Consider the following 57,671-nt stretch of genomic DNA (forward strand, 5'->3'; position numbering starts at 1 on the left):
CTGCAGACCATGGGCCGTGGATTTAACCGCAACCGCATCGGATTCTGAGGTGTGAAATTACGGGCAAACCGCATGCGTTTGAAAAAACCACCGATTGGGTTGCTCTCTTAGCGAATAGCAGATGGAGAAACAAACACCCATGACACGGATGGATGGGAAAATGGAGCGGAGAGGGATGCTTTTGCGATCAGCGAAGGTTATTTGCGTTGTGGCTGCTTTGACATCTGGTCCTGGGGCAAAGGCGTTCGCGCAAACCGTTTACGGGTGTCCAACCTGCCAGGCCAATGTCCAATTCTTTGGCCACTATCCCACGCGGTGGCGGCCCTGGCCAGGGGAAACTCGGCCGGACATTCATTTTCCGCAATCGATCGGTGCGGAGCCGATCAAGCGGCCTGCCGGGGAAACTCCGCCCGTTCTACCCCACGAGAAGTTGGAACCCATTATTCCCAAGCCCGGGCAGGCGTTTCCCGAACCAGCTCCTCTGGAGCCGGCAGTTCCTCCTCCTGATCTTCCCGGCAGAGTTGGGCCGGGCGAAATGCAAAACCAACATATTCCACCGGGAGGGACGGGGGTGCCCGCGCCCATGAATGAGGCCAATCTTCCTCCCGGTTCCCCGTTCCAAACGGAACCTCCTCCGACTCCACCGCCGCCGCAGTCGCAAGGATTGCCCAGCTCGGGAGCGCAGCCACCGGTTCCCGTCCCGCAGGGAGCGCCCCCTTCCCCTGCCCCGGCCCCGGCAGTGCCGCCGACGCCGAGCGGTTCTTCGGACGGTAATTCATCAGTCATGCTTCCCGACGGACCGGCCCTCTCCGCGCGAATTCCGGCCAGTGGCGAAACAGCGCTCCTGCCACCAGCCACTACACAGATCCTGCTTCCATCGCAAAGGACTTCAACTCCTCTTGCGAATGTCACGCCGGGTGCGCCTCTTGTGGTCAAAAACCCAACAGTTACCACAGCGCTTACGCCGAACCCAAGCCCAAGGATTGATCCCACTCCGGATAAGCTGGCCGTGAGTCGCGTGCCGGCTCTTCCCGGGCGAATATTAGGGCCTTCCACCACCCCTCTTCCGCAGAGTCAGTTTTTGCCCGAACCCCAGCCTTCTCCGCCTGGCTTTCCGGTAGCGGCATCCGTGAACTCCCCGCCGGCTGTGTCCGACACAGTATGGGCCGAGGATTCCTCGCCAACGCAGTCGATCTCACCGGCCGGTTATGTCACGGCGAGTGGAAGTCCTTCGCCAGGCGTGGCTCCAGCCCGCCCGACCGCTTCTGCCCCGGAAAGCCCACTCCATTCTACAACGCCCGCTCTGGGCGGCTATTGTCCGGTCGAGTTGGTGGAAAACGAAACCTGGATGAAAGGTGAAGAACGGTTCGCAGTGGAACATCGCGGGCAGGTCTACTACTGTGCCGGTGCTGCTCAAAAGCGCAAGTTTCAAACGAATCCGGAACGGTATGCTCCCGTTCTGGACGGTAAAGACCCCGTGGTGTTTTTCGACCAGGGCGTTCGGGTGGATGGCAAGATCGAGCACTGCGTGGTGTATGATGGGCGTCTTTATATGTTTTCCGGCATTCAGTCGCTGGCTCGGTTTCGACAGAATCCCCAGCGGTATGCCCAGCTCGCGCTGAGGGCCAGTCAGTGAGCGTTTCCTGTTACCAGACGGTCCAAAAGCGCTGCCGTTTGCTCTACCATTCGCGATGCGGTGAAATGCTCACGGGCGTAGGCTCCAGCGAGTTCGCCCCAGCGATGACGAAGGCGAGGCTCCAATCGGAGCAATTGGGCTAGCGCTTCCCGTAAAGCGGGAACATCGCCCGGCTGTACCAGGCGGACGACGGAAGAAATATCTTCCAGCCCCTCGAATAACTCGGGGATTCCACCTGCTGTGGAGGCGATGACGGGCAGTCCCAGAAAGAGGGCTTCCATCACTGCGCCGCCCAGACCTTCCTGACGGGATGGAAACACGAAGAGATCAGCCCCCGCCATAAGCTCGAGGGCGTCCTCGCGAAAACCTGCCAGCACTGCTCGACTGTCCAAACCCAGCGAATGGATGCGAGCTTCCAGAACTGGACGTTGTTCGCCTTCGCCGACCAACACGAGAAAGCTTTGTGGGAACTCAGCCGCCAAATCCGCGAAGGCTTCCAGAAGATCTTCCTGCCCTTTGGCGGGTGTGAGCTTTCCTACGTGGACGACGAAAACCGCGGAATCAACTGCCGGTGACAGGTTGAGCAGATTCCGGAGCTTCTCCCGTCCGCGCTGTTTGTTGGCGGTTGCCAGGCGTTTAGGATCTACTCCGTCATGGATCACGGCGATCCGCGACTGGGGGATTCCTGCTGCCTGACATGCCGCCGCCGAAGCCCGCGAGGGGCACACCACGCAATGGAGACCCCATCGATAAAGCCGTCCGGAGCGAAGGGGGAAAATCGTCCGCCGGGCGCCCACGCGGATCAACCGCAGTCCAATGGCGGCCACAAGCCCGTGGAGAATGGCGTGGGGATCATTCATCCACAGGACGTGGGGGCGAAAATCTCGCAGGGTTCGTCGAATCTGCCACCAATTCCGAGGGCCTCGTCCGCGGCCGCGGAGCATTTGCACAGTTTGGGCCGCTTCCTCAAGGTATTGGGCCAAGCGGCTCTGGGCAGGTGCCACGGTAAGCACCCTCCAGTCTGAAGCCACCAAGCCTTCGGCGAGCAGGCGAAGCTGCTCCTCGCCGCCTCCCCATGTGATTTGCGTCGAGAAAAGCAAAATCCGCCGGGAACCTTGTGTTGGCGCGGGAACGCCTTTCAGGTGGGATTGCACCATCTGGGCAATTTCGGTCGTGTGGTACCGGGCTGCCAAAGGAACGGGTTATCCTCGATGACCAATACCTTTAGAAACTCACCGCATGAGCCGAAGCACCACGTTGAGCACGATGGTGAGCACGATGCTCAAGAGAATGCAGGTTGTGATGGGAAAATAAAACGACCATCGTTCGCCCCGGATGTGGATATCGCCTGGCAATCGTCCCACCTGCAAAGGTACAAAATGAAGCAGCCAGAGAATCCCACCAAGGACCATCACCACCAGGCCCAGCAGAATTAGCATCTTTCCCACTGATGAGAGGTCCATCGGCTGATCTCCTCATAAAGCCTTTATGGAACGGTAGAGCTGAGTGACAGGAAGATGACCACGGCACGTCAAACGCTGTTGTTCTCCTGTACCCGCCGGGCCGCTCTTCGGCTCATCCTTCTTTGAGTTTATGCCCGGCGCTCTCCGGGAGGAATCGGCACGTGAAGATTCATGGGCTGGAAGCCGCTGGCCACGGCGGCCGCCTGCTGAAGGGCCTGCGTGACGTAACTTTTCGCCACGTCGATCGCTTCCACCAGTTCTTTCCCCTGAGCGAGCAGTGCTGTGATGGCTGCTGAAAACACGCAGCCGGAACCGTGTGTTTGTGCCTGGGGAACAAGTTCACGATGGAACCACACGAAGCGGCCGTCGGAAAAGAGCACGTCCACGGCTTCGCCATCGACGCCGGGTCCTTTGACCAAGACGTGCCGGGAGCCCCATTGGGCGATGATAGCTGCGGCCTTCTCCAGGGTCCGCAAATCGGAGATGCTTGTTCCGGTGAGCAATTCCGCTTCCCGCAGGTTCGGCGTGAGCAATGTCGCGAGAGGAAAGAGAAGGTCCCGCATCGCGCGCACACCGTCCTCATCGAGGAGCGGACTGCCGCTCTTACTGAGAATGACGGGATCGACAACCAACGGACAGGAGAGTGCCTGAAGGCGGTCGGCCACCGCGTGGATGATCTCCGGCGTGCCCAACGCGCCCGTCTTGACCGCCTGCGGGAGAAGTTCTTCTGTGACAGCATCCCACTGAGCAAGGACAAACTGCGGTTCGACTGTTTGGACAGCCCATACCCCACGGCTATTCTGCGCCGTCAGGAGCGTCACCACGCTCGCACCATAAACGCCAAAATGATGGAACGTCTTCAAATCCGCCTGGAGGCCGGCCCCTCCCGAGGAATCCGACCCGGCCACCGTCACGGCCACTGGAATATTTGGGAAACTTGTCGTCACCTTGTGCTCCTGTTTCTCAAGTTATGTTCCGAAATACCGCGTACTTTATAAAGAGAGTCCAGCGACAGGGCCGAGTCAAGGGTTCCCCCGCGCAGAGTTGATCCACTTTGGTTCCCGAAACGAGAAGTACCGCCACCGCCAGGCCACCGGTATGGGGCGCTACAACTGATCGATCACCCCTGCACACCAGGAGTCGCAAGATCGGAAGAATTCAGAATCCGAGACGTTCGTCCTAGACGTATTCCCAGTCCTTGAGCCAGCGGTAATGATACGGCAGCTCTGCCCAGACGCGGTCCATTTCGCGTTCCAAAAGGGCTTTTTCATGCTGATCGAGTTCGCGACGCTCTTTGACGGCCAGCGCCACGTTATCAACCTGTTCGGGAGTGATCATCCCCGGAATGGGAGCCGTGATCGCAGGGTTGAAAAGGATGTAGCGGATGGTCAATCGGGCGATGCGATCATCCTCCTCACGATACGGGCTGTCTGGTGAGCTGTTGCCTTTGAACAGGGAACCGCTCGCGAACGGCTTGATGCCGAACCAACCCACGTCCATCTTTTGGATCGTTGCCCACAAACCGGTTTCGTCGGTGACCACCTTCGTCTTGGCGGTGTAAGGTGTGCAGATCACTTCTAATTGCTGGGGATATTTTTCGAGCAGCATTTTGATATGGGGACGATCGTGGGACGAGATGCCCGTGAATCGGGCCCGACCCGTCTTTTTGGCCCATTCCAAGGCGGCAATCACGGCCTCGATTTCGGCCTCCGTGTGACGGCTACTCTGCTCGTGACAGGTGATCCGCCAGATGTCGACGTAGTCCAGGCCGGCCTCTTTCAGACCCATGTCAAGACTCTGCTTGAGTTTCTCGAGGGTTCGCCACTCGGCAAAGCGAACTTCCCGCTGATACCAGGAATAGCCGAGGTACATCTTGTCGCGGCGGCCTTTCAGTGCCCGGGCATACGCCAAGACTTCCTGGCCGGTGCACGCATCAATGTAATTAATGCCGCGTTCGATGCAGCGGGTGACCACATCGTAGCGATTTTTCTGGAAGTCTGGATCGTCCAGTGCTGCGCCCAGCCAGTTTCCTCCCTGAAAGGAACTCGGGACAACCTGGTTGAGACGTTTCCAGTGTCCCCCGAGACACACAGCGGAGATCATCAGATTCGTCTTTCCGCAGCGGCGGTACTCCATATCGGGGTTGTAATTGAGGATTTTGCTGGTATCCACATTCTCGGGATTGCCGGCCCTCACCGTGAATGTCCCCTGCAACCCCAGAGCGGTGCTGGCGGCCGCTGCGACGGTCCCCTGGACAAATTCGCGCCGATTGAGTTCGAGTGCCATCGTCCAGTCCCTCCCCAATGAGTGGTCACTTCCCACGCACCTTTGCGCTTCAAAGTGAGAATCCGATGTCACACGGTATCACTTTGTCCCAGACGCCTGGTATAGTAATACACGCGTTGGCCAAATGTCAATCGAGCACTCGGCGGTGCAAGAGCCTCGGTTTCGCCATCGACAGAAGTGACTTGGACCTCTCCAGCCAAGGAGCGCAGCAGTGACCAGGTGCATGCGAATTGGGTTGATCGCGTTTTTTGTGTTGGGAGTCATTCTCGGCAATCGCATTCTTTGGGCAGAGGCGAAAAAACATCCCAACGTCATCGTCATTCTGGTGGATGATTTGGGCTGGGGTGACCTAGGGTGCTTTGGGGCTGCGGACCTGGAAACGCCTCACGTGGACCGCCTCGCCCGGGAAGGTATGCGGATGGTCAATTTTTACGCCAACTGCCCTGTGTGTTCGCCCACCCGGGCCTCGCTTCTGACAGGCTGCTATCCGGATGCGGTGGGCGTGCCGGGTGTCATCCGCACACACAGTAACAATTCCTGGGGTTATCTCAATCCGCAGGTGGAACTGCTTCCCGCAATTTTGGCGCGCGGCGGATATCATACCGCACTGGTGGGAAAGTGGCATTTGGGCCTCGATCGTCCCAACATCCCCACCGCCCGGGGATTCGCGTTTTTTCACGGTTTTTTGGGCGACATGATGGACGACTATTTCAACCATCGCCGGCACGGCATCAATTACATGCGGGAAAACGAGGTCGAGATTGATCCCGTCGGCCATGCCACGGAGCTTTTTACCCGCTGGGCCTGTGAATATATCGAGTCCCGCGCGGATTCAGCCCGGCAGGGCCAACCGTTTTTCCTCTACCTTGCGTATAACGCACCGCATGTTCCCATCCAGCCACCGGAGGAATGGCTGGACCGATACCGCCAGCGCCATCCCGACGCGCCGGAGCGCCGGGCCAAACTAGCGGCATTCATCGAACATTTGGACTGGGGTGTTGGTGAGGTCCTGAATACTTTGGATAAAACTGGCCTGGCCGAAGAAACACTCGTCATTTTCACCAGTGACAATGGTGGCCAGCTTGATGTGGGGGCTCGTAATGGCCCGTATCGTGCCGGCAAAGGGACAATGTATGAAGGCGGTATTCGGGTGCCGATGGTGGTTCGCTGGCCGGGGCAGATTTCCCCGGGCACGCAGAGTGACGCGGTGGCCCTGACCATGGACCTGTTCGCCAGTATCCTCGATGCAGCAGGTGTGGCCACGCCGGAGGGCCGCTCCGGTGTGACGCTGCTTCCAATCTGGAAAGGAGAAAAGAATCGCCTTCCAGCGCGAGACCTGTTCTGGGTTCGGTTGGAAGGGGGTGTGTTCAGCTATGCCGCGCGGCGCGGAGATTATAAGCTCATTCGGCCAGCACCGCAAAAGGGAAAGCAGCCACCGGATGAGCTGTACGACCTGGCCACCGATCCTTACGAGAAGAACGATTTGCGAACGAGCCGCCCGGAACTGTTTCGGGAGATGGTGCAGCTCCTGGAGGAGCATATCCAGTCAGTCAAAGATGTTCCGTGGCGGGACGAACGCGGCTTAGGCCCTGGGGAAATACCCCCATCGACGACAGCCAGTCCACGGTAGGGGAAAGATTGTCCCAACGTCGTTTGCCGTTCTTTTTGTTTTTTTAGTCTTTCAACTCCAGCACGCCGAGGTCATGCTGTCCCGATTGCGGGATCGTGCATTCGAGTGGTGTCGTGTTAGGGTTAGAGTATTTAGCCGGTATTGCCGCGGCAGCGGGCTTCACAATGGCTTGCTCTTTTGTGATGTCTGGCATTTCAGCGGCGTCGGCGGCGGCCTCCACGGCGGCGGTCTTGGTGATCACGATTTTATATTTGCCCGGCATCGCACCATCGCCCGCAGTGAGGGTGGTCAGCACAAACCTCCCTTGACTGTCCGTTTTTCCCACCGCCGCCCGCTGCCCTTCCTGCGGCACGAGCATGACGGAAGCCTCGGACACCGGTTGGCCCTTATACATGACCTGTCCACTCGTTTTCACCGTTGGGAGAGGAGATTTCTTCCCGCACCCCGATACGACAAGAGTTACCATCATCAGAGCGGAGACAACCGTCGCACCTGAGAACGCAGAACGCCGACAAGACATTTCTCCAGCTCCCCAACTTTTCCAGATACCGCGAACCGGGTAGCGCTTAATCGCAGCCCAGCGCCAAAAAGATGTGACACGCTCGAATATCTTTCGAATATCTTTGTGTCTTGGCAAAGATATCTGCCGTGTCATTGACCGAGTTGCCTATGCGCGGCCTCATTTGCATGAGGCGTTATTAATATCACACCTTTTGACCGCAAGGTTTTTCGGGCCGCTGCGTGCACAAGCCGCGGCAATTAACCAGGGGGCTACGCCGGTGCGGAAGTTGCTTAGAAGCTGGGAATGGTTTCCCCCGACGCCATCGACCCAAGCGCCCCCCAAACGCCATACGGGCTTCTCATTTGCACAAATCCGCTGATGCCGTCGGGCTCCGGTGCAGACAGATTCCCAGTGTCAATGGTTTCGCTGACGAATCTAACCGAAGCATCGCACATCAGCACGTTGACGCCGCCAGGATGATTGCTGTTGGGTGGATAGACGCCCCAATAGCAATACTGAGCTTCGCCACAAGCGCAGGAGGGTGCATTCGGAGGCAAAACTGTCGTGATGCCTTGGACGTGGGCATGTCCCTCGGCCCAGTAGCGTCCACGTGTCGCCCAGACGGTCCCTGTGAGCAGGTTGCGGTCGTTGGGATCCACCCGGGTGTAGCAGGTGATGGGACTCTGGCTCAGTCCGCTTTGCATGGCGGCGACACCACCTTTAACAAAGCGGGAGCGATTGGCGACCGCCCCAACAAGCGCTTCGGAAGCGGCAATCGTGTTTGACGAACCATCTGTGATATCCTGGAATCCCCGCCACGTGAGGCGCCCAAAGGGGGACCGAGGATTGGTGGCTAAATAGTTGTTGTAAATCTTATCACCGAAACTCAAGTGGTAGTTGGTGAAACCCTGGCGGGTCGGAGCGGGCAATTGATGCGCTGGTCCGTCCGACGGACAAAGCAAAAGCGATACCTGGCCCTGAATCGGTGGCCAACCTCTTCCAGAGTCTTCGTAGGCATACGGACCAAACGCAGGATAATACTGGCCGCCCACCGTCATGGGTGACGACACTTGTTGCCATCGGGCAGTCTCCTCGTAGTACGGCAAGAGCGATACCCACCCCGACATGTAACCGTAGTTGCACTCGTAATGATTAGGCCACACGCACCCTGTCGTCCCGGCGTTGAATGCACAGAAGACTTTGTGAGCGTCGTGATAATTGTGCAGGGCCAAGCCAAGCTGCTTAAGATGATTCGAGCAGTCACTTCGTCGCGCTGCCTCCCGCGCAGCCTGCACCGCTGGAAGAAGAAGCGCAATCAAAATCCCGATGATGGCAATCACCACGAGCAATTCGACGAGAGTAAAACCCTTGCGATACATAGCGCACCTCCTCGACTCAGAAGACGAGCGACTAAGAACTCTCACTGCGAAACTAGGCCCCCCTTTTTTCCGTTTCGCACGGCTGGGGCCATTCTACAAGCGGACAAAAACACTGTCAAGATTTTGGCAGACTTATCTTGTGCAACTCGTTATTCTGCATGCTCAGCTCATTTTTTTAATTATGAGTCGCGATGGATGTGTCAGCATGAAGCATTTCGTGTGCCAACGGCTTTCGAGATTTGATGTTCTCCCTAACGTATTGTCCGAAGATAACTTGCAACACCTTGGCGTTTTCAGGAGTAGACATCGCGGTTTTTTGCTCAGAAATTGAGCATGTTTCCATGAGAAGTTGGGCAAATACCCATTTGGGCTATTCAATGGCTGGACGTCGAGCAACCCGTCGCTCTTCACCTTGGAGTTCTCTCTGGCGGGCTGTATCTCGCACAGTAGGATAGGATGTGAGGATGGTCACACCAAAAAAGGTGCACGCGTTGCGGTTGGTTGACAAAAGTTGAAGGTTCTCCGGCAGGGGGCCTTGCTCCGCCTGTGTCGCGAGCCCTCGGAATGCCATGTCACTTCTGAACATCCTTTTTCCGCCACTGTGTGCGGCGTGCGGTGAGCCCGTGTTCTGGGACGCGGAGCCTCCCGGGTGGGATTGGGTCTTTGAAGGGCACGTGCGGGCCTATCCAGATCGCTTCTACGAAGCCCTTTGGGAGTGGGGAGCGCCACCGCGACGGGGTGCGAGCAATTTGCTTTGTCCGGCGTGTCTTGCCCAGTTGTCGTTTCCGGCCTGGAAGGCGTGTCCGCGATGTGGAGGAAGGGCCGACGCGGCCAATCTGCTGCCTCACGGTTGCTCGTGGTGTCATCGGCAAAAGTTTGCCTTTACGAGAACAGTCTCATTGGGGCCGTATTGGGGGCCTCTTCGCGCGGTGATCACTGCGATGAAACAGCCCCATGGGAAACGGCTTGCCCAGGCCATGGCCCGCGTGTTCTGGTGCCAGAGAGGGACGCAACTTCGCGAATTGGCACCGGATTGCGTGGTTCCGATCCCCATGCACAGGCGGCGCAAACGTCAGCGACAGATGAATAGCCCGGAGATCCTCGCTGACGTCCTGGCAGATTTTCTGGGGATTCCCACAGGAAAACATGTCCTCTACCGCATGCGGCCAACTCTGCCGCAGTCCTCGCTTAAGCCAGCCCAGCGATGGAAAAACGTCCGCGGGGCATTTTCCGTGGTATTCACGCCTTGGGACCGGATCATCATGGTTTGGACGCGTAAGCGGGTTCCCGGTGCGGGCGATCTCCGTCAAAAAGAGAAGCTTCACCGAGCGGACGACACCGACAAGCAGAGGAGAGAACAACCACGGCGTTCGCCGAGTGTTCATCCCCGGCTGGCCGGCCGTCGGGTGTTGCTAGTGGATGACGTGCTCACGACCGGCGCGACCTGTCACGAAGCGGCCAAGGTTCTTCTCGAGGCTGGTGCCCAGGAAGTCTTCGTGGCCGTCCTGGGTCGAGGGCAAACACCAGCGACAGCCGATTTTGAGCCTGAGCACACCCGGTAGTTAGAAAAACACGTGGTAGAGAGACTAAGCCCGCCGCCTCGGACGGGGGGCCTAATGCAGCAGCTCCAGAAGGTTGGGCGAAGACTCACGCGCCGTGGGTGATTCCGCGGAACATGAAAAATGCCGCCACCACCAGGCAAACCCCGGCGATCGCGTAGTTCCAGTTGACGGGTTGCCGCATGTAGAAAGTCGAAAAAGCCGCGAAAACGGCCATCGTGATCACCTCCTGCATCACCTTTAGTTCCGGCAGCGAGTAATACCGGCTGCCGATACGATTCGCAGGTACTTGCAGGCAGTACTCGAAGAATGCCACCGCCCAACTCGCCACAATGGCCAGGAAAATGGGGGCATTCTTGAGATCTTTGAGATGTCCGTACCAGGCGTACGTCATGAAGATGTTGGAACCGATCAACAGAAAGATGGGCAGCAGCTTCTCCATAAATGTCGTTTTCGCCTCACCAGAAACCAGCTATCCGAATGCGCAGAAAATCACCAACATTGAAGACCTGTGTTAAGGATCATCAGGGCAGACTCGCCCTTCTCGGCAGGGTTGTTGAAGAGGCACCTGCGGGAAGGATGATCAGCACAATCCTACCACTCGAATCGAACGGAATCAAGGGCGAAACAGATATGTCGTATCTTCCAAAAATTTCAAGAGTTACGGCGCAGCGGCGTCATTGGCGGATCCAGTCCACGAAAGCGCCATAGTTTGCGGTTTTATCTGTCGGCGGGGATGATGCCGTGCCTTCTCAGATAATCTAGGACGATGTCAGCCAGTTCTTCCGGAGAATGGCGCGCGGCATCGAGGTGGATCTCGGGATTGAGTGGCGGTTCGTAGGGATCGTCAATCCCCGTGAAGCCCTTGATCTCCCCAGCTCTGGCCTTTTTGTAGAGCCCCTTGGGGTCCCGCGCTTCGCAGACCTCAAGGGGAGCATCCACAAAGATCTCGATGAAATCCCCCGGGTTCATGGTAGCCCGCACCCGATCACGGTCAATTCGGTAGGGACTGATAAAGGCAGTGATGGCGATGATGCCCGCCTCGCAGAAGAGCTTGGCGACCGCTCCGATTCGACGGATGTTCTCTTCCCGATCCTGGGGTGAAAATCCCAGGCCGAATCGCTTGGCAAATTCTTCGCCGTGCCGTTCCCGGAGCATGGCGGGGCTGGCGTTCAGACCGTGGCGGATGTTGTCGCCGTCGAGGACGAAGCTATGGTAGCCGAGTGAATAGAGCCGATGGTCCACGAGGTTGGCGAGGGTGCTTTTCCCAGAGCCGCTTAAGCCCGTAAACCAAAGCACACAGCCCTTGTGGCCGTTCAATCTTTCCCGCTCTTCCCGCGTGACCGCATGTTCGTGCCAGAAGACCTTGGCCTCACCTGTGCTCATAGGTTTCCTCTTGTTGTTCCGCGTAAGTTCTGGTTTGAACCTTCGTTCACTGAGTGCTTCACGCCCGATTCTGGCCCAGCCTCCAACCCAAAATCGGGCCACTGTCCGTTTCTTGTTTTTCGATTTTTCCTGTTTTACCCAACCTACTAAGAACCCTAAGGACGGGCAACTAAAAACACTTATTATGAGGGAATCGATCAATTTAGGAAAGATGCCAAATAGCCGAACGGAAAGCTTTTTTCGATCCCCGGGTCGGGCGGAAGGATTTGGAACGCGAATTCCACCCTTGATGGGCTTAAGTGTTGACTTTCCCGGCGCTGCGGCCGAGTTGATCTTGCCGGCCGAGCGGGTTTTGAGATAGCATATCAATCACTCAACGGTGCGGGGAACGAGCCCCGGCAGACAACGATTCGACCCGAGAGCAACGGAAAGGACGCCGTATGCCGACCACCCTGGGTGAACTCAGCGCCCTCGTTGGAGGGGACCTCATCGGCCCGGCAGATATGATTATTGAGGGTGCTGCCCCACTCGGGCAGGCGGGGCCCCGTCAGATCACGCTTATCGACCGTCCGGAACGGTTGTCTAAAATTCTCCCAAATGAAATTGCCGCAGCCGTGGTTCCCCGCAAGGTGGAAGCCGCTCCTTTTCCCATTATTCGGGTAGAAGACGTCCACCGGGCATTCAGTCTCATCGTGCGGTTCTTTCGACCCCCTCGGGAGAACGAGCGGAAAGGCGTTCATCCGCAAGCCATTATCAGCCCAACCGCGCGGCTCGGTCCTGACGTAGAAATTCACCCGCTCGCGGTGATCGGCGATGATGTGGAAATCGGGGAAGGGTCCACGATTCACTCCGGTGTGCGAATTCTGGCCGGCTGCAAGATCGGACGTCAGGTCACGATTTTTCCCAATGCGGTCCTTTACGAGAATACCGTGGTGGGAGACCGCTGCATCATCCATGCGGGGGCTGTGCTGGGGGCTTACGGGTTTGGATATTGCTGCGAAGATGGCAGGCATGTCCTTTCGAGCCAGTTTGGGAATGTCGTGCTGGGCGACGATGTAGAGATCGGAGCCAACACCACGATCGATCGGGGCACCTACGGTTCCACCACAATCGGCGAGGGTACGAAGATCGACAATCTCGTAATGATCGGGCATAACTGCCGTATCGGCCGGCATAATCTGATCTGCGCGCAGGTGGGAATCGCCGGCAGTACAACGACCGGTGACTACGTGGTCATGGCTGGACAGGTGGGTGTCCGGGACCATGTTCATATCGGGGACGGGGCGGTGCTGGGGGCCATGGCGGGGGTCATCAATGATGTACCTCCCAATGCGCGATTCGTGGGAATCCCTGCCACTCCGGAACGGGAACAGATGCTCAAGCAGGCGGCATTCGCCAAACTGCCGGAGATGCGGCGGCAGCTTAAAGAAATTCAGGAGACCCTTCGTCGGCTGGTGGCCCGGCTTGATCAGTCTGATCAGTCCAAGGAAGCCGCGTGAAGGAGAACTCACCTATGGGAGGCGGACGCGCCACCATCCGCCCTATCAGCTCCAGGGACGCTGTCACGGTCCAATCCCGGCCCCGGCCCACACGGATTGGACTCATAGCCGGCTGGGGACGGTATCCTCTCCTCCTCGCTCAGCATCTCCAGGCACGCGGGTACGAGGTCTGCTGCCTGGCGGTCAGGGACCATGCCGATCCGGTCCTGGCTCAATGGTGTACAAAGTTTGCCTGGATTGGGCTCGGTCAAGTCGGGCGGTCTTTGCATCTGCTCCGCACCTGGGGCGTACGAGAAGCCACGCTGGCCGGGAAAATTCACAAAGTGACACTCTTTCGACCGTGGATGTGGCTGCACCATTTTCCGGATTGGGGCGGTGTGCGGGCGTTTGGGCCGCATTTCTTGTTTCGTTCTCGGGACAATCGGGACGATACGCTTCTGACCACCGTGTGCCGTGAAATCGAGCGTGCCGGGATCACCGTCCGACCCGCCACAGCCTATTTGCCCGATGTCCTCGTTGGCCCGGGGCCACTCACACCGGGGCATTTGACGCGGGCCCAGTGGAAAGACATCGCATTTGGCTGGCAAGTTGCCAAAGAAATGGGGCGTCTCGACATCGGCCAGACGGTGGTCGTCAAAAACCAGGCCGTTCTGGCGGTTGAGGCCATCGAGGGAACAGACGCCTGCATACGCCGGGCCGGGGAACTGTGTGCCTCGGGCGGATTCACCGTGGTCAAAGTCGCTAAGCCCCAGCAGGACATGCGCTTCGACGTCCCCACGGTGGGGACAAACACGCTCGAGGTCCTCGCCGCGGCAAAAGGGGCTATTCTGGCCGTCGAGGCGGAAAAGACGATTCTTCTCGATCCCGATCGCGTGCTGGAGCTAGCGCTCCGCGACCGGATTCACGTGGTGGCTGTGACGGAACGCGACATCGCAGCGGTCGGTTAGCAGGCGGCCAACGGCCGGCAGGTGCGAACACTTCTCGTGCCCCCGGCCTTTCCCGGGTGCGTCGTCGGGCCTGGGACCCTCGCAATTGCCCTCCCACATGTCCGAGATAGCCGATTGCTTTCCTGCGGAGGATCACGCGTGTGGTGATCAATGAATCGGCGTCAATGAGCCGCCATCCCAATGCGAACCTGACAAGCCGGTCCCGCCGGAAGGGCTGTGAGAATCCCGCGAGTCTTCCTCTGCGAGCTTCATCGACTCTCGGTGACCCGTTTGAGGTGTCCATACTGCGGCGGCCATATCCAGGTTTCCTTTTTCCGTCAGGGCAAAGTGATCGGGAGATAGCGGCTGGAGCGCTGGAGGACATTTGCTCCAAGTTCCTTGGGACATTCCGCCGAGATCGCAGGAGAGGGTGGTGTGTGGGCGATTTCTGGCCGTCCGGGGAAGGCCCCGAAAGGACGTGACGGCCTATCCATAACGGTGGCCAGTCGCGCAGGGAGGTAGCGGCTCGCTCGCCACATTCCGGGCGAGAAGCATGCGATGCGTCCGAAAGAAACTTCTGCCGTCCCCACTTTTGCTGTTTTGTTGACAATTCTTTCGCTGGCTGCGTTGGCGGCGAGCCATCCCGATGGCAAGCCCTGCGCCTGGGCTTCTGACAACGGGCCCGTCCTCTTTGCCCCTAGCGAAGCTGATCTGGGAGCTGGCCCGGCCACTGCCGATTCCCGCGACGATTTACCCAGGGCGTACCAATCCGCAGAGATTCAGCGCAAAGTCGGGGACAACCGCAGCGGTTCAGTGTCGTCGAGCGCCGAGTCCGACGGATGGTTTGCCAAGGGTCAGGCCGCAGGCCGGGCACCATTCGCAGCCGCAGCGGACCATTCACGGCCCAGCGACACAGGTTCCGCGCGCAAGGTGGAAGTACCACCGGCTGTGATAACAGCTCCGCGGAATGCTGTGCCCCTTTCTTCCGGCATTTCCACACCGACAATTGTGCCGCCGGGGACAGTGTATTCCCCCTCGGTTGTTCCCTATCCCTACGGAACACCGGCCCCGGTGCCTCCTCTTCAGGAGCAGCCGCGTCCGTTCCTAGGCATTTCGCTGCCTCGTCTCTTCAACCGCAATCGAAGTGCCGAGCCTTCACCGTTTGCTCGATGGTGGAATTCGCTTTGGGGAAAACCTCCGGCGAACGCTCTCCAAGGCCCACCCAGTTCCAGCGCGCCGTCCGGGACCGTGATCGCCGGGCCGGGTGCCCCGGCAACGTCTCCAAGTTGGGGTGGCGGTAGCGGATCAGCCACAGTGATTTCCTCTCCGGGTTCGCCTAGACCTTCCACGACCTCCGGTGGGAACCCTCTGGCCGCGCAGGGATGGTCGGCGTATGCTGTACCCTATGCACTTCCGCCATCTGGAAGTTCACCCACACTCGTGCCGCCCCCACTCACCGCGACACCCGCTGTCCAAACACCAGCGGTTCCAGCCTCAAAAAGTGCTGGGACAGGTGTGCCGGGCCTTCCCTTTGGAGCGAGCGGCACTTCCGATTCCCCCTTCCCAAACACCTTCTCCGGAGGCTGGGGCGCTTCCGCGACAAATCTCTCGGCCACCGCTTCCGGAACGGTGGCTACCGGCCCATCGGCTCACGTCTCTCCACCCGCCTGGCCTTCCTCACCGGGGTCACAATTGCAGTTGCCACCTTATCCTGGAACTGTCGGAGCGAGCTCTGCCAGCCCAGGGGCCAGGCCTTCTGTGTGGGACCGGGTCAAGAAGTGGTGGTCAGACGTGACGGCCCCCAAGGGGGTGCAAGGCCGCGCGGCCCTTTTGCCGCCTGGAGGGCAGCCTCGCCCAGGCGTTTTCCGTGCTTCCCCACCTCCCGCTTCTGATCCTTTTACGTCGCGCACCAGCTCCGTTCCGTCGTGGGCCACCCCTCAGGCGACCGTTTTGCCGAGCGGCTCCCCAGCGGTTCTGCCACCTCCTGCACCGCAACTACCTTTGCGGCAGGCGTGGTGAATGGGCTTTTCGGAGGTGTTCGCTTACCTCGATCCAGGAACTGACGGCGGCGCTAGGCGCCGTCGTTGGGGTGCTTTTTTTGTCAAGCCAAGACGGCTTAGAATGGAACATGCTGGAGTGCGGTGGCTTTGGGACGGCTGGCGTATCTGTTCTTGCCGTCGTCGGGCGGCAGGTGACCGCAAATCGCAAAACTTAAGCACGGTTTGGTGGTCGGTAAGGGACCACCTTTATCTCCAAAAAGGTAACGACCATGGCCTTGGTGACACTTCGTATCGTGGACGGAGTGGATCGCGGCCGGGTGTATGAAGATCTGCCAACCCCCATCACCGTGGGGCGGGAAGAAGGGAATGTGGTGCGGCTCAGCGACGAGCGGGTGAGCCGGTTTCATCTGAAGATTCAGGAAGACCGCAATCGGATTGTCCTCACCGATCTGGCCAGTACAAACGGCACGCGGGTCAATGGAGAGCCTGTCCAGGTGGCGGAGATTCGGCCCGGCGATCTCATCACGCTCGGCAAGACGGTGATTCTGGTGGGATCCCGGCAGCAAATTGCCCAGCGGCTTGCCGAACTTCGCAAAAGGTTGGAAGAGGAGCGTCAGAAGAAAGGCCGGGCGGCGCCGGAGGAAGCGGTTCCCAGTTCTGAATGGAGCTCGTCCTGGTATTCGCCGTCGCTCGATTCGGAGCTTCACTGGGAAGAAGAAGCGGAGAGTCTGCGGCCCATCGCCGAACTCATTCCTCCTGAACTCCCCGCCGATCTGTCTCCCGCTCAGATGGCCCAATTAGCGGAACTTTTACAGTTTTTCCACCTCCGGTTGCGGCGGGTCATTCGCACGGGGACGGTCCATCAGGCCTCCGACGACGAGCATGTGACGCTCGACCAGCGGCAGTGGCAGAGCCTGCTGGACCTGTATGCCCGACTTGCGGAGTACCTCCGTGCGATTGGCGAGCCGCCCCTCTGAGGCCGCTTCAGTATGGAGCGTAGGTCAGCTTTCGTTGCAGGGCGATCCGGAAACAGCCGGTGAATTGTGTAAAACGACGGGCATTCACTCCCAGCGGAGCACGGCGCCCTGGTCCGCACTGGTGGCCATCCGGGCGTATTTCGCCAGATAGCCTTTGACGAATCGTGGCGGCGGTGGTGACCAGCGCTTTCGTCGTTCGGCGAGGACTTCTTCACTGACCAGGACGTTGAGCTTGCGAGCGGGGATATCAATTTCGATGAGGTCCCCGGGTTCCAGGAGAGCGATGGGCCCCCCTGCGGCGGCCTCCGGACTGACGTGTCCAATGCAGGCCCCGGCTGTTCCTCCGCTGAACCGACCGTCCGTGATAAGGGCCACCTTGTCGTCGAGCTTGACACCCTTAATGGCGGTGGTGGGGGCCAGCATCTCCTGCATTCCCGGGCCGCCTCTCGGTCCTTCATAGCGGATGACCACCACGTCGCCGGCCTTCACCTTTCCGTTGATGATTCCCTGATAGGCCTCGGTTTCAGATTCGAAGATGACCGCCGGGCCAGTGAAGCGGAGCATATGGGGGAGAACGCCTGCCGTCTTGACCACTGCTCCCCGGGGCGCCAGGTTGCCGTAGAGGATGGCTAAGCCGCCCTCGTGACTGTAGGCATTTTCCACCTCACGGATGCAGTCATAGGGATCGAAGCCGAGTTGTTCTGGGGTGAGTTCCCGAATTGACCGGGCCTTGCGCGGCACACTCAAGCCCGGCACGTTTCGCTGGCCCCCGGCGGTGACCGCTGCAAGTTCCAGTGCCTCTTCGCTGGCCGTCTGCGCACGGATGTCGTACTCGGCGATATTTTCGCCCAGCGTCTTTCCCGTCACCGTCATGCAATCCAGATGCAAAAGACCGGGACGGCCCCGGGCAATGGCACCCAGGATGGTGTGAACACCCCCGGCATTGTGTACGTCTTCCACGTGGTAGTGGCTGCTGGGCGCGACGCGACAAATATTGGGGGTTTTCCGACTCAGTTCATCGATGCGCCGAAGGTCGTAATCGATCTCTGCTTCTTTGGCCACCGCCATGATGTGGAGCACGGTGTTGGTGCTTCCGCCCATCGCCATGTCGAGAACCATGGCGTTATCAATCGACTCCGCGGTGATGATTTCCCGCGGTAGCAGACCATGGCCCGGGCCCAATCTTTCGAACTGCCACACCATTTCCACAATCCGTTGGGCCGCGCGTCGGTAGAGACGCTTCCGCTCGGCACTGGTGGCCAAGAGCGTGCCGTTGGTGGGAAGTGCGATGCCCAGGGCCTCACACAGGCAGTTCATGCTGTTGGCGGTGAACATGCCGGAGCACGAGCCGCAGGTGGGACACCCGAGGCGTTCCAGTTCTGCCAGTTCTTCCTCAGTCAGTTTGCCATCTTGACGTGCTGCCGCCGCGATAAACACGTCGATGAGGTCCACCTTTCGCCCATCAGGAGCTCGCCCGGCCTCCATCGGACCGCCGCTCACAAAGATCGTGGGGATGTTGCACCGCACCGCCGCCATGAGCATCCCGGGCACAATTTTGTCACAATTCGGGATGCAGATCATCCCGTCGAAACAGTGTGCTTGGAGCATCGTCTCCACAGAATCGGCGATGAGTTCCCGGCTAGGCAGCGAGTACTTCATTCCGGTATGGCCCATTGCGATGCCATCATCGACGCCGATCGTATTGAAAACGAAGGGCACCCCACCGGCCTCGCGGACGCACTCTTTGATAAACTCACCCACCGCGTTAAGATGCACATGACCGGGGATGATATCGGTGTAGCTGTTGCAGATAGCGATAAAAGGCTTGCGGAAATCGTCATCTTGGACCCCAGTCGCGCGGAGCAAACTGCGATGGGGTGCCCGAGCAGCGCCGAGTTTGATTTGATCCGAGCGCATGGTTGACCTCGTTGGTGACTCAATAAGTGCCAGACAACTTGCGTGAAACCAGCGTCCTGTTGGACGCTCGAGTGAATCACAGCCTCGTCTGCGGAACAAAGCACGTCATTTTATGCGACGATCACGGAGGAAGCCAGCCCCGCCCGGATTGAGCTCTTAGCCACGAATAGCAATCTCCCCTGCTAGGGATTCATGGAACTTTTAAATCGGGCGGCGGAGCGGAAGATGAGCGAGGCAATTTCCCGTGAGGAGGCTTCCATCAAGAACGACCACCGGCCTTGTCGCGGGACGACAAGGCCGGAAGGTCCGTAGGATCGGGAGGTGTCGGCATGTCGAACCGGGTAAGGGCTGGTGTAAACGCACTACCCTGACTATTGGTGTTGTTGGTTCTGATATGTCGGGACGTCAATTGTGACAGGGCAACGTGATCACGGGCTGGAGGGCCCTTCTTCATGCTCGGCCACAGCGACAGGCACGGCGATCGCTGTGGCGATAGCGCCACCAACGATCCAGGGGTTTCGCATCCACTGACCGATTCGGGACAGGGCCTGACCGCGACTAATGTCCTGACCAGCCACGATCAGGGTAGCCTGCTGGGCGCCCGGCGGAGCGGTGCGGGGGCTCCACAGCCGGTAGGTGCCTGTCCCATTAGCCGCTGACAAACGATAAACACCCCCGGAAAGGCCCTTGATGGCGAAACGGCCGTTATCATCCGTTTTCACCACTCCCAGAAGCTGCTGCTGTCCGTTTTCCACAGCCACGGTGGTTTGGGGGATGGGACGACCCTCCGGCGTGACGACCTGTCCAAGCAGCACTCCCCCATCATGAAGCGCCACGTCAATGACGCGGGGTGCGGGTGCTGAGGCCGTCTCCCCTGCCCAAAGATAACCTCCCACAAGTACCGCGATTATGCATCCCAAAAACACGCACCAGTGTCTCATTGCTCACACTCCGTATGCGTTACAGATCCGTGCTTTCCTTGCCCGGCGTTGCGGCCCGGTTGTGCGGTGCAAAAGCGAAATGAACCGGACAGCCGACAAAATTGGTTTCATCCACATAGAGCGTATCGGAACCGCTCCGTCCGGCTCTTCAGTCTTTTTCTTGCGCTGGACAATGAGACTAGAAAAAAGTGCCCCAGCACCACATCATAAATACACTTTGTGCTTTTGATGAGCACGATCTTAGCATCTTAAAGTGCTTGCAGCATCGGCAGTTTCCTCTATCAGGATTGAAATTTGGGCAGAATCGCCATATGCTTGTGGGGGAAGGAAGAAGGTCTCGGGAAAAGGAAAAGGAAGTGGCGCGTGGCGAAGCGCGGGAATCACTACGAAGCGGCATTTGAGGCTTTCCTCCGGGATTCCGCTATTCCCTACGTGGCGGTGGACGAGGCCCGCCGGGCCGTTCTGACCGACGGCCGTTCTCTGAAAAGCCTCGATTTCCTGGTGGCCCCTCGCGGTGCCACAACCTGGCTTGTCGACGTCAAAGGCAGGCGGTTTCCCTCCGGTGAAGAGCACCTCCAGTACTGGAAAAACTGGTCCACCCGGGACGATCTGGAAAGCCTGGCTGAGTGGGAATCCCTTTTTGGGGAGGGATTTCGCGGTCTATTTGTGTTTGCCTTTCACATTGTGGCGAAAAGGTTGCCAGTTGAGGAGTCGCTGGTCGTGTCGTTTCGCGGGGAGCGCTACGCGTTCCTAGGGGTGGAATTACCAGAATATCGGCGGTTGTGCCGGGTGATCTCACCCCAATGGCAGACGCTGGCGGTCTCGGCCCGCGATTTTCGGGCGGTCGCTCGACCGGTCCAGGAGTTATTCGGACTCCTCGAAAATAACCACTCCTGTTGCCACCAGGCGTTGCTCGCTCCGGTGTCCTAAGAACCGCTCCAAAATTCCGGCCCAGACCCTGTCACCGTGGATGCCCGGGGGATCGATCAGCGGGCCAGGATTTCGTTGATCGCCTCCGCGAGGGCTGTCAGTTGGAGAGGGACCTCTTTCTGCGTGCCCGCCCGCAGGTCTTTGACCTGGCAGACCTTTTTTTCAAATTCGGTCTCGCCAATCACCAGGGCAACGCGATGCCCGCGGCGATCCGCGTACTTCAGTTGCTGGCTGATTTTTTTGGGTTCGGGGTAGAACTCGACGTTGAAACCGGCCGAGCGAAGCTGGGCCGCCAGCCGAAGGTAATCGTCCCGCCGCTGGGGATCGAAAAACACGAGGAGGATGGGGGCGGGTGTGCTGACAGTCTCCAGCATCCCCAGCTCTTCCATAGCAGCGAGCAGCCGATCGAGCCCCAGAGAGGCCCCTACTCCGGGGAGGGACTGCGTCGTGAAAAGTTCCGCAAGATTGTCATACCGACCACCGGAACATACGCTACCAATTCCCGGAAGGGCGGTCAGATAGGTCTCGTAAATGGTCCCTGTGTAATAGTCGAGACCGCGGGCAATGGCCAGGTCGAGCACGAGATATCCGGGCGACACTCCCCCTGCGGTGGCACCTCGCAGGACTTCCCGCAGTTCGTGGACTCCCTCTTCGCCCACCACGCTGCCCTGGACGAGTTTTTCCGCCTGGGCGAGCACGGCATCATGGTCGCCGTGGATCTGGGTCAATTCCAGGACCGCCGCGGCCTGAGCGGGGGTCAGTCCCACGGTTTGCTCAAGCTCCTGTTTGACTCCTTCGGTCCCGATTTTGCCCCATTTGTCCAGTGCCCGCAGAACCCCCGCCGCACGGTCCGCCAGGCCCTGGCGCTCCAGAAGACCGTTGAGAAGCTTACGGTTGTTGATGCGGATGACAAACTCGTGAAAACCGATGGCACGGAGCAGATCGTGGATGACGAGGGTTGTTTCGATGTCGGCGGTCAGGGAGCGCGTTCCGATCGTGTCGAAGTCGCACTGCACAAATTCCCGGTAGCGACCCCGCTGGGTGTTTTCTCCCCGCCACACCGGAGCAATGTGGTACCGCTTGAACGGGATGCCCAGTTCATTGAGGTGCTGGGCGGTGAAGCGGGCGACCGGAACAGTGAGGTCGAAGCGCAGCGCGACCCAGCGCCCACCGTGGTCCTGAAAGCGGTACATCTGCTTGTCGGTTTCTTCGCCTCCTTTGCCGGCCAGGATTTCCAGATATTCCAAAGCCGGCGTGTCGATCGGGGCAAAACCGTAGGAACGGTACACCCGCCGGGCAATCTCCATAATCCGTTCCCGCGGGATCATCGCCTGCGGCAAGTAATCGCGAAAACCTTTCAGTGTCCGAGGGGGAATCAATTTTTCGGCCATGGTGGCAAAACCCCACTATGGAACATCGTGCGGCGAAACCGTTCCGGCTGGGCGAGCTTCACGCCGTCCGGGAACGGCCAGTCGATGGCTGACGGCGTGGCGACTCCCTCAGGGGAGGACGGGAAGAAGTTCCGGCCGGGGAGATCGCAAGGATCCTCCCTCCCGCGGTCCGAGGAGCGCCTCCGCGTATTCTTCCACTTGCTCTGGAAGCTCAAAGAACTGGTCGTAAACCGCGTTTTCTTCGAACTCGCAAATATCTGTATCGTAATCGCGACAGATTTTCGGGCGAATGGGATAAATCCCGCAGCGGCCGTCCGGCTGCAGTTTCGTGCAGGTGAGAAACACCAGGAGGTACCACTGCCCATTGTCCACAAAAACCGCTGTCCGCTCGTGAAGGAGGAACCAGCGAACTGTGTCGAACTCCTCCCAAGTGCGGGGGCGATCAATCGTCAAAGCGATGTAATGACAGCACTTGGCTGGGCAGTAGAAGCAAAGCGTTTCTCCCGCAGGAATGTCCTTCCGCCGTAGCTGGCCATTGCCCGTCACAGGGGCCGAACGCCGAGTCAGCCAGTAATTCTTCTGCCGATTGTGCGAGTTCATCCCCGATCGTGTGGTTTTTTGGTGTACGCTTCCACGACCAGCCCCCTACACCCTGAGGACGCTGAAGACGACGGACCGGCCCATCGCGGGAATGCTTTCCCTCCCCTTGGTTTTAACCCACCAGCCCCGGCGAGATAAGGGGTGCCCGACGTTTATGGGCGCAAGTGAGCCATTCCTTAGAGAGGATGCTTTCTGTCTTCCTGGGACCCCGCTTTCCTCGTTCTTAGTCCGTCATTCTTTGTTGGGGCTCGCGACATTAAACATTTTGTCGGCATCGCATTAATTAATTTGCAGGACAACGTCTGATCGAAAACCATTGATTGACCTGAGTCCGTAGCGTTACGATAAACGGAGTCGAGGATAGATTCCAACTCGCTTTTTCGCATGCAGGTCAGCATGCAGATTGGGAAAGCTGTTCGCGGTCGCTGGCGCGAAATCATTTTGAAGCGACGCGGCAAAGCATCGGCGGAGGGCCAGCGGGTGAAGTGAGGCTTCCGTGGGGAGGGGAGCCCGATGGCGGGGCAGGCCTCGACGAGTGGGGAACGGTGATGCATTCGGGATACTGAAAGTCGGCCGAAAAGAATGATGTCATTACTGAAACAGGAACACGGGGACGTGGAGCGAGTGCTCTCGGGACTCAGCCGGCGAGCCGCTTGGTCCGGGGGGCCACCGATCGCCAATGTCCTGATGGCCAAGGCCCTCGCCCAGCCGGATCTCATTTCGCTGGCGGCCGGCTTCGTAGAGCATCAGTCCCTCCCTGTGGAACTTGTGGAAAAAGCGATCGAGAAACTTTTCTCCAGCCGGGCGACGGCCCTCGAGTCGCTCCAGTACGGGACCACGCTGGGGCATCCCCGCCTGCGCCGGGCTCTTTGGGATCGCGTCTCTCAGGCGGAGGCCGCGGTGGGACTCCGCCACGCTGGTCCGGAGCAGATCGTCATTACCGCGGGAAGCAACCAGTTGCTCTATCTTGTTGCTGAGGCGCTCCTGGATCCGGGCGATATTGTGCTCTGCGCAACGCCCAGTTATTTCGTTTTCCTGGGCATGATCAAAAGTTTCGGGGCTCGGACTGTCGGAGTGGCCTCTGACCGTGACGGCATGATCCCCGAAGCCCTGGAAGACCGTTTGGCGTGGTTGGAACGTCGCGGCGAATTGGAGCGCGTCAAGGCCATCTACGTGGCCTCCTATTTCGACAATCCGACGGGGCTGAGCCTCGGGCCCGAGAGGCGTCCTGCCCTCCTCGAGGTGGCCCAGCGGTGGTCGCGAAAACATCGCCTCTACATCATCGAGGACTGCGCCTATCGCGATCTCTCGTATTACGAAGAGGAGTGGCCCTCCATCCGCAGCTATGACGTCACCGGCCAGCACGTCGTGATGGTGGGCTCGTTTTCGAAGTCATTTTCTCCGGGACTGCGGGTGGGTTGGGGGCTGCTTCCTCCTGCCCTGCTCGATCCAGTCCTGGTCCTCAAAGGACATCACGATTTTGGATCGCCCAACTTCAACCAGATGGTCATGGCCACGATCCTGGAGGAAGGCTGGCTGGAAGAACATGTGGCTCGGCTGCGATCAATTTACCGCCGCAAACTGGAGACCACTCTCAAAGCCGTGGAGGGCATGCTGCGGCCGGTCGTGGCGGTCAAGTATGTACCGCCTCGTGGCGGTCTGTATGTGTGGCTGCAGCTACCAGAAGAATGGGATACGGGTGTGGAAGGGCCACTCTTCCAGGCGGCCGTGGAGGACGGGGTCGTGTATGTGCCCGGGGAATACTGTTTTCCCGAGGAAGGCGAGCCGACGCTGCGATGTTGTTTGCGTCTGAGTTTCGCCATGCCGGATGACATCAACTTAGAAAAGGGGATGGAACGCCTGGCACGGGCGATCACGCGATGTGGGAGTGCCGCTCCAAGATAATCGAAATGATGGACCGGCCGAAACGTCACGGAGGGAACTTGGATGTTTTTCACCACCATCATTGACCGGTACATCGCCCGGCACTTCTTCCAGTCTTTCTTTGTATGCTTTTTCAGTCTCGTGTGTATCTTTGTGGTCTTCGATTTTTTCACGAACCTGGACGAGTTCCTCCGCGCTGCTGAAGCAAGCGGTGGGCTGCTCAAATTGACACTTCTGTATTATGGTCCCCAATCGCTGGCCTTTCTCGACCGGATTCTTGGGCTTCTGGTGCTCACGGCCGCCATGTTCACGACGGCCTGGCTCCAGCGACAGCAGGAAATGACGGCCCTTCTGGCGGCAGGGATTTCTCGCGCCCGGGCAACGGCCCCTGTGATCATCGGTTCGGTGGCGCTCATTCTTTTTGGGGTCTGCAATCGCGAATTGATTCTTCCCCGCATGATTCACCTGCTTGCCCGGACCAACACCGACCTGCTAGGCGAGAAAGGGTGGCCCATTCAGGCCCGCTATGACAACGAGACGGATATTCTGCTCCGCGGTCGTGCCGCTTATCGAAAAGACTACCGGATTGCGGAACCGAATTTCTTCCTGCCGCCCGGTCTCGACCAGTACGGGGGCCAGCTTCAGGCCGAGAATGGCTATTACCTTCCCGCCACCGCGGAGCATCCTAGTGGTTATCTACTGGATAAGATGATCCGGCCCAAGGATTTAAAGGATAAACCGTCGTTGTATCTCAAAGGACGCCCCGTCATTCTCACGCCCCACGATCATCCCTGGCTCAAGGATGATCAGTGTTTTGTGGTCAGCAACATCGACTTTGAACAATTGACGGGGGGGCGAGCGTGGCGAGAATATTCTTCCACACTGGGACTCATCCGTGGATTGCACAATCCGAGTCTGGACCTGGGGGCCGATGTGCGGGTGCGGATCCATGCCCGAATTGTGCAGCCCCTCCGCGATCTCAATCTCCTATTTTTGGGTTTACCCCTGGTAGTGCGTCGGGAACAGAGAAACGTCTTCCTCGCACTGGGGCTGGGAATTCTTATCGTTGGCCTTTTCACAGCCGTCGTTCTTACCTGCGAATATCTGGGGAACATTTACCTGCTCTCGCCGGCGTTTGCCGCGTGGCTGCCATTCTTTATTTCCATCCCAGCCGCCGTGGCGCAGTTGGACTGGCTCTGGGAATAACGTTCCGAACACTAGCGCAAACATCATCGATTTAGTGACAAATCGCTCAAGTCAGCCGCCGGGAGGGGCAATTCATGGATTGGCCCTGGCGGGGTTACGGCCAGGTGGGGAAACACGGAGGGGAGGGGCCATTCGTGAATCACCCTTACCGAAATTTGACCGCTTCGCTGACCATCACCAGCGGTAGGAACGACACTTTGGCGCTCCCAGGTCTCAATGTGACCTTATGGCGACCGTGGGACACAGTAAACCTCAGACCGAACGGGGCGGCAAGTCCGTTGCATTGACATACCCTCTTCGAAATGAAAGAATTAAGAGTGGCAAAATTGATATCCTCCGGAAGGAATGTTTGTCGATGGCTGCTTAAAGGGGTGACAAAGGAATGGGCTTCAGCAGATGATGGGGAAAAGCAGCGAAGCGAGAGCCTGGTGAGGTCGGGATTCGCTCACGCAGGACGGAAAGCATAAGGGGGCAGGCGAAAAAAGCGGGGCGATGGAGTACAGATAGAAGTTACGTTAACAGCTTTTGCTTTGTCGGGCCGCTCTTCGGAGATGGAGCCGCAAGAAGGGTGGTTCGCCACGCCATTTCGGAACGAAGGCCATGGCGTCTCTTTTAAACACCTTCCATATCTCACGTGAAGCTGTGGCACGGCTGGCCACGTCTCCTGTTGTTTCTGTGACCCGAGGCGTTCCTTTGAGGACTGTTCTCGAGCTGATGCGCGATCAGAAGCTGGGCGCCGTGACCGTCTGTGATCGTGGTCAAACCGTGGGGATTTTCACAGAACGGGACGCCCTCCGCTGTCTGGCGGAAGCCACGGATTTGGAGACCCCGATAGGAGATGTGGCGTCTCCCGGCCCGGTAACCGTGAAAAAGAAGGACAGTTTGGCGGAAGCCATTTCGCGCATGTCCTACCGTGGATATCGCCATCTGCCCTTGGTGGATGAGGACGGACAGGTCGTAGGGATGGTCGATGCGATCAACATCATTCAGTGGCTTGTGGAGCACTTTCCGCGGGCCGTGTATACATTACCCCCAACTCCTGATGTTTTAATCGAGCGTGAAGGGCCTTGAAAGGTAACATCCCATGGAACCTCCAATTTCTTCGACCTCCAACAGTTCAACGCCGGGTGGCATTCCGAAAGGCCAGGGCGTTATGGAAAAACGGGTGATTGAGCTGGAAGAAGCGACGGTGCGATTTGCTGGGGACTCGGGAGATGGGATGCAGCTCGCCGGGACGCAGTTCACCCATACCTCGGCGGTCGCGGGCAACGATGTGGTCACTTTCCCCGATTTTCCGGCTGAAATCCGCGCTCCGCGGGGCACCAAAGCAGGGGTGAGCGGCTTTCAGGTGCACTTCGGTGCCAAGCGGGTATACACACCTGGTGACCAGGTGGATGCGCTGGTGGCGATGAATCCTGCGGCGCTGGCGACCAGTCTTCCGGATCTGGTGCCGGGCGGGTTGCTGATTGTGGACGTGGACTCGTTTTCTCAGCGCGACCTGGAGCTGGCGGGATACAAATCCAACCCTCTCGAAGACGGCACGGTCGCCAATTACCAACTTGTCACCGTGGAGATCACCCGGCTCACTCGCGAGGCGGTCAAGGATCTCGGTTTGACGACCAAGGAGGCAGATCGGTGTCGGAACTTCTTCGCGATGGGGCTGGTGTACTGGATCTTTGACCGGCCACTGGAACCCACCCTTCGCTTTATCGAGGCCAAATTTGGTAAGAAGCCAATCATCGCCGAGGCCAATCGCCGGGCGCTGATGGCCGGCTATCACTATGGGGAGACCACGGAGGTTATCCATCACCGTTACGTGGTACCTCCCATTAAGCTCCCGCCCGGAACATACCGCAATATCGTGGGGAATCAGGCGTTGGCATGGGGGCTCATGGCGGCCGCCCGGCTCAGTGGCTGTGATCTCTTTTTTGCCGGTTACCCGATCACGCCCGCCAGTGACATTCTCCATGAACTGGCCCTCCGCCGCGAATTTGGGGTCCGTGTGTTTCAGGCGGAGGATGAAATTGCTGCTGTGGCGGCGGCCATTGGAGCCTCGTTCGGAGGTGCCATGGCGGTCACCGCAAGCAGTGGGCCGGGGATTTCCCTCAAGCTCGAGGGTATTGGTCTGGCCGTTATGCTGGAATTGCCGCTTCTGGTGATTGATGTCCAACGTGCGGGGCCCAGCACCGGGATGCCCACTAAGACGGAACAGGCCGACCTCCTCCAGGCGATGTTTGGACGGCACGGGGAATGCCCGGTGGCCATCGTGGCTCCTCGGAGTCCTGCCGATTGCTTCGACATCGCCATCGAGGCCTGGCGGATCGCCGTCAAACATATGACGCCTGTCATCATTCTTAGCGACGCCTATGTGGCCAACGGTTCCGAACCCTGGCGGATTCCCAGCATCTCTTCGCTGCCCAAGATTCCTGTGGAACATCCCCAGCCCGTCGAGGGACAGCCCTTCCTCCCCTATGCCCGGAACGAATGGCTGGCGCGTCCCTGGGCTATCCCGGGAACACCGCAGCTCATGCACCGCATCGGCGGTCTGGAAAAACAGGACGGCACCGGAGGCGTGAGTTACGACGGCGACAATCACCAGCGGATGGTGGAACTGCGGGCGAAAAAGGTGGCCCTCATCGCCAAGGATTACCCCCCGCAAATTGTGGAAGGCCCCAAGTCGGGGAAGCTCCTCGTCGTGAGCTGGGGAAGCACGTTCGGCTCGGTGTATTCGGCGGTGCAGGAGCTGTGGGCAACGGGCCAGGATGTCGCCTTCACGCACCTCCGCTACCTCAATCCCCTGCCTCTCGATCTGGAGGATATCCTTTCCCGCTATGAGCACGTCATGGTGCCGGAGTTGAACCTCGGGCAACTGGCCCTGCTGCTCCAGGCGAAATATCTCCGGCCGGTGCATCGGGTGAATAAGGTGAAGGGTCGGCCCTTCACTGTCAACGAGCTGGTGGAGGCGGCGCTGGGAATTCTCGAAGCCGGGGAGAAGGCTCCCCAATCGTCGGAGAATGTGATTGTTGAATATGTGAAGTGAAAGGTCGCTCACCCTGAAAAAACCGAGGTTGAGCCGATCACACAAAAACAGCGAACGCAATTGAAATTCATTCTGCGAGAGGATCCATCCATGTCGGTCGATGCTCTGATCGAAGCAGCTAAACTGACCCCCAACGATTATGCGAGTGGGCAGGAGGTGCGATGGTGCCCCGGTTGCGGGGACTATGCCATCCTCGCCCAGGTCAAGAAAACGCTGGCCAGCCTGGGTTTGCCTCGGGAGAAGACAGTATTCATCTCGGGCATTGGGTGTTCCAGCCGCTTTCCGTACTACGTGAATACGTACGGGATCCACGGGATTCACGGCCGGGCCCCGGCTATTGCCACCGGGCTCAAGTGCACCCGTCCGGACCTTCACGTATGGGTGATCACCGGGGATGGCGATGGACTGAGTATCGGCGGTAATCATTTGATGCACGTCATTCGCCGAAACGTGGATCTGACCATCCTGCTGTTCAACAACCGGATCTACGGGCTGACAAAAGGCCAGTCGTCTCCGACCACACCGCTCGGCCATCCCACCAAGAGCAACCCTTTTGGCACGCTAGAACATCCGGTCAATGCCCTCTCACTCGCGATCGGTGCGGAGGCCACATTTGTCGCGCGGAGTATCGACGTCTACCAGAAACATCTGGCGATGGTGCTGGAAAGGGCAGCTGCCCATAAAGGCACATCGTTCGTGGAAATCTACCAAAACTGTGTTGTCTTCTACGACGGGGCTTGGGAATACGCCACAGATCGCCAGGTTAAGGAGGATCATATTCTGGAACTCGAGCATGGAAAGCCGATGATCTTCGGCAAGAATCGAAACAAAGGCATTCGATTCCGTGGATGTGCCCCCGAGATCGTGGAACTGGGAGACGGCGTCACAGAAGCGGACATCGCTGTCCACGATGAAAAGGCTGCCGATCCCACTCTGGCGTATGTCCTCAGCCGCATGCGTTATCCTGATTTCCCGGAACCGATTGGTGTATTCCGTGCGGTGGAGCAGCCAACCTATGACGGCCTGCTCAACGAGCACATGGCCAAGGCGATCGCGGCCCGCGGGGAACATCGGTCCTTGGATGATCTCTTTCACGAAGGCGACACCTGGGAGGTGCCTGAGAGTGGTTCTCAGTCGTGATGTGACGCGACGCTTTGACCTTTGAAAGACGATGTTAGAAACAGGTACAGGATAGCATGGCGCGGATTATCTGCCCCGATTGTGGCCACGAGAACTTGGCGGGTGCCGACGAGTGCGTCCGCTGCCATCAACCGCTCACCCAGGAAGAGACGTTTGTTCCCCAGAATGAGCTAGAGCGGAGCGTTGCCTACGATCACATCGGCCGGCTGGACATCCGCGATCCTGTCTGTGTATCACCGGAAACACCGGTAGGGGAAGTCCTGCGGCGGATGGTTGCCGCACGCACCGGCTGCGCGCTGGTCATGGAAGGGGCGCAACTTGTGGGCATCTTCACAGAACGCGATGCCCTGCTTCGGCTGAGCCTCGATCGGGCGGAGTGGGAACACAAGCCTGTTCGTGATTTTATGACCTCGCCTGTAGAGACGCTTGAGTTGGAAGACCGTTTGGCGTTTGCGATCCACCGCATGGCGGTCGGTGGTTACCGGCACATTCCGATCCTCAGCGATGGCCAGGTCGTGGGGGTGGTCTCTGTGCGTGAGGTCTTCCGCCACCTCACGCGACTTCTCGAGGCGGGTTGAATAGAGCCCAAGAACGCGTCGGTGCCGCCGTTATGCTCTCCTAATGGAAAATCACCCCAGTGAAGAGTCTAGCGGACGGCCGATTCTGTTCCCGCAGCGGCACGCCGGGTCAGATTCGGAGATTGCGTCGTACCGGCCAGAAAATTGTCAATTGTGGCGGCCGCTCGTAGCTTGTCAAAATAGTCCGCCATCGCCAGGCGCAGCTTCTTTTCTCGAATATCCTCCACGAGGATGTCTTTTACAGAAGCGAAGTCCACATCCACCGGTTTAGTAAAGCCCAGACAGTACAGAATGACGTAGGTTTCCGGTCCCACCTGAATAATTCCCGAGATTTCCCCGGGCTTGAGCGAGAAGGCTTCTTCCTCCAAATTGGGTTGACCGCCGTGTCTCTGGATGGGGGCCACCTCGCCCCGGAGGGCCCGCGTGGCGGGATCGATGGAATACTGTTCCGCGAGGTCGGCGAAATTCTCTTCTGTGGGATTGGCGCGCGCTTTTTCCCATACCTGTTGGGCCCGGCGGAGATTGTTAAGCACAATGGCCCGGCAACGCACCCGCGGACCGTAATTCGCTTCAAACGCCTTTTTCAGGTCTTCCTCCGTCACCTGAACATCAGCGTTGACCAGCTTTTTCAGCGCCACGGCAGGCCAGACGAGGTCGTGCCGATAGATCTCCGGTGTGATGTTCTGTTGCTCACAAATCATCCCCACCCATCGTTCCACGTCAGGCTTGCCGTCGGCCCGCGGGGGGAGATTCTGTGAGGCGAGACGCGCGATTTCCGCGTCCACATCGGCATCGGTGACCGTGAGGCCTTTCTTCTTGCATGCCTGTTCAATGAGTTTGCGGTTGATGGTCAACTCGAGCACTTCTTCCCCATGGCGGTCGATGCAGATCTCACCGAGATCTTCCAGTCGGATCGGCCGACCGTTAATGAGGGCAGCCACGCCAGGCATCTGTTGCCGCTTCTGGGGATCGTTGAGGACATTGACCACCTGGGCCCGTTTTTGAAGCTCTTGAAAGATTTCCTGGGCGACCGTCCGCATCTTGGCGTCGCGGGCCATTTCTTCCAGTTCCGCCCGCACGTCTTCCAGACGTACTTTCACAGGGGGGAGCTGATCCTCGCACTTCAGGATGACGAACTGGTTGGCCACGGGAATAACCGAAGAAATCTCCCCCGGTTTGAGACGGAAGGCCACGTCTTCAATTTCTTTCTGGCCCACGTGTTTGCGGATCGGCTGGATGAGCCCCTTAAGACTGGCGCTGGCCGCGTCCTCGGAATACTGCTTGGCCAGTTCGCCGAACTGGTCGGGATGGGCGACCGCTTCGCTCCGCAGCCGTTCCGCCAAATCGCGCCGGCTAACAACAATCATCCGGGCTTTGACGGCCGGCCCATAGCGACTCTCAAATTCCCGTTGGATTTCCTCGGGCGTGACAAGGAGCTTTTGCCCCGCCAGCTTTCTCAGGGCCAGCATCGGCCAAATGATATCGCGCCGGTATTGCTCGGGCTTGATGCCACGTTCGTCCTTGAGAAGTTTCAGCCAGGCTTCCACAGGCATACCGAATCGGGTGGCCATCCGCGTGATTTCAGCGTCGATTTCTTCCGCCGTGATGGAGATGCCGCGCCGCTGGCACTCCTCCATAATAAGGTACTTGTTCACCACACTTTCCAAAACTTCTTCGCCGTAGCGACGCAGACATTCCCGACGCAGTTCCTCACGGGTGATGGGTTCCCCGTTGACTACCGCCACGATCTGGGGCTGGCTTGATTGTGACGAAACAGCACCCTCACTACGGGTCGGCGAGGATGTTGCAGAATTTCCGCGAGGTGCGGGAGCAGGAATGGCTTCAGGGGTTGAACGGGCAGTGTTCGCGGGACTGGTGCCCGGTCCCTGCGCTGTGGCCCATTCGCTTCCCCAAAACCAGCGAATGGCTACTGCCGCGCCGATAATTCCGAGAGGCACCAGGACGAGTTTCCAGCGGATGTGACGCTTCCCTGCAGAGAGGAATTCCTTTCCTTGCATGTCGGTCCCTCCTGTAACCGAGCGCATGGGGAACAGAGTGGGTCAAGAAACACGCGTCTCCACCGAGACGCCGCAATATAGCACCCCCTGGAGACCAGGGTCAAGGCGAATTTTTTACGAAGGTCCCGCGCAAGTCATCCGGGAAGAATCTTGCACCGCAGGGGCAATTGATTGATCGCGTGGAGAGCACGGTGCCCGCGGACGGGTTGATCAGACTTCGGGTATGGCCAATTCATGAATTGCCCCAACCGGCAAAGCAATCGAATCAATCAGTTGAACCGGTGAACCAGACACGACTCGCGGAGAGCGAAACTTTGCCACAACAGTGCCAGGCAACGGCGGCCCCGGTTCAGCTCAGGGGCGTGAACTGACAGGGCGGGTCGAGGGATTGCGACCCACCGTCCCCGGGTGCGGAGATGGTCACCAGGTCCAGGGCCTGCGCCATCCGCTGGAGAGTAGTGTGAGAGAGATAATCGTGCACCTCGCGGTGGACCATATTCACCAGATCACCCAGCATGCAATTGGCTGCTCCGTTTCGGCAAATCGGCTCGCCCAAGAGGCACCCTGCTGTGGGAAGCGGTCCCTCAATCGCCTGATAGATTTCGGCGAGCGTGATCTCCTCGGGCGGGCGTGTCAGTTCAAAACCACCGTGAGGGCCCCGTACGGAGCGCAAAAGACCCGCCTTGACAAGACGTTGCATGACCTTGGCGAGATGGTGCGTCGAGGCTCGGAGGACCTCCGCGAGGCGTTCGGTCGTCCACCGCTGTGGCGAACGCGCCATCACTCCTAGTGCGTGGAGCGCCAGAGATGCGGCTTCTGAAATACGAACCAAACCGGTCATGGGGTTACCTCTTTCGCAAGGGGAATGCCCAGAGCGCTGGACAACCAACCGCCAGTGTCAGCGGAACGACCAGAACCGCTCTACTACCGATTGCAAAAACAATTTTTCAAATCCAGAATTTGTCGTACCATTGATACCTAAATTATACGGCCGCAGACCCGCCAGGCCAAACGAGGTTGCTTATTGTGGGAACAGAACGAGGCTGAAAAGACAACGCCGGTTGTCGATTGGCCGTGATTACCCGGGCTCCGCTGGCGGTCCGGTCAGTTCTTCGAGAATGGCCTTCAAACGCACGAAAATCGTTTCCGGCTCAGCCATCCTGCCCGGGCCGGTCATACCACAACTGAGGTAGCCCTCCTCTGGATCAATGACGATGAAACCATCTTCCCGCAGTCGCTGGACATTTCGCTGCACGGCCGGTTTCTGCCACATCCGTGTGTTCATGGCGGGGGCAATCACGATGGGACCGGCAAATGCCAGAACCGTCGTGGAGAGCAGATCATCGGCCAATCCCCAGGCAGCCTTGGCCAGAAAGTTCGCCGTCGCCGGTGCCACGCAGAGGATGTCTGCTTTCTCCGCCAGATCGATATGCGGATGTGCGCTCAGCGGAGCCCACATATCGAGCGCGACGGGCCGACCTGTCAGCGCTTCGAACGTTTTCGGCGCCACGAGCTGAGTTGCGGCCTGGGTCATGATGACGGTGACACCGGCACCGGCCTGGACGAGACGACTCACCAGGGCTGCCGTCTTGTAGGCTGCGATACCCCCGGTCACACCTATGACTATCTCACGCCCTTTCATAAGGAGCTCAAACTGCGTGGCGGTTGATCCGATTGGTCGGCCACAGTGCGAACATTGCCGCCCATATCGAGGTAGATTTTATCCTCCATGATCTCCCGGAGGACGATCTTCATGCGATCTTTGGTGTCCAGATCGACAAGCGGCGGGGCTCCCTTCATAAGCGCCACCAGCCGTTTTTGAATGAGGGTGGAGAGCTTGAAACGGCCTCCCACCTTGTCGATGAGGGCATCATCTTTGAGTTCTTCGTACATGGACCTGACCTCCTGTTTCCGACTGGGAAAGTGCTGGCTGATCGGTTTCGGTCTCGCTTGGGGGAATTCCCGCTTCTTTTTTCAGGATGTCGCAAATGGCGCGGACGGTGTCATCCAGTCGATCGTTCACGACACGGTAACGGTACCGCTCGGAAAGCCGTAGCTCCTCCGCTGCCCGTTCCAGACGCAGCCGTACGACGTCTTCCGGTTCCGTACCGCGTCCTCGAAGTCGCTTTTCCAATTCTTCCCAACTGGTGGGCAAAAGAAAGATACTCACGGCGTCGGGGAATTGCTCTTGAACAGTCAGCGCTCCCCGCACATCGATGACCAAAAGCACCCACTTACCTGATTGTAATGTGGCCAGAACCGGTTCTTTCAAGGTTCCGTACCAGTGGCCGTCCTCGAACACCTGGAAGCATTCCAGAAAGGCCCCCGCCTGTCGGAGTCGATCGAATTCTTCCGGGGTGAAGAATCGATAATGAACACCATCGATTTCCTCCGGACGACGAGGCCGCGTGGTGGCCGACACACTCCGCACGAGTGGTATCGGGGATTCTGCCAGCAGCCGATTGGCCACCGTGGTCTTACCCACTCCCGAAGGCCCGGAAAGGATGACAATACGTCCGGGGCGATGTTCCGGCCCCTGTGAAGGACGGTCACTCGACATTTTGGACCATTTCCCGCAGCCGTTCCACCTGGGTTTTCATGTCCACCACGCAACGACTGATTTCGGCGTCATTGGCCTTAGCGCCCATCGTATTGATTTCGCGGAACATCTCCTGCGTCAGGAATTCCAAACGTCGGCCCGGCGTCTCGTCGCCAGGTTCCTCGAGCACGGAGAGAAACTGCTGGATGTGACTGCGCAGACGAACGATTTCTTCCGAAATGTCCGCCCGTTCCGCGAAAAGTCCCGCTTCTTTCAGAATGTCTTCCGCCTTGAGGACTCCTGCCGCTTCCCCCAACAATCGGGCCATTCTCTCCTGGAGCCGCTGCCGATAATTCTCGACCACCAAAGGTGCCCGCTGCTCCACCTCTTCGCTCAGAGAGTAGATCCGCAAACACGTGGCCCGCATGTCCGCGGCCATCGCATGGCCCTCACGAATGCGCATCGCCTGGAGTTGTTCCAGGGCCTCAGTGACCACCGTCAGAAGCGAGGGCAGGATTTCCGCCACATAGGCCGAGGGATCAACCAGCTCGCTCACAATGCCGGGAAGCATCAGGAATGGCTCAATGCCAGAAGGCGGCGTTAAACCGGCATTCAGAGCCGCGGCTTCCACCTGCCGATAATACCCCAGCAAAACCTGAGAATTGATCCGGTAATCTCCGGGACGAGGGTGCCGATCCAGAAACAGCGTGACCTGCACTGTGCCGCGGCGGATCTGCTTCCGAACGAGGTTCTCGATCGCGCTCTCAACCGCCGCAGGGAGACCTTCGTTACAGCGGATCAGTACTTTCAAAAATCGATTGTTGACCGCACGGATTTCCACCCGGAAGGACGTGTCGTCCTTCTGCAAGCGGGCTTCGCCGAAACCGGTCATGCTGGAAAGCAATCGAGCTACCTCCGCACTCCGAATCAATAACCTGCTCTGCGACGGTCAATTCGCCGTGGGACGAATCACTCTCAACTGGGGATTTTGAAACAGCACAGCCTTTCGCCTTCCGCGCCAGAGCACTCGAAAAACGTGACAACGTTTGTCAAACGAAAGTCCCGGCGGGACGGACCGTTCTGTTCCGTTCATGATCTACTGAGATGTGGGGGCGGCCGGAGCGCCGCTGCCGGGATTGTCCGTGGCGCTCCCTGTTCCCTGGCCAGACGGCTCGGGAAGTGTTGTGGGTTCCAGGGGGGCAGAATTGGTGACCGTCGGTGCCGTGGGTCCCAGGTCAAGCCGCGATCGATGGGTCCACCGGAAATACAGGTGGCTGAGGATACACAGACAAATCCAGAAGGCAGCCACCCCGATCGTGATCCGTGTGAACGTATCCCCGGCCTTGGCACCGAACGCACTCTGGCCGCCGAGTCCTCCAAAGGCGCCGGCCAGTCCACCCCCGCGCCCCCGCTGAATGAGCACCAGGAGGATCATGAAAATGGCCGTCAGGACCAGCAAAATCAGAATGAGAAATTTCATAACTTCACCGCATTCCTCGGCACCTCAGGCCCCCACTTTGACCTTTTGGGCGGCCGCGACTATCCCCAAAAACTCGTCAGCCTTGAGGCTTGCACCGCCGATCAGGCCGCCGTCCACATTGGGCTGCCGGAATATGTCTCCCGCAATCGCTGCCTTGACACTTCCACCGTACTGAATTCGCACCGAATCTGCAACGTCCCTTCCGAATCGCTCTGCAAGGAGCCGGCGGATTTCGGATTGAACCTCCTCGGCCTGCTCGGGAGTAGCGTTTTCCCCTGTGCCAATCGCCCATACGGGCTCGTAGGCGATGACGCACTGGCGCATCTGCTCGGCTGACAGGCCGGAAAGGCTGCCATCAATTTGACGACGGACCACCGCGAGGGTCTTTCCCTCCTTTCTTTGTCGAAGTGTTTCTCCCACACAAATGATCGGTTGCAGACCACACTCGAGAGCGGCAAACACTTTTTCGTTCACAAATTCGCTCGATTCGCCCATCGCCCGACGTTCGCTGTGGCCGAGAATCACGTACCGGCAACCCATGTCCTTCAGCATGGGGCCGCTGATCTCCCCGGTGTAGGCTCCCTTCGGCTCGGGGTAAAGATTCTGGGCTCCCAAAGCGACCGGGCTTCCCACGAGGGCCTGGGCTACTGCTTCGAGATAAACGAACGGGGGGCAGACCGCGACGTCCACACCGGGGTAAGCGCCAGCCCCTTCCGCGACAGCTTCGGCCAGCGCCACAGCAGAAGCGCGGTCCATATGCATCTTCCAGTTGCCTGCAACAAACGGACGGCGCATGGTACGCGATCTCCTTTGTCCTGCTCCAAGGTGCCGAAGGGCGAAGCGTCCCCCGAAAAAAGTTTCGACGCCCGCCAGGCGCGGCGCGACAAATACCGCGCATGGCTTGATGGAAAACCTTTATCTTCCCCGCTTTGACCCGATCTGACAAGTAGGCACCAAGCCGACCATCCCCGCTCTTTTCGTGAGAAATTCAGGAAAGGGAATCGCGTGGCATGGCCGAACCGGTCGAACCGCGGTCGGGGCAATTCATGAATTGTCCCTACGATTTCCAAAGCCTGCCATTTTCGCTCACACCGTTTGAATTCAAGGTGATTTTAAGAAATTGGAACGGCTTCCCGCAGCGCTTGGTCTCGGTGTCTGTTTACGCCGTGCAACAGGATTCCACGAGGGAGGCTCCGGCGCTGGCCCGGCAGATGTACACGCTGGGTTCGTTGCCCGTTTTCTGGTGATAGATCTCTGCCACGGTCTGGGAGAATCTCTCCGCCACCGCGGTTTCCACGAGGGCCACGGCGCACCCACCAAAACCAGCTCCGGTCATGCGTGCCCCCAGACAGCCCGGTTGCTGGAGCGCAATCTCCACCATCGCGTTGAGCGCCGGACTGGAAACCTCATAGTCGTCCCGCAGGCTCTCATGGCTTTTCACCATCAAGCGACCAAACTCCCGAAGATCGCCCGTTTGAAGGGCCTGAGCCGCTCTGAGTGTGCGGTCGTTCTCCGTGATCACATGGCGAACACGTCGCCGCGTGATTTCGTCCAGTTCGTTCGCCCGTCGCTCGAATTCCTCGATCGTGATGTCGCGGAGGGCTTTCACTCCGAACTGCCGGGCCGTACGTTCGCATGCGGCGCGACGCTCGTTGTAGGCAGAATCAACCAGCCCGCGACGTGTGCCCGTATCGAGGACGACAATCCGCGCGGTATCCGGGATGGGCACATGGGTCAATTCCAGCGACCGACAGTCAATGAGAAGGGCATGTCCCTCCTGGCCGCAGGCCGAAATGAGCTGATCCATGATGCCGCACTGGACCCCCACCCACTGGTTTTCCGCCTTCTGTGAGAGGAGGGCCATTTTGACCGGATCCCAGGGGATTTGGGCAGTTGCACAAAATGCTCTGGCACAGGCCACCTCAAGGGCTGCGGAGGAAGATAAACCTGCCCCAACCGGCACGTCGCCTATTATCACGCCTTCCCACCCCCGCAGAAAAAAACCTTCTTCCTGGAGGGCCCAGGCCACGCCCTTCACATATTCCAGAGACCCCGAATCGGTATAGCGAATGGCATCCAGGTGGAATTCCCCATATCGTTGGGTATCCGCAAAATGAACCTTAACCCATCGATCGGGACGCCGTCGCAAGGCGATCCACGCCGCCCGGTCGATGGCCATGGGAAGCACGAAGCCGTCGTTATAGTCGGTGTGCTCGCCGATGAGATTCACACGCCCCGGGGCCCGCACACACACATCGGGAGTTCCCTCCCATTTTTCTTCAAAAAAGGTGACGAGACTCTGTAAATCCACCTTCATGGCTCGCAACGAAGACTGAAAAATTCAACGATGCAACAGATCACCGAGACCCCTTAAGCAGACACAACGAGTTGCACTCGGATTCTCAATTTTCAACCCCCTAAAACCTCTGCCGCGGGGTTTAACGCGCTTTCTTGAAAGAGACACAATTGTGGTATCGTGCCCGGACAAACTACCATCGTCAAGATAGCCCCCCAGACGGGAGCTTCCCGCAAGTGTCTTCAGGTGTTCCCTGAGTCGGATGGTCAAAAACCTCAGGTTGACGGCTGCCCAAAGCGTTGACAATGGACCTTGAACCAGGCCTCTCTCAAACCACAACGTGGCCCGAAACGGACCCGCTAGTAGGGCTGGAACCTGTACCCAGTTCTGAATTGCCATTGCCCATTCTAGTGACAGGTCTGGCGGGGGTGGCAGGCTATCATGCCTTTCGATGGCTGTCCGCGCGGTATCCGGGCCAGGTGTATGGGCTGATTCCTTCTCGAAACCCGCACGTGCGGGGAGTGAACATCCTTTGTGGCAATATTGAAGATCGGGTGTGCCTGGAAGCCCTTTTCCGCCAGTATCAATTCGCGGCGGTGCTCGATGCGGTGGGCAATTGTGCCCTCAAACCATGTGAGCTTGAACCCAAAATCGCCTGGCTGATCAACGTGGAGGGACTGAAAAACATCCTGCAGGCGGCGGGGCACCAGCGTCCGCGAATTGTGCGACTATCGGTAGATCTCGTTTTCTCTGGGAAAAAAGATGGAGGATATGTTGAAGAAGATCCGCCGGATCCCGTCAGCGTGTACGGCAAAACCATGGCGGTGGCGGAACAGATTCTCCTGGACGCCGATCCCACGGCCTGTGTCCTGCGGATTTCGCTTCCCATGGGACGCAGCCCCAATGGCCATGCAGGAGCCATCGACTGGATCGAATCGCGGTTTGCGGCGGGCCGGCCGGCCACGCTCTATGTGGACGAGATTCGTACTCCCACGTATGTTGACTGCCTAAGTCGTGTATGCTGGGAAGCCTTGCGACGGCCGATGGCCGGCATCTTTCACGCCGGTGGACCGGTCCGACTAAGCCTCTACCAGATCGGACAAATTATCAATTGCGTGGGAGGCTATGATCCCGACCTTCTCTTTGGAATTCCGCGGCGCATGGCCGGCCCGATCCCACCCCGAGCAGGCAACGTGGCGATGGACAGCTCAAAGCTTGCCCGGACCTTGGGCTACACCCCTTTCTTGCCCTGGCCATTCGACCAGCGTCTGCTGCCCACTGATCGAGAATGGCATCGGCGGAGAGAGACCATACGGGACGAGGAGGGAAGTTTGGGGTGTTTGCGTGACGCGGGTGCCATAGATAAACTGTTGTGTCAGCCACGCAAACTGGAGGAGATGGGTTTGGCGGGTGCCCTCCGGTTGCCAAGGCAAATGGGGGAAACTTGCGGATATTGACGAAACCGCAGTAAACTCCAACATCAAGTTAACCGACAAAACAAGCGAGAGGTCAATGCCCGCTCTGCAGAGCGGCGGCAGGCCGGCTGACAGGAGAAAGGGAAAATCCCGGGTGTACCTCGTGGCGTGCCGGGCTGGTGCTACTCGGCGCGTTTTCCGGGCGACAAGGGGCGAAGGTGGCACAAGTTCACAGCCTATGGTGTTCATAAAAGAGAAGAACTTGGCAAGAACCCAGCAACGGCCCCGCTGCAAATTGGGCAGTCACTCGCATCAGGTGACCATCTCCGTGTGCTTTTGAAGAGGACCTTCCGGTGTTGCGACTTTCGGTGATCATCCCCGTTGTCCGCACGCTGCCACGCCTTGAAGACACCCTCGTTCCTGTCCTGGAGTACGGACCGGACGGATGTGAAGTGATCGTGGTGCTTGATCAGCCCTACTCCGATCCGTATGGCCTGGAAGGGGAAATTACTTTTATTCGAGCGGGGGAAGGATTGCAGCTTGCCCGGGCGCTCAATCTGGGCTGTCGCGCGGCAAATGGCGAATGGATCCACTTTCTCCCCTGTGGTAATCTCGTGGCGCGGAACTGGGCGCAAAACGCGCTTGCCCATGCTGCTGACCGACGCATCGGGATCGTGGTTCCGCTGACGGTGGATGCTCGGGATGAGTCGCGGATTCTCGCGGCCGGGATGGGCTACGATAGTGCCGGACAGCTCGTCCATCTCCAACAGGGGGTTTCTGTGGAGGGGACGACGCTCGCCCACCGCAGCCGCGTTTTGCCGCACTTCTCAGGGGCATTTTTCCGCCGGGACATCCTTTTGTCGCTTGGAGGTGCGGACGAGTCGCTGGGGGACGGCTGGGTCCTTGCCGACGTGACCCTTCGCTTTTTCCGCGCCGGTTTTGCCAGTGTTCTCGAGCCAGCCTGCGTGGTCCGGGGTGATCCCGCTCTGGAACCTGTGGGCTTCGACTACGCGGCTGCCCGAGATGCCGAGCGTTTCTTCTGGCGCTGGAGCGATCGCCGCGGCTCGACGATTCTGCGGCATCTGGCCCTGCTGACCGGTCAAACACTGGCTGCTCTCCCTCGAGGACAGCTCTGGCCGCACGTGGCCGGACGGCTGGCCGGCTGGCGAGGCAGCGCCGCCACAGCGCTTGTCAAAAACAGTGGCCCCCTGCGATCAGCCATCCGGCAAAATGTCTGCGAGCATTCACCAGCGGAGGCCAGCTACATCGCCAAAGCGGGTTGATGACAAGAACTGCACCCGGCCCGGAAAAGCAGCCGCCGGCCACTCCGGTTTGCAGGGCGATCAAATGGTGGGTTTTGCTGCGACTCGCTTCAGTAGCAACCGAGCTCGATTGCCTGATCGCCCGACGATTCGTCCTCATCAAAGTTACTCACCGGTCACCTGGGCGGGATCGGAAATGACGTCCTCGATGCAGATGGCTTTGTGGCCCTTGAAAATGCCGGGGCGGGCAAGAAATTTGGGGATGCCTTGCACCCGCACAAGAAGCGGTGTGTGGATGTCTTTTTTGGTGGTGATGATGTCACCCACCCGAAGACCGATGAGGTCCTGCGTGGTGATGGTGGTCCGTGCCAGTTGGACGACAAGTTGAACAGTGGAAGTACGGAGAGCCCGACCAATCCGCTCCGCAGCATCGGGACTGACCTGCCGCTTACCGTAAGATGCCCAACTGTTGGCGGAGAGTTTATTGGCGATGGGTTCAATGCTGTTGTAAGGGATGCAGAGGTTGGCCATGCCGCGGACTTCGCCCAGCGCGAGTTCGAAGCTGACCAGCACAATCACTTCGTTGGGGGGCACAATCTGAACGAGCTGCGGGTTGCTCTCCACGCGGACGACGCTCAATTCCAGAGGCAGTACATTTTCCCAAGCGCGTTTCAATTCCTCCAGAAAAAGGGAGGTGATTCGTCCCACAAGTCGCCGTTCAATTTCCGAGAGCGGCCGTCGCGTGATTGGTGTGGGTTCGCGACCACCCCCCAGCAGCCGATCGATCATCGGATAGAGGATGGTCGGATTGATGTCCAGGATGAAGTGTCCCTCCAGGGGCTCTGCGCGAATGAGGTTGAAACACGTGGGATTGTCGAGGCTGAAAACGAATTCGCTGTAGGTCAGTTGGTCCACGCTGGTGAGCTTCACTTCCACCATGCAGCGAAGCATGGCAGAAAGACCGGCGGCAAAATTGCGGCTGAAGCCCTCGTGAAGCGTCTGGAGCGATCGCATTTGCTCTTTGCCGACCCGCTCCGGACGCTTGAAATCGTAAGTGATGATCTTTTCCCGAGGTATTCTGACCGGCGGCGGTGGTGGCGAAGAAGCCGCCGGCGCGCTGGAAACATCGCGGGGAGCCTCGGCGGGCTTACCTTTTCCGACCGACGCGAGAAGACTCTCGATTTCGGCCTGTGTCAGAACCTCGTCGGACGACATGCGATCCTCCGCCTCCAACACCTCCGTGTGAAGATGCCGTCAGCAAACTTCGGTACGCGGTTCTCAGCCGGTGGGAAATGATTCCCCGGGCCAGGATGCTTTTTGTGTCATTCCCGCACCTGACCGTTGCCGATGACCACGTACTTGTAACTGGTCAGTTCATTGATTCCGCAGGGACCGCGAGCATGGAACTTATCGGTGCTGATCCCGATTTCCGCACCCAGCCCGAATTCGCCGCCGTCGTTGAAACGCGTGCTGGCATTGACCATTACGGCCGAGCTATCGATTCGTTTGGTGAACTCCTGGGCGGCGATCAGATCACGCGTCACAATGGCCTCTGTATGCTTGGAGCTGTATTTGTTGATATGTTCGATTGCTGCGTCCAAATCCTCAACGACCTTCACCGAGATGATGGGACCCAGGTACTCGGCATAATAATCGTCTTCTGTGGCAGGTTTAGCAGCCGGGAAATGTTGCCGGGTGATCTCATCACCCCGGATTTCAATACCGCGCTCGGCAAGCGCCTGAAGAATACGGGGCAGGAGTGTGCTTGCCACAGCCTTGTGGAAAACGAGCGACTCCGCCGCATTGCAGACGCCCATCCTCTGACATTTGGCGTTGACCACGATCCGCTCAGCCATCTCTGGATCGGCGCTGGCATCCACATACACGTGGCAGTTACCGGCGAAGTGCTTCATGACCGGCATTTTGGCCTCCGCCGTCACCCGACGGATGAGGCTTTCTCCACCGCGGGGGATGGTCAGATCGATGTACTCCGGAAGATTGAGAAAGTGTCCCACGGCTTCCCGGTCAGGCGTCGCCACAAGCTGGATGGCATGGGTGGGAAGTCCCACGTCCGCCCCGGCCTCCATCATGATGTCCACAATGGCCTGGTTGGAGTGGGCAGCTTCTTTCCCGCCTCGTAAGATGACTGCGTTACCGCTTTTCACACAGAGTGCCGCCGCGTCGGCCGTCACGTTGGGTCGGGATTCATAGATGAAAAAGATCACTCCCAGGGGGACACGCACCTTCTGCACGAGCAGACCGTTCGGCCGTACCGACGACCAGATCACCTCCCCGATCGGCTCCGGGAGCATGGCGACTTCTTCAAGAGCGCGGGCCATGGCCTCGATGCGGGAAGGCGTCAGCTTGAGACGATCGATTTGAGCGTCTGTTAAGCCGAACGAGGGCGCAGCAGCTAGATCCTTGTGATTGGCGTCCGTCAGCGCGACCATCCGCTCTTTCATCAGTTTGGCGCAGCGATACAGCCACTGCTGTTTCACCGCACCGCTGAGCCGTGCCAGTTCAACTGAAGCCGCGCGGGCACGCCGCGCCACTTCCAGGCAGTATTCTTTAAGGTCGAAAATCCCGTTGTCGTTACTCATGGTTGCGAATGGTTGTTCCTGTTGCGAAAATGGTTTGGCTTTTTCATTGACTTCCGAGCGGCTGCTCGGCGGCGAACTGTCTAGACATTCCCTTGAGGAAGTATCCCGATTTCCGGCCCTGCCGTCAACCGACGTTTGGCGGGGTGGCCACGCAATTGTCACCGCCCTGCGAGGGGATCAGGGTTGGGCGAAAGCCCAAGCCCCGGGGCGACTGATCGCGCAGCACGTGCTAAAATAGGGCGTTTACGCATTCATGGAGCGGGGAATGTCATGGCACGCTGGAAAACAGTTTCGATTGTTGGGGTGGGATTGATTGGGGCGTCCATCGGGCAAGCCCTTTTACGACGGCGGCTGGCTGATGATGTCATTGGTATCGCCCGACGGCAAACGACCCTTCGTGCCGCCCGCCGCGTTAACGCGGTCACTCACACCACGATTGATCTGGCCCGAGGGGTGGCCGAAGCCGACCTCATCGTCGTGTGCACACCGGTCGCCACCATCCCAGAACTGGTGCGCCGCGCCGCGGAACACTGTCCCGAGGGGACCCTCATCACCGATGCGGGCAGCACCAAAGCCGCAATTGTGGCGGCTCTTGATAACAATTTGCCGCGAGGTTGCCGCTTTCTGGGGTCCCATCCCCTGGCGGGGAGCGAAAAAACCGGCCCCAGTTATTCGGACGCAGAGCTGTTTGAGGGCCGGGTTACCATCATCACTCCTACTCGCAATACCCGGGCGGAAGACTTCGATGCGCTCGAGGAATTTTGGAGAGGTCTGGGGTCGGTGGTGGTGCGGATGTCGCCCGAAGAGCACGACGAAGCCATCGGCATGACCAGCCATTTTCCCCATCTGGTGGCGGCACTGTTGGCGGGGATGTTGCCCGAGCAGTGGTTTCGGTTTACCGGAACGGGCTTTCTCGACACAACGCGGATTGCGGCCGGGGATATTGAATTGTGGAAGCAGATTTTCATGCAGAATCGGCAAAATGTGGCGAAGAACTGCCAGACCCTGGCGCAGGAATTGCTCCGAGCGGCCCAGGCTCTACGAGACGGAAATGAATTGGTTGTTGAGGAAATCTTGACGCGAGGGAAAAAGAATCGCGATGCTCTGGGAGGTTGATATTTATCCGGCTCCTGGTCGACCGGATGTCGTGGCAGAGCAGGTACGCCACGATGGACTGGACCTGGGGATACAGGGTGGCTGGCAGGTGGCGGCCGGTCGTGGGTACCTTGTCGAAGGCGATTTCACCCACGCCCAGATGCAGCGGCTGGCCGAGGAACTGTTTGCCGATCCGGTCGTGGAGCGGTTTGTGATCGGGCAAGTCGGGGACTCGAGTCTGCTGGAACCACCTAGCCCCGATATGGAGCCCGTTTATGTGCTTCCCAAGCCCGGCGTGATGGACCCCGTGGCGATGAGTGCGGCCGCGGCGATTGAAGACTTTGGCTGGCACGCCCGAGCGGTGCGCACTTTTCGTAAATACTGGTTTGTTGGACTGTCGCCGAGCGATCTGCGACGCATCTGTCAGAAAATCCTTGCCAACGACGCCATCGAGCAGGTCATCTTCGGCGCGCTTCCCTTTCGCACTTTGGAGCAAGGGCGTCCCTACGAATTCCGCCTGATCACGGTTCCGCTCCGCGACATGGATGACCAGGCCCTCCTCCGACTGAGTCGCGAAGGTCAACTCTTTCTGTCTCTGGTGGAGATGCGCGCAATTCGGGAGTTTTATCGTTCTCTCGGACGCGACCCAACGGATGTGGAGCTGGAAACCCTGGCCCAAACCTGGAGCGAACATTGCAGCCATAAGACACTCACCGGCCAGATTTCTTATCGCGACGAGCAGCGGCAGATTCAATTTCAAAACATGCTCAAAGAGACCATTTTCGCCGCAACTCACGAAATCCGCCGCCGGTTGGGCGATCGCGACTGGTGTGTGAGTGTCTTCGAAGACAACGCGGGCATCGTGAAGTTCGATGAGGATTACCACGTTGTCTTCAAGGTGGAAACACATAATCATCCCTCCGCGCTGGAGCCCTATGGAGGGGCAAACACGGGAATTGGCGGCGTCATTCGCGATCCGATGGGTACGGGGCTGGGTGCCAAACCGATCTGCAATACTGACGTCTTCTGCTTCGCCCCACCCGACATTTCCCATGATGAACTTCCCCCTGGGGTCCTTCACCCACGACGGGTGATGAAGGGCGTGGTGGCGGGCGTCCGCGATTACGGAAATCGGATGGGCATCCCCACCGTAAACGGGGCGGTCTATTTTGACCGGCGCTATTTGGGTAATCCCCTGGTTTACTGTGGCAATGTAGGACTTCTTCCTCGGGACAAAGCGCACAAGGCGGCCCAACCCGGCGATCTGATTGTGCTTGTCGGTGGTCGGACTGGGCGGGACGGGATTCACGGCGCCACGTTCAGTTCGGCCGAATTGACGACCGAGAGTGAAACGCTTTCCGGGGGCGCCGTCCAAATCGGCAATGCGATTACGGAAAAAATGCTCCTCGACGTTCTCCTTGTGGCCCGTGATCGCGCTCTCTACCATGCCGTGACGGACTGCGGTGCCGGGGGGCTTTCCTCAGCGGTGGGCGAAATGGGACGCGCCATCGGTGCGGAGGTGGATCTCGAACGCGTTCCCCTTAAATACGAAGGGCTTTCCTACGCTGAAATTTGGATTTCAGAAGCGCAGGAGCGAATGGTTCTGGCCGTGCCGGAAGACAAATGGCCGGAACTCAAGGAGCTTTTCGCGTCCGAGGGTGTCGAAGCCACGGCCATCGGGCGATTCGTTCCCACTGGTCGCCTGGTCCTCCGCTACCAGGGTCATCAGGTGGCCGACCTGAGCATGGAATTCCTTCACAGGGGCCGGCCGGCCGTTGTTCGCGAGGCCGTCTATCAACCGGCACCCTCGGTGCCTATGGTGCTGCCACCGGAAAGCGAGGTCGACTGGACGGCCGACCTGTTGGCGATTCTTAGTTCCCTGAACGTGTGCAGCAAGGAGTGGATCATTCGCCAGTACGATCACGAAGTGCAAGGGGGGAGCGCTGTCAAACCGCTCGTTGGACGCTGGAACGATGGGCCCTCAGATGCCGCTGTCCTCCGGCCTGTTCTCAGCTCCTACCGGGGGCTGGTGATCGCCTGCGGAATGAATCCCAAATACGGGGACCACGATACTTACTGGATGGCGGCCGCCGCGATTGACGAGGCGGTGCGGAACTGTGTGGCTGTCGGCGCTGATCCCAGCCGCATCGCCATTCTCGATAATTTCTGCTGGGGCAATACCGATCGACCGGAGGTGCTGGGCTCGCTGGTTCGGGCAGCACTGGCCTGCCACGATGTGGCGGTGGCCCTGGGAACGCCTTTCATTAGCGGCAAGGACAGCCTCAACAACGAATTTCGGCTCAAGGAAACCGAAACGATCGCCATTCCGCCCTCGCTTTTGATCAGCGCGCTCGGCCAAGTGGACGATGTGCGCCGCTGTGTCACCATGGATCTCAAACAGCCCGGCAACGCCATTTACATTGTGGGTATCACGGCTGACGAATTGGGGGGTTCACACTGGGCAGAAATTCACGGCTTGTCCGGCGGGACCGTCCCGCGGTGGAACGGAGAGCGGGCACGACGGGTGTTTGAAGCCATGCACCGGGCGATCACGTCGGGCTGCGTCCGGGCATGCCATGATCTCAGTGAAGGAGGGCTGGCCGTTGCAGTCGCTGAAATGGCCTTTGCCGGCGAGTTCGGCGCCGAAATCGACCTGGACGCCGTTCCCTGCGCAGGTTCCGATCTCGGACCGGTTGCCCGATTGTTCAGCGAATCCAACTCGCGGTTCCTCTGCGAGGTCCCCGTTAATCAAGTCTCCGCATTTGAAGCCATATTTGCGGGACTGCCAGTAGCGCAATTGGGTACGGTGATGGAAAGGCCCTCCCTGGTTATCAGATGGCGAGGACAAACGTTGATCGATACACCGCTCGACAAGTTAAAACGCGCCTGGAAGGAACCGCTTGCTTGGTGACGTGCTCGAATTGTGGCTGAGAGCGCAGAATAACGTAAACCATCCGCGTTGAATTCATCTGTTGGATCAACTCCGTCGGAATCTGAAAACAGGCACGATGGCAAAACCACGCGTTTTGGTGCTGCGCGCACCAGGAACCAATTGCGATATTGAAACCGCTTATGCTTTCGAACAGGCGGGAGCGGTTGCGGAACGCCTGCACATCGCCAGGCTGCTCGACCGGCCGGCCCTCCTTCGGGATTTTCAGATCTTTTGCGTGCCCGGGGGATTCAGCTACGGAGATGACGTGGCCGCAGGCCGCATTTTGGCGCTGCAAATCCGGCACCACCTGCTGCCAGCCATTCAGGAGTTCCACGAGCAAGATCGGCTCATCCTGGGAATTTGCAACGGGTTTCAGGTGCTTCTGAAAGCCGGGATTATCCTTCCACCCGATGCGGACGGCAAACCCGTGGCGACGCTGACGTGGAACGACACGGCGCGGTACGAAGATCGCTGGGTGTACCTGAGCGTTGTCAGCGACCGATGCGTGTTTCTCCGCGGAATTCGGGAGCTTCAGTTGCCTGTGGCTCATGCCGAGGGGAAGTTCGTCGTCCGTAACGCGGATTGGCTCGAACGGTTGGCTCACCGGGGGCACGTGGCGCTGTGCTACCAGATGCCGGATGAGTCTGGAAGAACTTCCGCACAAGCTGGGACCTCGCAGCCGTGGCAGACGGCCGTCCCCTACCCCTGGAATCCGAATGGCTCGATGGGAAATGTGGCCGGAGTGTGCGACGCGACAGGGCGAATTTTCGGGTTGATGCCCCATCCGGAGCGTTTCATTGATGTGACGCACCATCCCCGCTGGACCAGGGAGGAGCGGTATGAGCCCCCGCACGGTCTGCTCATCTTTCGCAACGCCGTCAGTTATTTCGAGTGAAGTCCCTTTTGTGGGGAATTCCTATTTCCGTGTAGGATAATCCATCTCGCTTGCTCTTGAGTTACCCCTACGAGTTAGGGAACGGGGCGCAACGGGCCCAATATCGGTAGGGGCAGTTCATGAATTGCCCCGACCATCTCCCCTGTTCCAACCGCTGGTTGACCCATTTTGTGAAAGCGGGTATGCTACAAGTCTCTGCCTTGAGCGGTCCAAGGCGGAGTGGGAAAGTTGGTAGACCGGGTGAATTGTGGAACTAACGGCGGACGCCCCTCTTTTGGGGACATAGCCGCTGTGCCTGTGGTAGGAGAAACGTGTGAGTAACATTTTGGTCAAAGATCTGATCGAAGCGGGAGTCCACTTCGGGCATCGCACGAGTCGCTGGAATCCCAAGATGCGGCCGTATATCTTCGGCCGAAAAAACGACATCCATATCATTGACATTCGGGAAACGCTGCGTGGTCTGTTGCGGGCCCGCAAATATCTCCAGCAGCTCGGTGCGAAAAACTCGATGATTCTCTTCGTGGGGACCAAGCGGCAGGCGGCGGACATCATCGCGGAGCAGGCGCAACGCTGTGGCATGCCGTACGTCAACGACCGATGGCTGGGCGGAACGCTCACGAATTTCGCCACCATTCGCAGTCGCTTTGCCCGACTGGAAGAATTAGAGGCCCTAGTCCACAGCGAGGCGATCAACACGTATTCCAAGAAGATGCAGTCGGCGCTCAATCGCGAATACCGCAAGATTTACCGCAACCTGCACGGCTTGCGGAAAATGGATCGTCTTCCCGAGTGCCTCATCATTGTTGATCCCAACAAAGAGAAGAACGCCGTGCGGGAAGCGAGAAAGCTGGGGATCACCACGGTGGCCCTGATTGATACCGACTGCGATCCCGACGAAGTTGACCTCCCCATCCCCGGCAACGATGACAGCATGCGTTCCATCGAAATTATTCTGAGATATCTGACGGACGCCATTCTCGAGGGCAAAGCAAGCGCGATTTCCAAAGAAGAGCCGCAACCCGTCGCCTCCCAAGTGTGATTGTGGACACCACTTCAGAGGTTGCATAGGCACCAACTTTTGTGCCAAAGTGATCGGTCCTCAAGCTGATGTGCGTCCTGCAAGTGAAGCATTCACCGTCCAGAGTGCAAGGAGACAACTGATATGCCGGAAATCACCGCTTCCGCCGTGAAGGCCCTCCGCGAACGCACGGGACTGCCCATGATGGATTGCAAGCGCGCTCTGGAGGAAGCTGGCGGCGATCCCGAAAAAGCCATTGAAATCCTCCGTAAGTCCGGCCGGAAAGTGATGGAGAAACGCGCCGGTCGAGAAACGGCTTTTGGCCGCATTGGCCTCTACAGCGACCAGGGCAAAACGGCCCTCGTGGAGCTGTTCTGCGAGAGCGCGCCCGTCGCCAAGGCCGAGGATTTTGTCAACCTGGTGAACGAGTTAGCGCGGCAACTGGCTCTGGGGCCGGGAGCTTCCAACGCAGAAGCACTCCTCGATCAGCCGTCCAGTCAGCCGGGCAAAAAGCTCCGCGATCTTTACGAGGAAGCGATTAACCGGATTCGCGAGGCCTTCCGCATTGGACGGCTTCTTCGCGTCGAGGGAACATGCGGCGCCTACCTCCATCACGATGGGAGTAAGGCGGCCGTCGTGCAGGTCGAGGGAGACAATCTCCAGGTGGCCAAGGAGATTGCCATGCATGTGGTGGCGATGCGGCCAACAGCACTCCGTCGGGAGGATTTGGACCCGGCCCTCGTGGAAAAAGAACGTGAAATCCTCACTGAGGCCACCCGAAAGGAAGGCAAGCCCGAAAATATGATTCCTAAGATTGTCGAAGGCCGTCTTAAAGATTTTTACTCTCAGCACTGCCTGGTGGATCAACCGTTTGTCAAGGATCCCAAGAAGACCGTGGGCAAGGTGGCCGAAGAGGCCGGACTTAAACTTGTCCGCTACTGGTACTGGGAGGTGGGAAAGGAGTGATCTGTGGTCGAAGCTGCAAAGTCGGGTTCACCGTATCGGCGGATTGTCCTGAAAATTTCGGGAGAGGGTTTTACCCGCAGCGGTGAACGCGGTATCAATATGGCGTCCGTTGTGGCGCTGGCTGAGGAGACCTATCGGGCGGCTCAATCGGGAGTCCAACTGGCGATTGTCCTTGGCGGTGGGAACATCCTTCGGGGGGCCCAATTCTCGGCGGGGACAACGCGCATCCAACCGGCCACGGCGCACTACATGGGCATGCTTGCCACCGTCATCAACGGACTTGCTTTCCAGGACGCTCTCGAATCGCTGGGCGTGGAGACCCGGCTCGTTTCCGCGGTGCCGATGGAAGGCGTGGCCGAGCCCCATATTCACCGCCGCATCCAGCAGCACCTTGAAAAAGGCCGGATCGTCATCCTCACCGGCGGCACGGGACGTCCCTTTGTAACGACCGACACAGCGGCAGCCCAGGCCGCCCTGGAAATCGGGGCCGATATCCTGATGAAGGCCACCAAAGTGGACGGAGTCTTCAGCGACGATCCCGCCAAGAATCCCCACGCTATTCTTTACAGTCAGATCAGCTACCGTGACGTGCTGCGGCAAAACCTTCGCGTGATGGACCCGGAAGCCATCACCAAGTGTGCCGAGCATCGTCTGCCCATCGTCGTCTTCAACTTCCGACGGCCGGGGAATATCGAACGGGCCGTGCGTGGCGAACGGGTTGGAACCCTCATCACCGAGACGGAAACCCCGGTTCGCGAATCGGAACTCTCCACCACTCCCACATGAGATGGGGTATGTGGGGTGAACTGGTGAAGTGCCCACCGGCCCGCTACAATCATCGAAAAAGGCACATTCTAGGGTCCGGGTAAGCTGCGTGATTGGCGTGCTGGACGACGCTCGAGGAAAGGGTGTGCTGCATGACGGAAGACGAAATCCTTCTGACCGTCGAAGAAAAAATGGAGAAAGCAATCTCCGTCCTCAAGGAAAACCTGGCGGGCATCCGCACAGGCCGCGCTAATCCCGGACTCGTCGAATCGATCAAGGTCGAAGCCTACGGTACATCCGTCCCGCTGAAACAGTTGGCCGCCGTGGGAGCGCCTGAACCGCAACAGCTCGTCATCCGACCGTACGACCCCGGCACACTCAAAGATATCGAGAAAGCCATTCGCGCATCCGATCTGGGGTTCAACCCCCAGAACGACGGGCGGGTCATTCGCGTCAATATTCCCCCGCTCTCCATGGAAGTTCGCAAAAAGATGGTGGCTCGCATTCGCGAACTCTGCGAAGAGGCCAAAATCGCCATTCGCAATATTCGTCGTGAAGGGAATAAACTGGCCGACCAGGCTGAAAAAGACAAACTGCTCTCCGAAGACGACTGTGAACGCCTCAAAGAGCGGATCCAGGAACTGACGAAAGAATACGAAGAAAAAGCCAACGAACTGGCCAAGAATCGCGAAAAAGACGTGTTGGAAGGCTGATCTTTGTGCACTGTCTTCCTCAATCACAATTCGACGGGGAAAAGGCCACATGGAATGGGGAAGAATGGACACTCAACCTCGAAAGAGCAGTGCCCAAAGCACTAGGTGAATTCCCAGAAAAGCGAGCACCAGCAGAAAGAGCCAGTTGCCGATTCCCGCCACATCCAGAACAAGGGCGACCGCCAGGGCTCCGGTATAGGCCAGTGCCCACCACGTCAGAGAAAACCATCGCCATGAGCCGGGATCCGGCCGCCGCGATTCCAGATCCAGTGCCCGCTCGACTAAAATCCGTTCCAGGTTTCGTTTTTTGGTCTCGTCCCGGATCCACTGAACGATGGGGCGGGCCTGCTCGTGGTCCTGAAGCAACTTGCTGATGGCCAGGGCTTCATTCTGTTTGCCTCTGAGAAGGCAATACTGCGCCATGAGAGCCTGGGCCTGCACGTTGTTAGGATCCAGAGCCAGTGACCGCTTGAGTGATTCTTCCGCCTCCTGAAACTGGTGCATGCGGAGCTGGGCGGCTGCCAGGAGACTCCATGCCTGGGAGTTGTTTCGATCGGCTTCCACCGCCCGACGCGCTGCTTCCAGGGCAGGCTTGGGGCCCCGATGATCCACCATGAAACGCGCGAATTCCCGGAGGACGGCCGGTGCGCTCCGGCTGAGCCGCACCGCTTCTTCCCAGGCTTCCTGAGCCCAGGAGAGACGGTTTTCAGCCTCTGCAGCCATGGCGAAAACCATCACCACTTGGGGATCGCGTGGCTCAAGCTGCCGGGCCCGGCGAGCATCCTCCAACGCATCCCGGAATCGCCCCAACCGAATCAGCACCAGTGCCCGCGTTGAATACCCCGTTGCATCCCCAGGATCTTCGGCCAACCACTGATCGGCTTCACTCAGAGCGCGAAGATACTCCTTGCGGTCAAGGGCCTGGAGAACCTTCTCTAAATGTTCCTCACGCTCGACGGGATCCATTGGCCGTCATTTCTCCCCCCCGCTTGCCGGTGAATTCCCTCGAAGCCACTCCGACAGTTCAACGCGATGATAGGGCCTTTTTGTCACCGGGGGCTGTCCCCGCGCCAGATGCAGTGTCAAATACTCCGGATCAAAAACCATCGATTGAATCGTCAGAAAACGCAGGTTGACCTCATCCAGCTTCCGCTCGAGGGTGGGCAGGTCGATTCGCGGCAGATCGGCCGCCTCCATCAATCGCTCGTATCTCCAGGAGAACATCAGTGTGCGTAACCGTGGCGTGCGAAAGTGATTTGTACAGGCGAGCAGCCCATCCTCGGCATAGCGAACTTCCACACTCCTCGGCGTGATTTCCGCCACGGCCGCCTTCTGCCGATCGCAAAGGACGATGTTGAGCAGCGTCGTACGTGGAGAGGAACGCAAAAGCTCAATAGCTTCATCCACCCTAGCGCACTGTTCCATGATCCGACGCAAGAGCATTGCATAAGGCATACCCTGGGGCGAAAACATGGGGGCTCTATCCGCTGTTGTACGCACTTCATGCACGGCTAGGCACAGGCCCATTTCGTTCATGCCCGACAGGCAACCAATGAAACCCGGAAATCCCACCGAGGCAAAACGGTACCGTTTACCCGGCTGATCATACACCTTCACAATCGTGTAACGATAAAGTTGACGCGGCGAGAAGAAATCGAGATTTCGGCCGAAAAGCATTGTCCCGGTGGCGCTTCGCTCGGGTAAAACCACCAGTGACGAGCACGCCAGATCGCGATACATATCGGGAAGGGCATTAACGGCCAGCAGTTCGTCCGGGGAAACACCAGCCTTTTTTGCGAGGCTTGTCAATTCTCGACGGTAATCCTCGGGAATAAATCGCCAGAGGTTCCGGCCGCGGACCACCAGGCCTTCCCAACCGCCTGGATAGGCCAGCGTGGCCAGAAAATCCTGGGGTGCCGCTACCAGATTCGCCGTCCCATCTCCGGTCAGGACCGCTTCCTGCTCCGCAATTGCTTCCGGATCACCGCGCAGGATCAGAACGGGCACGTGATTGATAATACGAAGGGCCCCCGCTTCGTGCTCGCCCTCCCGATAGACTTCCGGGAGCGATTCATCGCGTGACGAGGCATCCGTCCCCTGAGCCGGCCCCTCGTCTTCCCCGAAAAGTGACAGGACTCTTTCTCGAAGTGCCGACCACCAGGAACGGCCGGCCGGTTCGTGCGCCAGTGCTGGTCCTGGAAAGAGCAGCCCATCTGCTGCCGTGAATAGGAGCAGTCCTACCAGAAGAAGTCCCGTCGCCAGAACGGCCGTTTTTTGAGAAAATCGTCTCATGAATTGAGCACCTGCCGGCACGACCGCAAATCTGCTCTGTCCAAACCGAGGCTATCCCCTTTCAATCGTATAGAGGTCTCCATGCCTGTGCAACGCGAGCACCGATCAGGTGTGTCTTTCTTGATATTGAGTCGGTGAATTTCAGAAAAGTACACTTGGGTAACTTCTGCCTGCAACAAGGGTAAGAGAAATACCGACGGTGTCAGCCTGTGGGGTTTTCAATCCATCGGGCGTAACATCGTGCGCAGAGGTAAAAGCTCATCCGACGATAGACCTGGTCCATCGCTTCTTGAGCCGACAGTTGCGAAAGCTCTTCCAGGACATCCCGGAAAGCCTTGTTGAGGTCGCTGGGAAAATCGTCGAAGTCGAACTGGGGTGGCGAGGGGTCGGCCATGGCCTCAATGTTGATGAGATAACAGGATCCCCGACCGAGGTGCAGCTCCACGCCACATCGCTGACAGGCCACCGGGTATTGATACGCAGGGTCATCCCGACTCATACCGGCATTTTAGCCTATCCCCAATCTCCTGCTCAACAAATCGGCGCGCTCAGGCAGTCCGTCTCGTTGGGTCGATCTGGCGTGCGCGAAAAGCGGACGTGACGAGTACGTCCCTCCGGGAAACGCGAAGGGGTACCCTCCTCGCGCCCACCGCGGGCTCCTTTTTCATTTGCCAGACAACGTCGGGTCCCTTTCTCACCATTCTTCGTCGGTGCTTCGAGCGCGAGCCGGTCGCGGCAATAGACCCAGGAACCGCCTTGGATCCCTCGAATCGCAAGCCGATTGGCCCCGGCGGCATCTGCTTTTTCGTCCGATGCGCAGCTTGCCGGCTGCGTCAAGGTTGTTCCGCCGCTGGCTCATAAACGACGCCGTGTACCGGGCCCGACTTGAGCCGTTTGCGCCAGAGTTCGATGGCCCGCCGCCGCTCAGTGGGGGAGCTTTGCGGCTCGTAGGTGAGCGTCATTTGCGTCACCTGTCGAAGCATCAGCGATGCCAGGACACGGATGGCCAGCTTTTCGTGATCCAGGTACTGGATGAGTTCCTCGGCTTGGGCGAGTGTGAGTTGCGTGGAGGGATAGCGCCAGAGCATCGCGTAGCCAATCGCCCCATCTGAGACCAGAACGCGCTCTGCCGCACGACGGACGCTGGCTGCCAGAGTCGGCGAAATACGCACGAGCTGACGCAAGATGATCCACGTCTCACGCCAATAGGCGCGCTGATCGGAGTCCTCCAGCGTTTTCCAGAGATCGTCGGGGACTCCCAAATAGGCGAGGCTTCGGCGGGCCAGCCAGGCCACTTCTCGCTGACGTACGGCGGAATTTTCTCGGAGCACCTGGAGGGGATCTTTTTCGGTATCACGGAGCGCTCGCTCCAGCACAGCCATGGCCCGTTCTTCGATGATCGCCGCAGTCTCAGCAGCGGGCCGAATCCACTCGGGCTGATTCTCCAGCGGGGCTGTCTGCAGCTCTGATTCACTCAATCGGACCTGAACCGGTGCGCGGAGAACGAGCGGACGTGTTCGCCCGCTGTCCAACCATCGGGCAGCTCCACCAAGCACGTAAAGATCGGTGACCCAGGGGACGGGCTGCGTTTCCGGATCACCGGCGCAATCCTGATTGCGCTGCACCGCCAGGGCCACCATGGTGTTTTGGTCGTTGAGTTCTAAGATCCCTTCGAGAGGACCGCAAGTGAGCCGGAGACTTGCTCCGTTGGGTGCCGTGGCTGTAATGGCCAGATTTCCGTAGGTGACACGCAGACCCACGCGCCCCTGAGCGTCCACAGGGGCCAGTTCCCAGAAAACAGGGCCAATGCATTCAACCTCCAGGGTCTCACCCAACCGGAGTTTGGGCCGGAAAGATGGCGGTACCAAAAAACTGTCGCCCGTTTTCACCTGCTGTTCCGGAGAGACCCGTTGCGCCGGGCGATTCGGCAGGGTTAGGAACAGGACCTGCGGCAACCGGGGATCTGGGAGAAGCGACCCAATGGGTTCTGGGGGGAGGGGCGCCACGTCGACCGGCGGCACAGCATCCGGAATTGTGCCTCCAGGTAAGCTCGTTGATGGTGCCGGGGGGACGGGTAGAGGTGCCGGAAGGAGATCACCCACCGGCGGCCTGGGTGACTGCGGAAGTTGTGGCGACACCGCCACGTCGGTCGGCGGCGGACTGGGTTGCGCAGACAACTCTGCCGGTGGCATCATCGGTTGCTGAGGAGAGGCAGTGGGTGCTTCAGCGACCGGAACTCCTGGGGAAGCCTGCTGGACAGGCTGGCCTGTTTCAGAGGGCATATCTGGGGGAGCCGGGCTGGAGGCCCCTGTAGCGGGACGCACTTCCGTGGTATCCCCCGTAGGAGTTTCGGCGGCAGGCCGAGAAGATACACCCTCTTCCTGCGACGGCTGATTTACAGATTCCGTAGAGCCAGTCGCCTTCGAATCCGCGGGTTTGGTTGGGGAAGTCGGTTGACTTTCTCCCAGGCCAGCCTCTGGACCTTTCGTCGCCAGGACGGTTTCCGACTGACTGG

At 58.8% G+C, this 57,671-nt stretch carries 50 protein-coding genes (1 of these 50 running past the window's edge); 23 read left to right on the plus strand and 27 right to left on the minus strand.

Annotated elements, in window-relative coordinates:
* The first annotated feature begins 139 nt into the window (after positions 1 to 139).
* Positions 140 to 1,636: a hypothetical protein gene (locus ABJK56_RS16310; RefSeq protein ID WP_347245735.1), complete on the plus strand. Its 1,497-nt coding sequence runs from the start codon at positions 140 to 142 to the stop codon at positions 1,634 to 1,636.
* Here the strand turns inward: ABJK56_RS16310 and ABJK56_RS16315 are convergent.
* From ABJK56_RS16315 to ABJK56_RS16330, 4 genes are all read right to left on the minus strand, one after another.
* Complete coding sequence (locus ABJK56_RS16315; RefSeq protein ID WP_347245736.1) at positions 1,630 to 2,829, minus strand: glycosyltransferase; 1,200 nt, start codon at positions 2,827 to 2,829, stop codon at positions 1,630 to 1,632. The two genes, ABJK56_RS16310 and ABJK56_RS16315, sit on opposite strands and share 7 nt — an antisense overlap.
* 39 nt (positions 2,830 to 2,868) lie before the next feature.
* Positions 2,869 to 3,099 (minus strand): DUF2905 domain-containing protein, encoded by a 231-nt coding sequence (locus tag ABJK56_RS16320; RefSeq protein WP_347245737.1) that lies wholly within the window; start codon positions 3,097 to 3,099, stop codon positions 2,869 to 2,871.
* 128 nt (positions 3,100 to 3,227) lie between these two features.
* Positions 3,228 to 4,046 carry a bifunctional hydroxymethylpyrimidine kinase/phosphomethylpyrimidine kinase gene (gene thiD / locus ABJK56_RS16325; protein WP_347245738.1) on the minus strand — a complete coding sequence of 273 codons (819 nt, stop codon included), beginning with the start codon at positions 4,044 to 4,046 and terminating at the stop codon, positions 3,228 to 3,230.
* A 232-nt stretch (positions 4,047 to 4,278) separates the two neighbouring features.
* Positions 4,279 to 5,385, minus strand: a complete 1,107-nt coding sequence (locus tag ABJK56_RS16330) for an aldo/keto reductase (protein WP_347245739.1) — start codon at positions 5,383 to 5,385, stop codon at positions 4,279 to 4,281.
* Positions 5,386 to 5,596: 211 nt separating this feature from the next.
* On the opposite strand from ABJK56_RS16330, the gene ABJK56_RS16335 reads away from it, so the two are divergent.
* Positions 5,597 to 7,015 (plus strand): sulfatase-like hydrolase/transferase, encoded by a 1,419-nt coding sequence (locus ABJK56_RS16335; protein WP_347245740.1) that lies wholly within the window; start codon positions 5,597 to 5,599, stop codon positions 7,013 to 7,015.
* Between the two features lie 43 nt (positions 7,016 to 7,058).
* Here ABJK56_RS16335 and ABJK56_RS16340 read toward each other — a convergent pair whose 3' ends face one another.
* Together ABJK56_RS16340 and ABJK56_RS16345 are read right to left on the minus strand one after the other, a co-directional pair.
* A complete protein-coding gene (locus ABJK56_RS16340) occupies positions 7,059 to 7,373 on the minus strand; it encodes a hypothetical protein (protein WP_347245741.1) in 315 nt (104 codons plus the stop codon).
* Positions 7,374 to 7,807: 434 nt separating this feature from the next.
* Positions 7,808 to 8,896 carry a DUF1559 domain-containing protein gene (locus ABJK56_RS16345; protein WP_347245742.1) on the minus strand — a complete coding sequence of 363 codons (1,089 nt, stop codon included), beginning with the start codon at positions 8,894 to 8,896 and terminating at the stop codon, positions 7,808 to 7,810.
* A 569-nt stretch (positions 8,897 to 9,465) separates the two neighbouring features.
* Between ABJK56_RS16345 and ABJK56_RS16350 the strand changes: the two genes are divergently transcribed.
* On the plus strand, positions 9,466 to 10,458 hold the full coding sequence (locus ABJK56_RS16350) for a phosphoribosyltransferase family protein (RefSeq protein ID WP_347245743.1): 993 nt from the start codon (positions 9,466 to 9,468) through the stop codon (positions 10,456 to 10,458).
* 85 nt (positions 10,459 to 10,543) lie between these two features.
* Here ABJK56_RS16350 and ABJK56_RS16355 read toward each other — a convergent pair whose 3' ends face one another.
* Together ABJK56_RS16355 and cysC are read right to left on the minus strand one after the other, a co-directional pair.
* Positions 10,544 to 10,897, minus strand: a complete 354-nt coding sequence (locus tag ABJK56_RS16355) for a DMT family protein (RefSeq protein WP_347245744.1) — start codon at positions 10,895 to 10,897, stop codon at positions 10,544 to 10,546.
* Positions 10,898 to 11,175: 278 nt separating this feature from the next.
* Positions 11,176 to 11,841, minus strand: coding sequence for an adenylyl-sulfate kinase (cysC, locus tag ABJK56_RS16360; protein ID WP_347245745.1), 666 nt, complete (start codon positions 11,839 to 11,841; stop codon positions 11,176 to 11,178).
* 440 nt (positions 11,842 to 12,281) lie between these two features.
* Here cysC and lpxD point away from each other — a divergent pair, with 440 nt between their 5' ends.
* From lpxD to ABJK56_RS16380, 4 genes are all read left to right on the plus strand, one after another.
* Positions 12,282 to 13,340 carry a UDP-3-O-(3-hydroxymyristoyl)glucosamine N-acyltransferase gene (lpxD, locus tag ABJK56_RS16365; RefSeq protein ID WP_347245746.1) on the plus strand — a complete coding sequence of 353 codons (1,059 nt, stop codon included), beginning with the start codon at positions 12,282 to 12,284 and terminating at the stop codon, positions 13,338 to 13,340.
* Between the two features lie 14 nt (positions 13,341 to 13,354).
* On the plus strand, positions 13,355 to 14,287 hold the full coding sequence (lpxI, locus tag ABJK56_RS16370) for a UDP-2,3-diacylglucosamine diphosphatase LpxI (protein ID WP_347245747.1): 933 nt from the start codon (positions 13,355 to 13,357) through the stop codon (positions 14,285 to 14,287).
* A 537-nt stretch (positions 14,288 to 14,824) separates the two neighbouring features.
* On the plus strand, positions 14,825 to 16,285 hold the full coding sequence (locus tag ABJK56_RS16375) for a hypothetical protein (RefSeq protein ID WP_347245748.1): 1,461 nt from the start codon (positions 14,825 to 14,827) through the stop codon (positions 16,283 to 16,285).
* 250 nt (positions 16,286 to 16,535) lie between these two features.
* Positions 16,536 to 17,243 (plus strand): FHA domain-containing protein, encoded by a 708-nt coding sequence (locus ABJK56_RS16380; RefSeq protein ID WP_347245749.1) that lies wholly within the window; start codon positions 16,536 to 16,538, stop codon positions 17,241 to 17,243.
* Between the two features lie 84 nt (positions 17,244 to 17,327).
* Here ABJK56_RS16380 and ilvD read toward each other — a convergent pair whose 3' ends face one another.
* Together ilvD and ABJK56_RS16390 are read right to left on the minus strand one after the other, a co-directional pair.
* Complete coding sequence (gene ilvD / locus ABJK56_RS16385; protein ID WP_347245750.1) at positions 17,328 to 19,160, minus strand: dihydroxy-acid dehydratase; 1,833 nt, start codon at positions 19,158 to 19,160, stop codon at positions 17,328 to 17,330.
* Between the two features lie 428 nt (positions 19,161 to 19,588).
* Complete coding sequence (locus tag ABJK56_RS16390) at positions 19,589 to 20,101, minus strand: carboxypeptidase-like regulatory domain-containing protein (protein WP_347245751.1); 513 nt, start codon at positions 20,099 to 20,101, stop codon at positions 19,589 to 19,591.
* 363 nt (positions 20,102 to 20,464) lie between these two features.
* Between ABJK56_RS16390 and ABJK56_RS16395 the strand changes: the two genes are divergently transcribed.
* On the plus strand, positions 20,465 to 21,031 hold the full coding sequence (locus ABJK56_RS16395) for an HYExAFE family protein (RefSeq protein WP_347245752.1): 567 nt from the start codon (positions 20,465 to 20,467) through the stop codon (positions 21,029 to 21,031).
* 56 nt (positions 21,032 to 21,087) lie between these two features.
* Here the strand turns inward: ABJK56_RS16395 and hisS are convergent, their stop codons facing one another.
* Positions 21,088 to 22,410, minus strand: coding sequence for a histidine--tRNA ligase (hisS, locus tag ABJK56_RS16400; protein ID WP_347245805.1), 1,323 nt, complete (start codon positions 22,408 to 22,410; stop codon positions 21,088 to 21,090).
* A 120-nt stretch (positions 22,411 to 22,530) separates the two neighbouring features.
* On the minus strand, positions 22,531 to 23,022 hold the full coding sequence (locus ABJK56_RS16405) for a YkgJ family cysteine cluster protein (protein WP_347245753.1): 492 nt from the start codon (positions 23,020 to 23,022) through the stop codon (positions 22,531 to 22,533).
* 582 nt (positions 23,023 to 23,604) lie between these two features.
* Here ABJK56_RS16405 and ABJK56_RS16410 point away from each other — a divergent pair.
* The 6 genes from ABJK56_RS16410 (at position 23,605) to ABJK56_RS16435 (ending at position 30,870) form a co-directional block, all read left to right on the plus strand.
* Positions 23,605 to 24,927 carry a PLP-dependent aminotransferase family protein gene (locus tag ABJK56_RS16410; RefSeq protein WP_347245754.1) on the plus strand — a complete coding sequence of 441 codons (1,323 nt, stop codon included), beginning with the start codon at positions 23,605 to 23,607 and terminating at the stop codon, positions 24,925 to 24,927.
* A 42-nt stretch (positions 24,928 to 24,969) separates the two neighbouring features.
* Entirely contained in the window at positions 24,970 to 26,112 is a 1,143-nt protein-coding gene (locus ABJK56_RS16415; protein WP_347245755.1) for an LptF/LptG family permease, read from the plus strand.
* Positions 26,113 to 26,712: 600 nt separating this feature from the next.
* On the plus strand, positions 26,713 to 27,183 hold the full coding sequence (locus tag ABJK56_RS16420; protein WP_347245756.1) for a CBS domain-containing protein: 471 nt from the start codon (positions 26,713 to 26,715) through the stop codon (positions 27,181 to 27,183).
* Positions 27,184 to 27,265: 82 nt separating this feature from the next.
* Positions 27,266 to 29,152, plus strand: a complete 1,887-nt coding sequence (locus ABJK56_RS16425; RefSeq protein ID WP_347245806.1) for a 2-oxoacid:acceptor oxidoreductase subunit alpha — start codon at positions 27,266 to 27,268, stop codon at positions 29,150 to 29,152.
* A 90-nt stretch (positions 29,153 to 29,242) separates the two neighbouring features.
* Entirely contained in the window at positions 29,243 to 30,292 is a 1,050-nt protein-coding gene (locus ABJK56_RS16430; RefSeq protein WP_347245757.1) for a 2-oxoacid:ferredoxin oxidoreductase subunit beta, read from the plus strand.
* Positions 30,293 to 30,348: 56 nt separating this feature from the next.
* Complete coding sequence (locus ABJK56_RS16435) at positions 30,349 to 30,870, plus strand: CBS domain-containing protein (protein ID WP_347245758.1); 522 nt, start codon at positions 30,349 to 30,351, stop codon at positions 30,868 to 30,870.
* A 68-nt stretch (positions 30,871 to 30,938) separates the two neighbouring features.
* Here ABJK56_RS16435 and ABJK56_RS16440 read toward each other — a convergent pair whose 3' ends face one another.
* The 9 genes from ABJK56_RS16440 to galK form a co-directional block, all read right to left on the minus strand.
* Entirely contained in the window at positions 30,939 to 32,888 is a 1,950-nt protein-coding gene (locus ABJK56_RS16440) for a peptidylprolyl isomerase (RefSeq protein WP_347245759.1), read from the minus strand.
* A gap of 349 nt (positions 32,889 to 33,237) precedes the next feature.
* Entirely contained in the window at positions 33,238 to 33,729 is a 492-nt protein-coding gene (locus ABJK56_RS16445; RefSeq protein ID WP_347245760.1) for an Rrf2 family transcriptional regulator, read from the minus strand.
* A 237-nt stretch (positions 33,730 to 33,966) separates the two neighbouring features.
* A complete protein-coding gene (gene coaBC / locus ABJK56_RS16450) occupies positions 33,967 to 34,530 on the minus strand; it encodes a bifunctional phosphopantothenoylcysteine decarboxylase/phosphopantothenate--cysteine ligase CoaBC (RefSeq protein ID WP_347245761.1) in 564 nt (187 codons plus the stop codon).
* Entirely contained in the window at positions 34,527 to 34,781 is a 255-nt protein-coding gene (locus ABJK56_RS16455; RefSeq protein ID WP_347245762.1) for a DNA-directed RNA polymerase subunit omega, read from the minus strand. Before ABJK56_RS16455 ends, coaBC begins: the two co-directional genes overlap by 4 nt.
* Positions 34,759 to 35,448: a guanylate kinase gene (gene gmk / locus ABJK56_RS16460; protein WP_347245763.1), complete on the minus strand. Its 690-nt coding sequence runs from the start codon at positions 35,446 to 35,448 to the stop codon at positions 34,759 to 34,761. The genes ABJK56_RS16455 and gmk overlap by 23 nt, the downstream gene beginning before the upstream one ends.
* Positions 35,438 to 36,331, minus strand: coding sequence for a YicC/YloC family endoribonuclease (locus ABJK56_RS16465; protein WP_347245764.1), 894 nt, complete (start codon positions 36,329 to 36,331; stop codon positions 35,438 to 35,440). The genes gmk and ABJK56_RS16465 overlap by 11 nt, the downstream gene beginning before the upstream one ends.
* 192 nt (positions 36,332 to 36,523) lie before the next feature.
* Positions 36,524 to 36,907 carry a preprotein translocase subunit SecG gene (gene secG, locus ABJK56_RS16470; RefSeq protein WP_347245765.1) on the minus strand — a complete coding sequence of 128 codons (384 nt, stop codon included), beginning with the start codon at positions 36,905 to 36,907 and terminating at the stop codon, positions 36,524 to 36,526.
* Positions 36,908 to 36,931: 24 nt separating this feature from the next.
* Positions 36,932 to 37,702 (minus strand): triose-phosphate isomerase, encoded by a 771-nt coding sequence (gene tpiA, locus ABJK56_RS16475; RefSeq protein WP_347245766.1) that lies wholly within the window; start codon positions 37,700 to 37,702, stop codon positions 36,932 to 36,934.
* 364 nt (positions 37,703 to 38,066) lie between these two features.
* Positions 38,067 to 39,218, minus strand: coding sequence for a galactokinase (galK, locus tag ABJK56_RS16480; protein ID WP_347245767.1), 1,152 nt, complete (start codon positions 39,216 to 39,218; stop codon positions 38,067 to 38,069).
* A 290-nt stretch (positions 39,219 to 39,508) separates the two neighbouring features.
* On the opposite strand from galK, the gene ABJK56_RS16485 reads away from it, so the two are divergent.
* Entirely contained in the window at positions 39,509 to 40,660 is a 1,152-nt protein-coding gene (locus tag ABJK56_RS16485) for a sugar nucleotide-binding protein (protein ID WP_347245768.1), read from the plus strand.
* A gap of 311 nt (positions 40,661 to 40,971) precedes the next feature.
* Positions 40,972 to 41,901, plus strand: coding sequence for a glycosyltransferase (locus ABJK56_RS16490; protein ID WP_347245769.1), 930 nt, complete (start codon positions 40,972 to 40,974; stop codon positions 41,899 to 41,901).
* Positions 41,902 to 42,045: 144 nt separating this feature from the next.
* Here the strand turns inward: ABJK56_RS16490 and fliM are convergent, their stop codons facing one another.
* Positions 42,046 to 43,095: a flagellar motor switch protein FliM gene (fliM, locus tag ABJK56_RS16495; protein ID WP_347245770.1), complete on the minus strand. Its 1,050-nt coding sequence runs from the start codon at positions 43,093 to 43,095 to the stop codon at positions 42,046 to 42,048.
* Between the two features lie 107 nt (positions 43,096 to 43,202).
* Entirely contained in the window at positions 43,203 to 44,480 is a 1,278-nt protein-coding gene (locus tag ABJK56_RS16500; protein WP_347245771.1) for a glutamate-5-semialdehyde dehydrogenase, read from the minus strand.
* Between the two features lie 270 nt (positions 44,481 to 44,750).
* On the opposite strand from ABJK56_RS16500, the gene ABJK56_RS16505 reads away from it, so the two are divergent.
* From ABJK56_RS16505 to frr, 7 genes are all read left to right on the plus strand, one after another.
* On the plus strand, positions 44,751 to 45,596 hold the full coding sequence (locus ABJK56_RS16505) for a prephenate dehydrogenase (protein WP_347245772.1): 846 nt from the start codon (positions 44,751 to 44,753) through the stop codon (positions 45,594 to 45,596).
* Positions 45,580 to 48,486 (plus strand): phosphoribosylformylglycinamidine synthase subunit PurL, encoded by a 2,907-nt coding sequence (purL, locus tag ABJK56_RS16510; RefSeq protein ID WP_347245774.1) that lies wholly within the window; start codon positions 45,580 to 45,582, stop codon positions 48,484 to 48,486. Before ABJK56_RS16505 ends, purL begins: the two co-directional genes overlap by 17 nt.
* 97 nt (positions 48,487 to 48,583) lie before the next feature.
* Entirely contained in the window at positions 48,584 to 49,402 is an 819-nt protein-coding gene (locus ABJK56_RS16515; protein ID WP_347245775.1) for a phosphoribosylformylglycinamidine synthase subunit PurQ, read from the plus strand.
* 313 nt (positions 49,403 to 49,715) lie between these two features.
* Positions 49,716 to 50,441, plus strand: a complete 726-nt coding sequence (rpsB, locus tag ABJK56_RS16520) for a 30S ribosomal protein S2 (protein WP_347245776.1) — start codon at positions 49,716 to 49,718, stop codon at positions 50,439 to 50,441.
* Positions 50,442 to 50,564: 123 nt separating this feature from the next.
* Positions 50,565 to 51,386 (plus strand): translation elongation factor Ts, encoded by an 822-nt coding sequence (tsf, locus tag ABJK56_RS16525; protein WP_347245777.1) that lies wholly within the window; start codon positions 50,565 to 50,567, stop codon positions 51,384 to 51,386.
* Between the two features lie 3 nt (positions 51,387 to 51,389).
* Entirely contained in the window at positions 51,390 to 52,172 is a 783-nt protein-coding gene (gene pyrH / locus ABJK56_RS16530; protein ID WP_347245778.1) for a UMP kinase, read from the plus strand.
* Positions 52,173 to 52,303: 131 nt separating this feature from the next.
* A complete protein-coding gene (gene frr, locus ABJK56_RS16535; protein WP_347245779.1) occupies positions 52,304 to 52,864 on the plus strand; it encodes a ribosome recycling factor in 561 nt (186 codons plus the stop codon).
* A gap of 72 nt (positions 52,865 to 52,936) precedes the next feature.
* Here frr and ABJK56_RS16540 read toward each other — a convergent pair whose 3' ends face one another.
* The 4 genes from ABJK56_RS16540 to ABJK56_RS16555 form a co-directional block, all read right to left on the minus strand.
* Positions 52,937 to 53,830, minus strand: a complete 894-nt coding sequence (locus ABJK56_RS16540; RefSeq protein WP_347245781.1) for a tetratricopeptide repeat protein — start codon at positions 53,828 to 53,830, stop codon at positions 52,937 to 52,939.
* A 6-nt stretch (positions 53,831 to 53,836) separates the two neighbouring features.
* Complete coding sequence (locus ABJK56_RS16545) at positions 53,837 to 55,156, minus strand: C45 family peptidase (RefSeq protein WP_347245782.1); 1,320 nt, start codon at positions 55,154 to 55,156, stop codon at positions 53,837 to 53,839.
* Between the two features lie 202 nt (positions 55,157 to 55,358).
* A complete protein-coding gene (locus tag ABJK56_RS16550; protein WP_347245783.1) occupies positions 55,359 to 55,655 on the minus strand; it encodes a hypothetical protein in 297 nt (98 codons plus the stop codon).
* Between the two features lie 334 nt (positions 55,656 to 55,989).
* A protein-coding gene (locus tag ABJK56_RS16555; RefSeq protein WP_347245784.1) for a hypothetical protein crosses the window boundary here: on the minus strand, positions 55,990 to 57,671 show its 3' portion. 631 nt of this gene lie beyond the right edge of the window; the window shows 1,682 of its 2,313 coding nt (coding positions 632-2,313); the start codon falls outside the window, past its right edge; its stop codon occupies positions 55,990 to 55,992.

Origin of the sequence: Thermogutta sp. (assembly GCF_039793925.1) — a bacterium.
Lineage (GTDB): Bacteria > Planctomycetota > Planctomycetia > Pirellulales > Thermoguttaceae > Thermogutta.

What these genes read in the sequence shown, in the direction of transcription:
- ABJK56_RS16440 (WP_347245759.1), bottom strand. Translation starts at nt 32,888, where the DNA reads ATGCAAGGAAAGGAATTCCTCTCTGCAGGGAAGCGTCACATCCGCTGG.
- ABJK56_RS16420 (WP_347245756.1), top strand. Translation starts at nt 26,713, where the DNA reads ATGGCGTCTCTTTTAAACACCTTCCATATCTCACGTGAAGCTGTGGCA.
- ABJK56_RS16415 (WP_347245755.1), top strand. Translation starts at nt 24,970, where the DNA reads ATGTTTTTCACCACCATCATTGACCGGTACATCGCCCGGCACTTCTTC.
- tpiA (WP_347245766.1), bottom strand. Translation starts at nt 37,702, where the DNA reads ATGCGCCGTCCGTTTGTTGCAGGCAACTGGAAGATGCATATGGACCGC.
- tsf (WP_347245777.1), top strand. Translation starts at nt 50,565, where the DNA reads ATGCCGGAAATCACCGCTTCCGCCGTGAAGGCCCTCCGCGAACGCACG.
- ABJK56_RS16405 (WP_347245753.1), bottom strand. Translation starts at nt 23,022, where the DNA reads ATGAACTCGCACAATCGGCAGAAGAATTACTGGCTGACTCGGCGTTCG.
- ABJK56_RS16540 (WP_347245781.1), bottom strand. Translation starts at nt 53,830, where the DNA reads ATGGATCCCGTCGAGCGTGAGGAACATTTAGAGAAGGTTCTCCAGGCC.
- secG (WP_347245765.1), bottom strand. Translation starts at nt 36,907, where the DNA reads ATGAAATTTCTCATTCTGATTTTGCTGGTCCTGACGGCCATTTTCATG.
- ABJK56_RS16375 (WP_347245748.1), top strand. Translation starts at nt 14,825, where the DNA reads ATGCGTCCGAAAGAAACTTCTGCCGTCCCCACTTTTGCTGTTTTGTTG.
- lpxI (WP_347245747.1), top strand. Translation starts at nt 13,355, where the DNA reads ATGGGAGGCGGACGCGCCACCATCCGCCCTATCAGCTCCAGGGACGCT.
- ABJK56_RS16545 (WP_347245782.1), bottom strand. Translation starts at nt 55,156, where the DNA reads ATGAGACGATTTTCTCAAAAAACGGCCGTTCTGGCGACGGGACTTCTT.
- ABJK56_RS16430 (WP_347245757.1), top strand. Translation starts at nt 29,243, where the DNA reads ATGTCGGTCGATGCTCTGATCGAAGCAGCTAAACTGACCCCCAACGAT.
- lpxD (WP_347245746.1), top strand. Translation starts at nt 12,282, where the DNA reads ATGCCGACCACCCTGGGTGAACTCAGCGCCCTCGTTGGAGGGGACCTC.
- ABJK56_RS16350 (WP_347245743.1), top strand. Translation starts at nt 9,466, where the DNA reads ATGTCACTTCTGAACATCCTTTTTCCGCCACTGTGTGCGGCGTGCGGT.
- ABJK56_RS16355 (WP_347245744.1), bottom strand. Translation starts at nt 10,897, where the DNA reads ATGGAGAAGCTGCTGCCCATCTTTCTGTTGATCGGTTCCAACATCTTC.
- ABJK56_RS16380 (WP_347245749.1), top strand. Translation starts at nt 16,536, where the DNA reads ATGGCCTTGGTGACACTTCGTATCGTGGACGGAGTGGATCGCGGCCGG.
- ABJK56_RS16320 (WP_347245737.1), bottom strand. Translation starts at nt 3,099, where the DNA reads ATGGACCTCTCATCAGTGGGAAAGATGCTAATTCTGCTGGGCCTGGTG.
- ABJK56_RS16425 (WP_347245806.1), top strand. Translation starts at nt 27,266, where the DNA reads ATGGAAAAACGGGTGATTGAGCTGGAAGAAGCGACGGTGCGATTTGCT.
- ABJK56_RS16390 (WP_347245751.1), bottom strand. Translation starts at nt 20,101, where the DNA reads ATGAGACACTGGTGCGTGTTTTTGGGATGCATAATCGCGGTACTTGTG.
- ABJK56_RS16500 (WP_347245771.1), bottom strand. Translation starts at nt 44,480, where the DNA reads ATGAGTAACGACAACGGGATTTTCGACCTTAAAGAATACTGCCTGGAA.
- coaBC (WP_347245761.1), bottom strand. Translation starts at nt 34,530, where the DNA reads ATGAAAGGGCGTGAGATAGTCATAGGTGTGACCGGGGGTATCGCAGCC.
- ABJK56_RS16445 (WP_347245760.1), bottom strand. Translation starts at nt 33,729, where the DNA reads ATGACCGGTTTGGTTCGTATTTCAGAAGCCGCATCTCTGGCGCTCCAC.
- ABJK56_RS16330 (WP_347245739.1), bottom strand. Translation starts at nt 5,385, where the DNA reads ATGGCACTCGAACTCAATCGGCGCGAATTTGTCCAGGGGACCGTCGCA.
- frr (WP_347245779.1), top strand. Translation starts at nt 52,304, where the DNA reads ATGACGGAAGACGAAATCCTTCTGACCGTCGAAGAAAAAATGGAGAAA.
- ABJK56_RS16550 (WP_347245783.1), bottom strand. Translation starts at nt 55,655, where the DNA reads ATGAGTCGGGATGACCCTGCGTATCAATACCCGGTGGCCTGTCAGCGA.
- ABJK56_RS16345 (WP_347245742.1), bottom strand. Translation starts at nt 8,896, where the DNA reads ATGTATCGCAAGGGTTTTACTCTCGTCGAATTGCTCGTGGTGATTGCC.
- fliM (WP_347245770.1), bottom strand. Translation starts at nt 43,095, where the DNA reads ATGTCGTCCGACGAGGTTCTGACACAGGCCGAAATCGAGAGTCTTCTC.
- ABJK56_RS16435 (WP_347245758.1), top strand. Translation starts at nt 30,349, where the DNA reads ATGGCGCGGATTATCTGCCCCGATTGTGGCCACGAGAACTTGGCGGGT.
- ilvD (WP_347245750.1), bottom strand. Translation starts at nt 19,160, where the DNA reads ATGCGCTCGGATCAAATCAAACTCGGCGCTGCTCGGGCACCCCATCGC.
- ABJK56_RS16485 (WP_347245768.1), top strand. Translation starts at nt 39,509, where the DNA reads ATGGACCTTGAACCAGGCCTCTCTCAAACCACAACGTGGCCCGAAACG.
- ABJK56_RS16410 (WP_347245754.1), top strand. Translation starts at nt 23,605, where the DNA reads ATGATGTCATTACTGAAACAGGAACACGGGGACGTGGAGCGAGTGCTC.
- ABJK56_RS16455 (WP_347245762.1), bottom strand. Translation starts at nt 34,781, where the DNA reads ATGTACGAAGAACTCAAAGATGATGCCCTCATCGACAAGGTGGGAGGC.
- purL (WP_347245774.1), top strand. Translation starts at nt 45,580, where the DNA reads ATGCTCTGGGAGGTTGATATTTATCCGGCTCCTGGTCGACCGGATGTC.
- ABJK56_RS16340 (WP_347245741.1), bottom strand. Translation starts at nt 7,373, where the DNA reads ATGCTCGTGCCGCAGGAAGGGCAGCGGGCGGCGGTGGGAAAAACGGAC.
- ABJK56_RS16515 (WP_347245775.1), top strand. Translation starts at nt 48,584, where the DNA reads ATGGCAAAACCACGCGTTTTGGTGCTGCGCGCACCAGGAACCAATTGC.
- gmk (WP_347245763.1), bottom strand. Translation starts at nt 35,448, where the DNA reads ATGTCGAGTGACCGTCCTTCACAGGGGCCGGAACATCGCCCCGGACGT.
- ABJK56_RS16310 (WP_347245735.1), top strand. Translation starts at nt 140, where the DNA reads ATGACACGGATGGATGGGAAAATGGAGCGGAGAGGGATGCTTTTGCGA.
- ABJK56_RS16505 (WP_347245772.1), top strand. Translation starts at nt 44,751, where the DNA reads ATGGCACGCTGGAAAACAGTTTCGATTGTTGGGGTGGGATTGATTGGG.
- cysC (WP_347245745.1), bottom strand. Translation starts at nt 11,841, where the DNA reads ATGAGCACAGGTGAGGCCAAGGTCTTCTGGCACGAACATGCGGTCACG.